The sequence below is a fragment of the Thalassotalea agariperforans genome, assembly GCF_053470345.1.
In genome coordinates this window covers 288,356-346,026 of the sequence record NZ_JBQMWH010000002.1, presented here as the reverse complement: position 1 = coordinate 346,026, position 57,671 = coordinate 288,356, and the positions used below count along the sequence as shown (strand labels likewise).

General features: G+C 36.9%; 45 protein-coding genes, 3 tRNA genes and 1 riboswitch (2 of these 49 running past the window's edge). Of the genes, 25 read left to right on the top strand and 23 right to left on the bottom strand.

From position 1 onward, the window contains the following. The 4 genes from ACSLUO_RS04700 to ACSLUO_RS04685 all read right to left on the bottom strand — a co-directional run. Positions 1-86: the start of a DUF1244 domain-containing protein gene (locus tag ACSLUO_RS04700; protein WP_448246636.1), read on the bottom strand. Its footprint begins 208 nt before the window's first position; 86 of the gene's 294 nt are visible here — the first part of the coding sequence; it begins with the start codon at positions 84-86; its stop codon lies off the left edge, out of view. Positions 87-103: 17 nt separating this feature from the next. Then, positions 104-1,633: a CsiV family protein gene (locus ACSLUO_RS04695; RefSeq protein ID WP_448246634.1), complete on the bottom strand. Its 1,530-nt coding sequence runs from the start codon at positions 1,631-1,633 to the stop codon at positions 104-106. A gap of 131 nt (positions 1,634-1,764) precedes the next feature. Further along, positions 1,765-5,265 (bottom strand): transcription-repair coupling factor, encoded by a 3,501-nt coding sequence (mfd, locus tag ACSLUO_RS04690; RefSeq protein WP_448246632.1) that lies wholly within the window; start codon positions 5,263-5,265, stop codon positions 1,765-1,767. Between the two features lie 64 nt (positions 5,266-5,329). Beyond that, positions 5,330-6,223 (bottom strand): carbon-nitrogen hydrolase, encoded by an 894-nt coding sequence (locus ACSLUO_RS04685; protein ID WP_448246630.1) that lies wholly within the window; start codon positions 6,221-6,223, stop codon positions 5,330-5,332. Between the two features lie 338 nt (positions 6,224-6,561). Here ACSLUO_RS04685 and ACSLUO_RS04680 point away from each other — a divergent pair, with 338 nt between their 5' ends. Beyond that, positions 6,562-7,410: a substrate-binding periplasmic protein gene (locus tag ACSLUO_RS04680; protein WP_448246628.1), complete on the top strand. Its 849-nt coding sequence runs from the start codon at positions 6,562-6,564 to the stop codon at positions 7,408-7,410. On the opposite strand, the gene ACSLUO_RS04675 is transcribed toward ACSLUO_RS04680, so the two are convergent. The 3 genes from ACSLUO_RS04675 to ACSLUO_RS04665 form a co-directional block, all read right to left on the bottom strand. Next, positions 7,396-8,247 carry a 23S rRNA (adenine(2030)-N(6))-methyltransferase RlmJ gene (locus ACSLUO_RS04675; RefSeq protein WP_448246627.1) on the bottom strand — a complete coding sequence of 284 codons (852 nt, stop codon included), beginning with the start codon at positions 8,245-8,247 and terminating at the stop codon, positions 7,396-7,398. The genes ACSLUO_RS04680 and ACSLUO_RS04675 overlap by 15 nt on opposite strands. A 71-nt stretch (positions 8,248-8,318) precedes the next feature. Next, positions 8,319-9,905 carry an ABC-F family ATPase gene (locus ACSLUO_RS04670; RefSeq protein WP_448246625.1) on the bottom strand — a complete coding sequence of 529 codons (1,587 nt, stop codon included), beginning with the start codon at positions 9,903-9,905 and terminating at the stop codon, positions 8,319-8,321. Positions 9,906-10,007: 102 nt separating this feature from the next. After that, positions 10,008-12,305 carry a YgiQ family radical SAM protein gene (locus ACSLUO_RS04665; RefSeq protein WP_448246623.1) on the bottom strand — a complete coding sequence of 766 codons (2,298 nt, stop codon included), beginning with the start codon at positions 12,303-12,305 and terminating at the stop codon, positions 10,008-10,010. A 351-nt stretch (positions 12,306-12,656) separates the two neighbouring features. On the opposite strand from ACSLUO_RS04665, the gene ACSLUO_RS04660 reads away from it, so the two are divergent. Beyond that, on the top strand, positions 12,657-13,871 hold the full coding sequence (locus ACSLUO_RS04660) for an EAL and HDOD domain-containing protein (protein ID WP_448246621.1): 1,215 nt from the start codon (positions 12,657-12,659) through the stop codon (positions 13,869-13,871). 75 nt (positions 13,872-13,946) lie between these two features. Here ACSLUO_RS04660 and rrtA read toward each other — a convergent pair whose 3' ends face one another. Next, complete coding sequence (gene rrtA, locus ACSLUO_RS04655) at positions 13,947-14,555, bottom strand: rhombosortase (protein ID WP_448246619.1); 609 nt, start codon at positions 14,553-14,555, stop codon at positions 13,947-13,949. Between the two features lie 228 nt (positions 14,556-14,783). On the opposite strand from rrtA, the gene ACSLUO_RS04650 reads away from it, so the two are divergent. Next, a complete protein-coding gene (locus ACSLUO_RS04650) occupies positions 14,784-15,389 on the top strand; it encodes a tRNA-uridine aminocarboxypropyltransferase (protein ID WP_448246618.1) in 606 nt (201 codons plus the stop codon). A gap of 24 nt (positions 15,390-15,413) precedes the next feature. Then, the gene (ggt, locus tag ACSLUO_RS04645) at positions 15,414-17,207 is read left to right on the top strand and encodes a gamma-glutamyltransferase (RefSeq protein WP_448246616.1); all 1,794 of its coding nucleotides are present in this window, start codon (positions 15,414-15,416) and stop codon (positions 17,205-17,207) included. An 88-nt stretch (positions 17,208-17,295) separates the two neighbouring features. Here ggt and ACSLUO_RS04640 read toward each other — a convergent pair whose 3' ends face one another. The 3 genes from ACSLUO_RS04640 to ACSLUO_RS04630 all read right to left on the bottom strand — a co-directional run bounded on the left by ACSLUO_RS04640 (position 17,296) and on the right by ACSLUO_RS04630 (position 21,353). Further along, positions 17,296-17,724 (bottom strand): hypothetical protein, encoded by a 429-nt coding sequence (locus ACSLUO_RS04640; RefSeq protein ID WP_448246615.1) that lies wholly within the window; start codon positions 17,722-17,724, stop codon positions 17,296-17,298. A 149-nt stretch (positions 17,725-17,873) separates the two neighbouring features. Continuing rightward, positions 17,874-18,839, bottom strand: coding sequence for a cysteine synthase A (gene cysK, locus ACSLUO_RS04635; protein ID WP_448246614.1), 966 nt, complete (start codon positions 18,837-18,839; stop codon positions 17,874-17,876). Positions 18,840-18,989: 150 nt separating this feature from the next. Beyond that, the gene (locus ACSLUO_RS04630) at positions 18,990-21,353 is read right to left on the bottom strand and encodes a carbohydrate binding family 9 domain-containing protein (protein WP_448246612.1); all 2,364 of its coding nucleotides are present in this window, start codon (positions 21,351-21,353) and stop codon (positions 18,990-18,992) included. A gap of 268 nt (positions 21,354-21,621) precedes the next feature. Between ACSLUO_RS04630 and ACSLUO_RS04625 the strand changes: the two genes are divergently transcribed. Continuing rightward, positions 21,622-22,353: a DUF599 domain-containing protein gene (locus tag ACSLUO_RS04625; protein ID WP_448246610.1), complete on the top strand. Its 732-nt coding sequence runs from the start codon at positions 21,622-21,624 to the stop codon at positions 22,351-22,353. Continuing rightward, complete coding sequence (locus ACSLUO_RS04620; protein ID WP_448246608.1) at positions 22,353-22,844, top strand: DUF2919 family protein; 492 nt, start codon at positions 22,353-22,355, stop codon at positions 22,842-22,844. The genes ACSLUO_RS04625 and ACSLUO_RS04620 overlap by 1 nt, the downstream gene beginning before the upstream one ends. Before the next feature lie 48 nt (positions 22,845-22,892). On the opposite strand, the gene rnhA is transcribed toward ACSLUO_RS04620, so the two are convergent. Then, positions 22,893-23,351: a ribonuclease HI gene (rnhA, locus tag ACSLUO_RS04615; protein ID WP_448246868.1), complete on the bottom strand. Its 459-nt coding sequence runs from the start codon at positions 23,349-23,351 to the stop codon at positions 22,893-22,895. A gap of 154 nt (positions 23,352-23,505) precedes the next feature. Between rnhA and dnaQ the strand changes: the two genes are divergently transcribed. The 5 genes from dnaQ (at position 23,506) to ACSLUO_RS04590 (ending at position 26,020) form a co-directional block, all read left to right on the top strand. Next, positions 23,506-24,237: a DNA polymerase III subunit epsilon gene (gene dnaQ, locus ACSLUO_RS04610; protein WP_448246607.1), complete on the top strand. Its 732-nt coding sequence runs from the start codon at positions 23,506-23,508 to the stop codon at positions 24,235-24,237. Further along, positions 24,225-25,541: a TIGR03503 family protein gene (locus ACSLUO_RS04605; protein ID WP_448246605.1), complete on the top strand. Its 1,317-nt coding sequence runs from the start codon at positions 24,225-24,227 to the stop codon at positions 25,539-25,541. Before dnaQ ends, ACSLUO_RS04605 begins: the two co-directional genes overlap by 13 nt. Before the next feature lie 192 nt (positions 25,542-25,733). Then, a tRNA-Asp gene (locus ACSLUO_RS04600) sits at positions 25,734-25,810 on the top strand. A 25-nt stretch (positions 25,811-25,835) separates the two neighbouring features. Further along, a tRNA-Asp gene (locus tag ACSLUO_RS04595) sits at positions 25,836-25,912 on the top strand. Positions 25,913-25,943: 31 nt separating this feature from the next. Then, positions 25,944-26,020 (top strand) — tRNA-Asp (locus ACSLUO_RS04590). 868 nt (positions 26,021-26,888) lie between these two features. On the opposite strand, the gene ACSLUO_RS04585 is transcribed toward ACSLUO_RS04590, so the two are convergent. Continuing rightward, on the bottom strand, positions 26,889-27,485 hold the full coding sequence (locus ACSLUO_RS04585) for a peroxiredoxin family protein (protein WP_448246603.1): 597 nt from the start codon (positions 27,483-27,485) through the stop codon (positions 26,889-26,891). A 234-nt stretch (positions 27,486-27,719) separates the two neighbouring features. Between ACSLUO_RS04585 and ACSLUO_RS04580 the strand changes: the two genes are divergently transcribed. Then, positions 27,720-27,899, top strand: a complete 180-nt coding sequence (locus ACSLUO_RS04580; RefSeq protein ID WP_448246602.1) for a hypothetical protein — start codon at positions 27,720-27,722, stop codon at positions 27,897-27,899. Here the strand turns inward: ACSLUO_RS04580 and ACSLUO_RS04575 are convergent. The 5 genes from ACSLUO_RS04575 to ACSLUO_RS04555 form a co-directional block, all read right to left on the bottom strand. Then, complete coding sequence (locus tag ACSLUO_RS04575) at positions 27,896-28,837, bottom strand: transporter substrate-binding domain-containing protein (RefSeq protein WP_448246601.1); 942 nt, start codon at positions 28,835-28,837, stop codon at positions 27,896-27,898. The two genes, ACSLUO_RS04580 and ACSLUO_RS04575, sit on opposite strands and share 4 nt — an antisense overlap. A 68-nt stretch (positions 28,838-28,905) precedes the next feature. Further along, positions 28,906-29,337, bottom strand: coding sequence for a thioredoxin TrxC (gene trxC / locus ACSLUO_RS04570; RefSeq protein ID WP_448246599.1), 432 nt, complete (start codon positions 29,335-29,337; stop codon positions 28,906-28,908). Continuing rightward, a complete protein-coding gene (locus tag ACSLUO_RS04565; protein ID WP_448246597.1) occupies positions 29,337-30,596 on the bottom strand; it encodes a valine--pyruvate transaminase in 1,260 nt (419 codons plus the stop codon). Before ACSLUO_RS04565 ends, trxC begins: the two co-directional genes overlap by 1 nt. 178 nt (positions 30,597-30,774) lie before the next feature. Then, positions 30,775-32,598 (bottom strand): putative bifunctional diguanylate cyclase/phosphodiesterase, encoded by a 1,824-nt coding sequence (locus ACSLUO_RS04560; RefSeq protein ID WP_448246595.1) that lies wholly within the window; start codon positions 32,596-32,598, stop codon positions 30,775-30,777. A gap of 3 nt (positions 32,599-32,601) precedes the next feature. Further along, positions 32,602-33,726, bottom strand: coding sequence for an FIST signal transduction protein (locus ACSLUO_RS04555; protein ID WP_448246593.1), 1,125 nt, complete (start codon positions 33,724-33,726; stop codon positions 32,602-32,604). Positions 33,727-33,880: 154 nt separating this feature from the next. On the opposite strand from ACSLUO_RS04555, the gene ACSLUO_RS04550 reads away from it, so the two are divergent. After that, on the top strand, positions 33,881-34,375 hold the full coding sequence (locus tag ACSLUO_RS04550) for a M48 metallopeptidase family protein (protein WP_448246591.1): 495 nt from the start codon (positions 33,881-33,883) through the stop codon (positions 34,373-34,375). Between the two features lie 172 nt (positions 34,376-34,547). After that, the gene (locus tag ACSLUO_RS04545; protein WP_448246589.1) at positions 34,548-35,435 is read left to right on the top strand and encodes a LysR family transcriptional regulator; all 888 of its coding nucleotides are present in this window, start codon (positions 34,548-34,550) and stop codon (positions 35,433-35,435) included. A gap of 77 nt (positions 35,436-35,512) precedes the next feature. Here ACSLUO_RS04545 and ACSLUO_RS04540 read toward each other — a convergent pair whose 3' ends face one another. Beyond that, the gene (locus ACSLUO_RS04540) at positions 35,513-36,526 is read right to left on the bottom strand and encodes an aldo/keto reductase (protein WP_448246587.1); all 1,014 of its coding nucleotides are present in this window, start codon (positions 36,524-36,526) and stop codon (positions 35,513-35,515) included. A 147-nt stretch (positions 36,527-36,673) separates the two neighbouring features. On the opposite strand from ACSLUO_RS04540, the gene ACSLUO_RS04535 reads away from it, so the two are divergent. The 7 genes from ACSLUO_RS04535 to ACSLUO_RS04505 all read left to right on the top strand — a co-directional run bounded on the left by ACSLUO_RS04535 (position 36,674) and on the right by ACSLUO_RS04505 (position 47,415). After that, entirely contained in the window at positions 36,674-37,360 is a 687-nt protein-coding gene (locus ACSLUO_RS04535) for a hypothetical protein (RefSeq protein ID WP_448246585.1), read from the top strand. Between the two features lie 202 nt (positions 37,361-37,562). After that, the gene (locus tag ACSLUO_RS04530; protein ID WP_448246583.1) at positions 37,563-39,173 is read left to right on the top strand and encodes a TolC family protein; all 1,611 of its coding nucleotides are present in this window, start codon (positions 37,563-37,565) and stop codon (positions 39,171-39,173) included. Next, complete coding sequence (locus tag ACSLUO_RS04525) at positions 39,170-40,456, top strand: efflux RND transporter periplasmic adaptor subunit (RefSeq protein WP_448246582.1); 1,287 nt, start codon at positions 39,170-39,172, stop codon at positions 40,454-40,456. The genes ACSLUO_RS04530 and ACSLUO_RS04525 overlap by 4 nt, the downstream gene beginning before the upstream one ends. Then, complete coding sequence (locus tag ACSLUO_RS04520; RefSeq protein ID WP_448246580.1) at positions 40,456-43,590, top strand: efflux RND transporter permease subunit; 3,135 nt, start codon at positions 40,456-40,458, stop codon at positions 43,588-43,590. The genes ACSLUO_RS04525 and ACSLUO_RS04520 overlap by 1 nt, the downstream gene beginning before the upstream one ends. Before the next feature lie 150 nt (positions 43,591-43,740). Next, the gene (glnS, locus tag ACSLUO_RS04515) at positions 43,741-45,411 is read left to right on the top strand and encodes a glutamine--tRNA ligase (RefSeq protein ID WP_448246579.1); all 1,671 of its coding nucleotides are present in this window, start codon (positions 43,741-43,743) and stop codon (positions 45,409-45,411) included. Positions 45,412-45,561: 150 nt separating this feature from the next. Beyond that, on the top strand, positions 45,562-46,629 hold the full coding sequence (astE, locus tag ACSLUO_RS04510; RefSeq protein ID WP_448246577.1) for a succinylglutamate desuccinylase: 1,068 nt from the start codon (positions 45,562-45,564) through the stop codon (positions 46,627-46,629). A gap of 27 nt (positions 46,630-46,656) precedes the next feature. Then, positions 46,657-47,415 (top strand): Nif3-like dinuclear metal center hexameric protein, encoded by a 759-nt coding sequence (locus ACSLUO_RS04505; protein ID WP_448246576.1) that lies wholly within the window; start codon positions 46,657-46,659, stop codon positions 47,413-47,415. Positions 47,416-47,532: 117 nt separating this feature from the next. Here ACSLUO_RS04505 and ACSLUO_RS04500 read toward each other — a convergent pair whose 3' ends face one another. After that, on the bottom strand, positions 47,533-48,303 hold the full coding sequence (locus ACSLUO_RS04500) for an ElyC/SanA/YdcF family protein (protein ID WP_448246574.1): 771 nt from the start codon (positions 48,301-48,303) through the stop codon (positions 47,533-47,535). A 210-nt stretch (positions 48,304-48,513) separates the two neighbouring features. On the opposite strand from ACSLUO_RS04500, the gene ACSLUO_RS04495 reads away from it, so the two are divergent. From ACSLUO_RS04495 to ACSLUO_RS04485, 3 genes are all read left to right on the top strand, one after another. After that, positions 48,514-49,296: a substrate-binding periplasmic protein gene (locus tag ACSLUO_RS04495; RefSeq protein ID WP_448246572.1), complete on the top strand. Its 783-nt coding sequence runs from the start codon at positions 48,514-48,516 to the stop codon at positions 49,294-49,296. A 171-nt stretch (positions 49,297-49,467) separates the two neighbouring features. Then, positions 49,468-49,659, top strand: a riboswitch (Lysine riboswitch). Positions 49,660-49,757: 98 nt separating this feature from the next. Beyond that, a complete protein-coding gene (gene lysC, locus ACSLUO_RS04490) occupies positions 49,758-51,104 on the top strand; it encodes a lysine-sensitive aspartokinase 3 (protein ID WP_448246570.1) in 1,347 nt (448 codons plus the stop codon). Between the two features lie 467 nt (positions 51,105-51,571). Continuing rightward, positions 51,572-54,358: a restriction endonuclease gene (locus ACSLUO_RS04485; protein WP_448246569.1), complete on the top strand. Its 2,787-nt coding sequence runs from the start codon at positions 51,572-51,574 to the stop codon at positions 54,356-54,358. A gap of 333 nt (positions 54,359-54,691) precedes the next feature. Here the strand turns inward: ACSLUO_RS04485 and ACSLUO_RS04480 are convergent, their stop codons facing one another. Together ACSLUO_RS04480 and ACSLUO_RS04475 are read right to left on the bottom strand one after the other, a co-directional pair. After that, entirely contained in the window at positions 54,692-55,072 is a 381-nt protein-coding gene (locus ACSLUO_RS04480; protein ID WP_448246568.1) for a ribosome recycling factor family protein, read from the bottom strand. A 108-nt stretch (positions 55,073-55,180) separates the two neighbouring features. Beyond that, entirely contained in the window at positions 55,181-55,951 is a 771-nt protein-coding gene (locus ACSLUO_RS04475) for a hypothetical protein (protein ID WP_448246566.1), read from the bottom strand. A gap of 237 nt (positions 55,952-56,188) precedes the next feature. On the opposite strand from ACSLUO_RS04475, the gene cysB reads away from it, so the two are divergent. After that, a complete protein-coding gene (gene cysB, locus ACSLUO_RS04470; protein ID WP_448246564.1) occupies positions 56,189-57,163 on the top strand; it encodes an HTH-type transcriptional regulator CysB in 975 nt (324 codons plus the stop codon). A 113-nt stretch (positions 57,164-57,276) separates the two neighbouring features. Here the strand turns inward: cysB and ACSLUO_RS04465 are convergent, their stop codons facing one another. Next, positions 57,277-57,671: the 3' portion of a glutathione peroxidase gene (locus ACSLUO_RS04465; protein WP_448246562.1), read on the bottom strand. Its footprint extends 337 nt past the window's final position; 395 of the gene's 732 nt are visible here — the last part of the coding sequence; its start codon lies beyond the right edge, outside the window; it ends in the stop codon at positions 57,277-57,279.

The following is a 57,671-nucleotide window of genomic DNA, read 5'->3' as shown; positions in this document are numbered from 1 at the left end:
TCGATATTTTGTACATCTTTTCGGTTATCAAGGTGAGCTAATAAACGGCGAAATACAGCGGCTTGAATTTCAATTTCTTTATCCATGTTTTTATCTCTATGTGTTAGTTGTCAGTATCTTTATTTAATGATGCTGGGTCAGGGCGATGATGACGTCTAATTTGTACTATCATGCCAATGTAGGGGTGATCAAAATAATGAATTTCTTTACTGATCACTCGCTTGTTTTGGGAAAATCGAATGCTTTTAATTGGCACAGGCTCACCCTTTGCTAAGCTTTTACTGGCTTGCTCAGCTAATGACATATCGGCAATATTTAAATCAGCGGTAATATACAAATAATGATTTAAATGGACATTAAACAAACCGTCAATCGTCCAATCTTGTGAGGGTTTGATTGGTGCTTTGAGTGCTAAATCTTGGCTGTTTTTTACCTGCGAGTTTGCTTTAATAGCATCAAGCTCAGCTAACAAAGCCGTTTTATCTGTTGGTATTTGTTTAAGGTTGGTAATTATCTCTTTCAGCTTATTTTGTTTATGTAATTGCTTAGCTAAAGTATCACTGCTTTCGTTACTTAATATATCGCTGTTATTTTGTGCCGATATATTCATTAATAACGTTTGTAATTGTTGTTCTTGTGCCTGAGCTTGAGCAAGCTCCGTTTCATATTGTGCTAATTGTTTTTGGTAATGAGCCGCTAAGTTTTCGCCAGCAAATAAACGCATTGGAATAGAACGTTTTTTATTGATCGCAGGCTCAGATTGTCGCCAACCGATATGTAATAAAGGCTTAAAATCACGGCTTAATGCAAGCTGTTTGACAATGTCGTGCAATTCTAACGAGTCACTACTGATCAAATAAGGATCTGAGCTTAAAGGGGTTTCTACCGCATTAATGGTTTTTGGCACTTGTTCTATTTCAAAGGCGTTAGCATCAAATTCAGGATCAGCGGCTGTTAATACTTGTATGTCGTTGTTTGATAAACGGCAAAGTTTTTTAGACGGTACTATTGGTGAAAATTGATAATTAGGCTCAGCAAACGCTTGCTCGGCAGCCGCCAGTATTGCTTGTTGCTCAAACGTTAATGCGGCTATGTCGTGGTTTTCGCTCAAGCTATTTTCTTCATTGGTTAATTCAGTAAGGGCAGAATTGTTGATTTCGGTTGTTGTCGTTGCTTGCGTTACCTGTTGCTCAACTACTTCTTGTTGTTCAGGTATTTGGTAATAAGTCGAGCTTAACTCAGGATGCTCTAACAGCATTTCGGCTTGTAAATCTTCAGCTGTTTTAGTTGGGAAAATAGTCGGTAAGCTAAGCTGTTTGAAAACGCTGGCTGACGGGAAATTATCGAAAGATAATACCTGTTTGGGTTGTTGCTGTTGAGTTTCGCAAATAGGTAGGTGCTTTTTTATCATGCGAATATCAGGAGTTAAGAACTCTGATAATAAATCACGCACCCGACGATATTTGGGCATTGGTGGTGTGTCACTAAAGTTTTCTTTTAACTGACTTTTATCACCTAACTGACTAAATAAAATCACTTCCATTTCAAACCAGCGTTTTTCATTGGCTTGTGCTGAGCTAATAACGGATAACGCTACTGCTGATAAAATGGCTAAATAGGCATTTGATTTCATTTAATATCCATTTTGTTGCTTTGGCTGAATAACATTAAAAATTACCGGTTAATGTTGTTATTTCATGGTTGTTGATGATAACAAAGTTAACCAGGGTTTCACGGATTTTTTATAATTACCTAGGTAAAAATTTAATCACTGGCTTTACTTAATTCATTTAAAATTGAAGTGAGTAACGTAAACCTTTTTTGTGCGTCATCACTGGCTTTTACAAATTTAAGTTTATTTGCACCATCCATTTTGTAAACGGTTGGCTGTTTTTGAATAAGGCCAATAATATACACTGGGTTGACTGTGGTATTGTCACTAAATTCTATGGAGCCACCATTGTTGCTGGCATCAATGCGTGAAATACCAATTTTTTGCGCTTTTAATTTTAATTTCGCAATATGAATTAGGTTCTTAGTGGCTTGCGGTAATAAACCAAAACGGTCAATCAATTCAACTTGAATATCATCTAATTCCATTTTTGTTTTACAGCTGGCAATACGTTTGTACAAACTTAACCTTAAGCTTACGTCAAAAATATAATCTTCAGGTAATAGTGCTGGTACGCGCAATTCGATTTCGGTTTGTTTAGCGTTTAATTGCTCTAAGCTTGGTTCTTTGCCTGCTTTGATTGCTTCAACGGCTTGATCTAACATTTCCATGTACAAACTAAAACCAATTTGGCTCATTTGACCACTTTGTCCTTCGCCTAATAGCTCTCCGGCACCACGAATTTCTAAATCATGAGTTGCTAGCATAAAACCAGCGCCTAAGTTCTCTAGGTTAGCAATGGCTTCTAAACGTTTTTTCGCGTCTTTAGTTAAGCGTTTTTCATGTGGTGTTAATAAGTAGGCATACGCTTGATGATGTGAACGACCAACACGACCTCGTAATTGATGTAGCTGTGCTAAGCCTAAGTTATCTGCTCTGTCCATAATAATAGTGTTAGCACTAGGAACATCAATACCGTTTTCAATAATCGTGGTACACACTAAAACATTAAAACGTTGGTGATAAAAATCACTCATAATGCGTTCTAAGTCACGCTCGCGCATTTGACCGTGCGCGGTCACAACTTTTGCTTCAGGCACTAATTCGCTGATATCGTGAGCGGTTTTTTCAATAGTTTCAACATTGTTATGAAGAAAATAAACTTGGCCACCACGTAATATTTCACGCAAAATGGCTTCGCGGGTTAAGGCGTCATCTTTTTGCCTAACAAACGTTTTTATTGCTAAACGTTTTGCTGGTGGTGTCGCGATAATTGATAAGTCACGCATACCGCCCATGGCCATGTTAAGCGTTCGTGGAATTGGGGTAGCGGTTAAGGTTAAAATGTCGACATTGCTGCGAATTTTTTTAATTTTATCTTTTTGTTTTACGCCAAATCTGTGTTCTTCATCAACAATCAATAACCCTAAATCGTGATACACGATATCGCTTTGCAGTAGTTTATGGGTGCCGATCAAAATATCGACTTTGCCATTTTTAATATTTGCGATAATTTCTTTTTGCTCTTTAGCGGTTTTAAAGCGTGATAACACTTCAATGTTCACTGGCCAGTTGGCAAAACGATCACGAAAGTTTTCATAATGCTGTTGGGCTAACAGTGTGGTTGGTATGAGTAAGGCCACTTGTTTACCATCGTTAACAGCAGTAAAGGCTGCGCGCATGGCGACTTCTGTTTTACCAAAACCAACATCACCACACACTAAGCGATCCATTGGCTTATTGGTTTTCATGTCGTTCAGTACGGCTTTAATGGCAACTTCTTGATCTATGGTTTCTTCAAAGCCAAAACTGTCGGCAAAGCTTTGATATTCTTCTTGGTTAATTTTAAAACCATAACCTTTATGGCTAGCACGTTTGGCGTAAACATCTAATAACTCGGCAGCTACGTCTTTTACTTTTTCTGCGGCTTTGCGTTTAGCTTTACTCCACGTGTCATTACCTAATTTATGCAGTGGCGCGTTATCATCTTCAGCCCCTGAATATCGGCTGATCAGATGTAGTGAGGCGACAGGTACGTAGAGTTTGGCTTCATTGGCATAATGTAAAACTAAAAATTCGGTGGTCATGCCGCCGTTTTCTAATGTTTGTAAGCCCATGTAACGGCCAATACCGTGGTCTAAATGGACCACAGGTTGACCAATAGAAAGTTCAGCTAAGTTTTTGAAAATAGCATCACTTTCGTTGTCTTGCTGTTTACCTCGGCGGCGACTTTGTCTAACTCTGTCACCTAATAATTCGGTTTCGGTGATAACAGCGAGTGATTTTTTACCAAGTTCGAAAACAAAGCCCTGACTCAGTGGGTTCACTAAAATCGCAGGTGGGGTGCCTTTTTTTATCGGCAGCTCAACAAAAGCATCAAAACTGGCTACTTCTACAGGTGATATTTTATTGCGTTGTAATAACTCTAATAAACTTTCACGGCGGCCTTGGCTTTCGGCAACATATAAAACCGCATTAGGTGCATTATCACTATGTAAATATTGATTTAATAAGCTAAAAGGTTCTTTTAATTGATGATTTACCGTAAGCTCTGGCAGTTTCGAGACAGCAAAATTAATATGGCTACTTTTATCACTGTCAGTAGCTAACGATTGAATGTTAATACGGTTAAACGGTTTGAGCGCGCTGTAGAGTTGCTCGCTATTTAAAAAAACATGATGGGGTGCTAATAAAGGGCGAACCGGATTATAACGGCGATCTTCATAGCGGTATTCAATATCATGCCAAGTTTGTGCAACGGCGTGATCGATATCGCCGGTGATCATAACTTGGGTTTGAGGTGATAAATAATCGAACAAGGTATTGGTTTGTTCAAAAAATAACGGTAAATAATATTCAATACCGGCGGGCATAATCCCATTGCTTACTTGGTGATAAATTGATTCTTTATCAATTGAGCTTTTAAATTGTTCACGGTATTGGCTGCGGAATAAATTGATACCATCTTCGTCTATGGGAAATTCATGCGCCGGCAATAGTGCTATTTTGTTAACTTTGTCGAGCGAGCGCTGGCTTTCGGGATCAAAAATTCGAATTTCGTCAATTTCATCATCAAAAAAATCTAAACGAAATGGCACTTCACTGCCCATTGGATATAAATCTAAAATAGCGCCACGAGCTGAAAATTCGCCATGTTCCATGACTTGATCAACATTTCGATAGCCGTTAGCTTCTAAGCTTTGGCGTAATTGATGAAGATCTTTTTTATCCCCTTTTTTCACCATTAAGCTGTTTGCTTCTAAATACGATTTTGGTGATAACTTATGTAATAGAGTGGAAATAGGCACAATAACAATACCATTGTCCATTCGAGACAGTTGATACAAGGTTGATAAACGCTGTGAAATAATGTCTTGATGTGGCGAAAAGGTATCGTAGGGTAAAGTTTCCCAGTCAGGAAACAAACATACCGGTAATTCATTAGGGCTAAAGTGAGACAGTTCTTGTTCTAGCTTTAACGCAGAAGGGGTGTCATGAGTAATTAATAATATTGGCCCGTTTGCTGTTCTTGCTGCTTGATAAATAGCAATGGTGGCACTGCTACCGGGTAAATTCGCCCATACTTTTTTATCGGCGTTTTTCATCCCTGTTTTGGCTAACGTCGGGGAAATAATACTGGCAATTTTACTCATGAAACTTCTTTTAAGGCGTTATTTTATTTTAATAATTAAGTGAGATAGCTAATGTTAACTCACGTTAATCACGATAAAGTTTGGTTAAATCTTGATAGTATTCAATACGGCGATCTCTAAAAAATGGCCAAATGCGGCGAACACTTTCACTGCGCTTAAGATCAACATCTGCCATTAAAATTGCTTCTTGTTGATCATTGGCTTGCGCTAATATTTCACCTTGCGGACCAGTAATAAAACTATTGCCCCAAAAGTGTATACCCGCTTTGTTATCATCTTCATGGGCATGAGGATCCGCTTCAAAACCAACTCGATTACAACTTAATACCGGTAAACCATTGGCTACCGCATGGCCACGCTGACTGATTTTCCATGCATCTAGTTGTCGTTGCTGTTCATCGTCTTTATCATTTAAGTCCCAACCAATGGCGGTTGGATAAATTAATAATTCAGCCCCGGCCATTGCCATCAAACGAGCGGCTTCAGGGAACCATTGATCCCAACAAACTAACACGCCTAATTTACCAACTGAGGTTTGAATTGGGTTAAAACCTAAGTCGCCAGGGGTAAAATAAAACTTCTCATAAAATCCAGGATCGTCAGGAATATGCATTTTTCGATATTTACCAGCAATGCTGCCGTCAGACTCTAATACCACCGCGGTATTGTGATAAAGCCCTGCGGCTCTTTTTTCAAATAACGAGGCAACAATCACAACATTTAAGCGTTTGGCTAATTCACCTAAGGCATCGGTTGATGGCCCAGGGATTGTTTCGGCTAAATCAAATTGTGCAGTTTCTTCTTGCTGACAAAAGTAGAGAGAGTTGTGTAATTCTTGCAACACAATTAATTTTGCGCCTTGCTCGGCAGCTTGTTTAATTGCGGCGGCAATTTGAAATTTATTGTCGGCAATATTGTCTGAATTTTGCTGTTGAATTAAAGCAACGGATAACGTCATGAGCTGTATGTAACGATAAAGAGTTATAGATGCTTTATCTTAACATGAGTTAAATAAAGGAATTAATATTTTAAGCGCTCTTTTTGTCAATTAATGCTATTTTTATAACAGATAATTTAATTCACCTTGGAGTGTTAGGAATTAGAGGTAAGATGCCGTTATTTTCTTACAACATTATCATGTTAAGGTTGTAGCCTTATTAACAGCGCGTTTTTCATTTAAACACCCCCTTGTTATTAGATGAAACACCAATTGAAAGAAAAGAGTTGAAGCTTACTTTGTCGCCATAACAAGTGAAGTTAATAGTAATTTTTATTTTAAATAAATTAAGAAGTTAAATGTTTAAATATATTTATGGGTTAATTTTTACTGTTGTTTATCATTATTCGAGCATGGTTTATGCGCAAGATATTGTTTATGCGGCAGGTGAGAGTGATGACTATTATCCTAAATTACTTAGCCAAGCTTTGTCGTATTTTCCTGAAAAAAATTATCAAGTTAAACGCTATGGTTTATCTTTACCTAAACAACGTTCTTTTGATTTATTAGCAAAAGGTAAAGGTGTTGATGTGATGAATGGTTCGTCAACATTAACTCGAGAAAATAAATACCAAGCGATTTATTTTCCGATTTTACGTGGCTTGAAAGGGTGGCGGTTGGCTTTGATTAATCAAAATACCCCAGAGCTTTTTGCCAATGTCAAAACCGAGCAACAATTTAAAACAAAAATTCCGGTGCAGTTTCATTCATGGACGGCGACCAAAATATTTGAAAATAACGATATTAAAGTTGCGAAAGCAGCCACCTTTAAAGGTTTATTTCAAATGTTAGATAAAAACCGCATCGACTATTTACCTCGTTCAATTTTAGAGATCAAACATGATTTAACGATTTATCCAAAATTAAATTTGATGATCGATCCTTACATTTTAATTAAATATCCAAGTGCTTATTATTTTTATGTTAATAAAGACAATCATGAATTAGCGAATGACATAAAACAGGGCTTAGAAAAATCTTTAGCAGATGGTAGTTTTGAACGATTATTTAATGAGGCATTTGGTGATGAAATAGCCTCATTTAATTTGAAAAAACGGCAGGTGTTTTATTTAAATAACCCTTATTTGTCAGCCACTGTACCTTTACATCGTACAGAACTGTGGGCTGATCATTTATTCCGCAATTAATTGTAAAACGTTGGTTTGGCTATTGTTATCACCTAAATATTGTTTCATATACGCTAATACTTCGGTTAATTGATTGGCCAGTTGCCATGGTGGGTTAACAATAAATAATCCAGTTCCGGTCATACCATACTCATCAGTGTCAGCTTGCTGGCAATACTCAACTTGTAGCACATTTCGTAAGTTACTTTGCATAAACTGTTTCGCCATTTGATTGACAAAATCGCGTTTAACGACCGGGTACCATAAAATATAACAGCCAGTGGCGAACTTTTTATAACCGTCAATAATCGTTTGCACCGCTTTTTGGTAATCTTCTTTTAGTTCATAAGGTGGATCTATTAACACAATACCACGGCGGGTAGGTGGTGGTAATTGTCCTAGTGTGCCTTTGTAACCATCTTGCTGTGATACCCGTGCTTTATTCCAACGCTGACAAAACTCAGTTAATAATTGATGATCAGCTGGGTGAAGTTCAAATAAATGTGCGGCATCTTGGCGGCGCATTAATTGTTTAGCAATTCCGGGTGAGCCAGGGTAAATATCTAAGCTATTTTTCTCTTGGTTATCATCATTTAATTGTTTGATGATATCGATATAGTCAACTAAGGCATCAGGTACATCGTGATTGTTAATTAACTTGGCAATGCCTTGTTTAAATTCACCGGTTTTTTGTGCGTAGTCGTCGGATAAACGATACATGCCAGCACCTGAGTGGCTATCAATGTAACTAAAACCTTTTTGTTTTTGGGTAAAATAATCAAGCACTAAGGTGAGTGTTGAATGTTTTAATACATCCGCAAAATTGCCGGCGTGAAAAGCATGGCGATAACTAAGCACAAAAAATCCTTAAAAATAGAGGGCTGAGCGTTATTTACGCTCAGCTGTTGGTTGTTGCGATTTAACCTAATTTACGCCTGCGACGCTAAGTATTCGTCGTAAGTACCAGCAAAATCTTCGTATCCATCGGCTTTTAATTCAATGATACGGGTAGCTAAACTTGAGACAAATTCACGGTCATGGGAAACAAAAACAATCGAGCCTTCAAACTGCTCTAACGCCATGTTTAATGATTCAATTGATTCCATATCTAAATGGTTGGTTGGTTCATCCATGACTAAAATATTTGGCTTTTGCATCATTAACTTGCCAAATAACATTCGACCTTGTTCACCACCTGAAAGAACTTTTACTGATTTATAAATATCGTCAGCGGAGAATAATAAACGGCCTAAATAGCCACGAATACTTTGCTCATCATCTTCAGGTGTGCGCCATTGGCTCATCCAATCAAATAAGGTTTGGTCTTTTTCAAATTCATGAGCGTGATCTTGCGCGTAATAACCAATCTTATGATTTTCAGACCATTTAAACTCACCTGAGCTGGCTGCTAATTCCCCCATTAAGGTGCGTAATAAAGTAGTTTTACCGGCACCGTTTTCACCAATAACCGCTATTTTTTCACCAACTTCCGCCATGAGGTTAATGTTTTTGAATACTTCTAAATCGTCAAAGCTTTTGCTCAAGTTTTCAATTTCTAGTACATTTCTAAATAATTGTTTTTCTTGGGTAAAACGAATAAACGGATTAACACGGCTTGACGCTTTTACCTCAGCAAGTTGAATTTTATCAATTTGTTTGGCACGTGAAGTGGCTTGTTTAGCTTTTGAGGCGTTGGCAGAGAAACGCGCAACAAAGGCTTGTAGTTCACTGATTTGTGCTTTTTTCTTGGCGTTATCAGCCATTAATTGAGCACGTGCTTGGGTTGAAGCCAGCATGTATTCGTCGTAATTACCAGGGAAAACACGTAATTCACCGTAATCTAAATCGGCCATGTGAGTACAAACACTGTTTAAAAAATGTCTATCATGGGAAATAATGATCATGGTTGAGTCACGTTGGTTCAAGGTTTCTTCTAACCATTGAATGGTGTGAATATCCAAGTTGTTGGTTGGCTCATCGAGTAATAAAATATCAGGATCAGAAAATAGCGCTTGTGCTAATAAAACACGTAATTTTAAACCCGGCGCTACTTCACTCATTAAACCATAATGGGCTTCTACCGGAATACCGACACCCATTAATAATTCACCAGCGCGACTTTCAGCGCTGTAACCGTCCATTTCGGCATACTCTGATTCTAAATCACCAACGCGCATGCCGTCTTCTTCACTCATTTCTGGTAAAGCATAAATGCGATCGCGTTCTTCTTTTACCGCCCATAACTCTGTGTGTCCCATGATCACTGTATCAACCACAGAATAGTTTTCAAAAGCAAACTGGTCTTGGCGTAATTTACCAATGCGCTCGTTTGGATCTAAGCTAACGTTACCTGAAGTTTGCTCTAAATCGCCACCTAAAATTTTCATGAAGGTTGATTTACCACAACCGTTAGCACCGATTAAACCATAACGGTTACCACCACCAAATTTTTGTGAAATGTTTTCAAATAAGGGTTTGGCACCAAATTGCTGAGTAATATTATTTGCGGTTAACACAGTAAAGTTTTTCCTTATGGCTTTGTTTTTCGTAATATCTTAATAAATTTTGTTTATTACCTTAGTTAACGAACGCTAACTAAGGTAAATGAAATATGTAAATTAATGCTTTTTCTTGCCGCTATTTTTTTTATTTGGCTGACGGTCACCAAATTGATTATCGCTAAAGCGGGTTAAGCCTTGTTTACCGTTTCGGGCTTTATTTGAACCAAATGCACGCTTTTGGCCGGGTGATGTTTTATTACCACGGGCATTATTTTTGCCTTTAGCTTGGCTTCTATTTAAGCGTAAGTTTTCTTCGCCACGCGTTTCTGCGGGCACTAAACATTCAGGTCTACTACCAATAAGTTTTCTCGCCAAGCCCATTTTAGCAAGTGCTTCACGGATGATCGGCCAGTTTACTGGATCATGGTAGCGTAATATCGCTTTATGTAATCGACGTTGAATTGTGCCTTTTGGCACAGGTACCGAAGCACTGTTACGTTTTACATTTCGCAGTGAATCTATTTCTGTATGATAAAGGGTTGTCGCATTAGCAAGCGGTGACGGATAAAAGTTTTGTACTTGATCTAATTTAAAGTCATTTTCTTTTAACCACAGTGCAAGGTTTATCATGTCCATATCGGTTGTGCCCGGATGAGCTGAGATAAAATATGGGATAAGAAATTGCTTTTTGCCTGCTTCTTTTGAGAATTTATCAAACAGTTTTTTAAAGGCGTCGTAACTGCCCATACCTGGCTTCATCATTTTGCTTAATGGGCCTTCTTCAGTATGCTCAGGGGCAATTTTTAAATAGCCACCAACATGATGGGTGGCCAGTTCCTTGACATAATCAGGATCTTCAACGGCAAGATCATAACGAACACCTGAAGCGATCAAAACCTTTTTAATGCCTTTAACCGCACGGGCTTTACGGTATAAATTAATGGTTGGGGTGTGGTCGGTATCTAAATGACCACAAATGGTTGGCCAAACACACGAAGGTTTACGGCAAGTAGCTTCTGCTTTTGGACTTTTGCAACGTAGTTTATACATGTTGGCGGTTGGCCCGCCTAAGTCAGAAATTACGCCAGTAAAGCCGGGTACTTTTTCTTTAATATCTTCTATTTCTTGTAAAATAGATGCTTCTGAGCGACTTTGTATAATACGGCCTTCATGCTCTGTAATACTACAAAAGGTACAACCGCCAAAACAGCCTCTCATAATATTAATCGAGGTTTTGATCATCTCATAAGCGGGAATTTTAGCATCACCGTAAGTTGGGTGTGGTACTCGCTGATAAGGCAAGCCAAAAACACCGTCCATTTCACTTTCACTTAGTGGGTACGCTGGCGGATTTAACCAAATAATACGATCACCGTGTTTTTGAACCAATGGCTTTGCGGAACCTGGGTTAACTTCTTGATGAAAAATACGCGATGCATGCGCGTAAAGCATTTTGTTGTCTTTAACCTGCTCAAAGGTTGGCAAGTTAATATAAGTGGTTTGCCAAGGTTTATCTTTTTTTTCCCAAGTTTTATTACGGTATTCTGAAAGCTCGATAGGCTGTGCTGTTTTTGTGATGTCTTTTTCAGGTGTGATGGTTGTTACCGTATTCTCGCCTTTAGCTTGCTCTGTTGCACAGCTTTCAGTGGAGGTGGTATCAATATAAGGACTATGAATAGGATCGATTTTACCCGGTTTATCAATAGAACGAGAGTCAATGCCTTTCCAACCGGGTAAAGCATGTTTGGCTAAAAAGGCGGTACCACGAACATCAGTGATTTCTTTGATGTTTTCACCGCGGGCAATACGATGGCTTACTTCAATAAGTGGGCGTTCAGCATTACCGTAAATAAGAATGTCGGCTTTGGCATCAAATAAAATTGAACGACGTACTTTTTCTGACCAATAATCGTAATGTGCAATACGGCGTAAACTGGCTTCAATACCACCAATCACAACTGGCACTTCTTTGTAGGCTTCTTTACAACGCTGAGAGTAAACTAATACAGCACGATCTGGACGTTTGCCACCTTCGTTATTTGGCGTGTAGGCATCATCATGGCGGATGCGACGTTCAGCAGTGTAGCGGTTGATCATTGAATCCATGTTACCGGCAGTAACACCAAAATATAAATTAGGTTGGCCTAAGGCCATGAAGGCATCTTTTGATTGCCAATCTGGCTGCGCAATAATGCCAACACGAAAGCCTTGCGCTTCAAGCATTCTGCCAATAACGGCCATGCCAAAGCTTGGGTGATCAACATAAGCATCGCCAGTAACTAAAATAATATCGCAACTGTCCCAACCAAGTTCATCCATTTCGGCACGAGACATAGGTAAAAAAGGTGCTGAACCATAACATTCGGCCCAGTATTTAGGGTATTCAAATAGTTCAACTTCCGGTAATGGGATCATGAGTTAGCCTTAAAAAAAACAAATATAGTCGCCGTATCTTTATGAGTATGATTTACCCGTATGCTTTAAGTTAAATAAGCATTTTTAGCTAGTACTTTTTAATCGCCGATTTATCGGCTTAGCGTCGCGTTATTACCGAGTAAAAAGGTTAATCATTCATTAAAAATAGTTGGCGCGCGATTATAGCAAAATATCTGGCGAGGGTGGTGGAAAATAATGTGATTAACATGAGGAATTATATCGGTTTCAGTAATAAATAAAGAAAACAGCACTTTGTGCTTTTAAATTTAACAATAAATAGGGTATCTTAAGAAGTATCAACTTTTCCTTTTAACATTTGTAATTATTAAAATGTATAGTACTTACACTGCACGCCAAGCGATATTTGATCGCAAAAACAATGTCATCGGTTATGAATTATTATTTCGTGACAGCGAAGAAAATCAATTTCCTGTTATAGATCCTGACATTGCGACATCAAAGTTAATTATTCAAAATCACTTACATGATGATATTACCGCGCTATGTTTAGGGAAACCTGCCTATATTAATTTTAATGAACAATGTTTGATTAATAAATTTCCCTTAATGTTCGATAAAAACTCTGTTGTTATCGAGTTAATAGGGCATCAGTCAACCAGTAAACGGTTATTGAAAATTTTGCAGTTTTATCATGAAAAGGGCTACAAAATTGCCTTAACTGAATATGACTTAGACAGTAAGTGGGATGTGTTATTTCCTTATATTTCAATGATAAAGTTGGATATGAGTGTAACTAATGCGAAACGTGTTTTTCCATTGTTAGCAAAAGTTAAAGAGCATAATATTCAGTTAGTTGCTGAAAAAGTTGAAACTCGCTATCAATTACAGTCGTTAGCGGAAGTTGGCTTTAACTATTACCAAGGTTTTTTCTACCATGAACCAGAAATCATCAAAGGGCAAACATTAGCGCCAATTAAAACGCAGATGTTGAGCTTGATGAGTGAAACTTTTAATACGCCGATTAACTTTGATGCGATTGCTGAAATTATTAGTCATGACGTTAATTTGTCAGTTGGTTTATTAAAAATGGTTAATAACGTGTCAACTGGCGTGCGGGTTGAAATTAAATCATTAAAACAAGCGGCGGCTTATTTAGGTGAAGATAAACTTAAACAGTTTGTTTCAATTTTAGCGTTATCACAGTTAACTTCTGAGAAAAATGAAGAAGCAGCTAAACAAGCCTTAATTACGGCTAAGTTAATGACGGCCATTGCGTCTGGTCAATCGGTATTTAAAAGCATCACTGACTTAGCCTTTATCACCGGTTTATTAAGTTCTATTGATGTAATTTTGGGTATGCCGATAGAAGAAGTTGTAACCCGTTTACCTATGGATGAAACCATCAACAAAGCCTTAGTTGAGCATGCCGGTATTCTTGGTGAATTATTAACCTTGTGTTCAGATTACATTGTTGGCAATGGTAAAAATCTTAAGCAAATGATGGAAACTTATGACATTAGTGCTGATTTTATTCAAAAAGAATTTGTCAACGCGAGTAACTGGTGTAAATCATTAAACATATAGTGACTTAGCTCATAATAAATTAATCAAAAACGAATTGTAAAAACAATTGATGAAAACGCTGACGGGTTAAACCTTTCAGCGTTTTTTATTATTCTCGGTTTTTGTAAAACATAATGTTAGCCCAAAAAAGACGACGCCAGAAACAGCTCCCCATAAATGTGCATCAACGGCAACATTAGCTTCAATAAGTTTAGATATATCTGTACCGGCACCATAAATTTGTTCGTGCGTTACTTTAATGATAATGCCCAGTAATAATAAGTAACCGGACTTTAATTTATCACGAATGTCCATTAAAGCTCCCCAGATAAAAACACCATGTAAAATACCGGATAAACCGACATATTGAATAAGCTCGGGCGAAAAATTAAATAACCCTATGGTCACAAATAATGCAGAAAATAAGAATAATAAAAAGTAGTTTTTACTTTGATAATACTGACCATGTAACGACCATAACAAAACTAACCCTGCAATGTTGAGTAACAGATGATTGAGGTTAGTATGAAAAAAATGACCGGTAATTAAGCGCCAATACTCATGTTCAATAATTTGATCTCGGTTATAAATTAATAATGAGATGAGAGAATCTTCAAATAGATAAGCGAGTAGCGCTAAGATTAATATACTTAGCACAGGTAAGATTTGGCTTGGTAACAGCGGCCAGTGTTTAGCTTGAGTCATGGTTTTGCTGGTCAACTCTAGTTAAGTGAAACAGGTAAAAAAATGAGTGTGTTATTATATTAATGTTACTGATAATCAGATGGTTATCATTACTTATAAGGTTATTAATACTTTGGTTTATTGATGTTTTTTGTTGTTATGTCTGCATTGTAGCATAACTCTTTAGTCGGTCGAGCAACGGCTGATGTTAACTGATATAATAATTTTTTTACTTTCTTATGAGTACTTATGTCGCGTAAAGTTTGTCAACAATGTCAACGACCTAAAGTAAGCTGCTTGTGTGCCTTTGTTACCCCCATAGATAACAAAATTGAGGTGGTTATTTTGCAGCACCCAAGCGAAGTGCAGCAAGCAAAAGCAACAGTACCGCTGTTATCAAAGTCGTTAACACAATGTCAGGTGATTGTTGATGAGGACTTTAGTCACAATGAACAATTGAATGAGTTGATCAGTCGTTATGGCCAACGTTGTTTATTACTTTACCCTAGCGAGCACGCCATTGAGATGAAGCATTTAACACAAGATGCTAATTTCGACCTCGATAATATTTGTTTGGTTATTTTAGATGGCACCTGGAAAAAAGCTTATCGGATGTTAATGTTATCCACCAATTTACATCAGTTGACGGCAATTACTTTACCGGCCAATACCAAAGGCCAGTATCGCATACGTAAAACGGCTAAAAACAATGCGCTGTCAACATTAGAAGCTTGTTATCATTGTTTGAAGTTTTTAGAAAATGACGACAAAAAGTATCAAGTGCTAATCGATAATTTTGTTAAATTTAACGACTTTCAGTTATCCTTTGTTCCTATTGAACATCACCGAAAATAATGCAACCAATTCAAGGTTTTAAAAATGATTAATCGACACTGTTTTGGTAATTTAGCTTGGCTTTTTATCTGCTTTTCGGCTTTATTATCGTCATCATTATTCGCGCAAGAGCAGAGACAAAAACCTGCACAAGAAATAAGAGAGCCAGAAGCGGCAACCGGCTTTAGTCAAAAGTCTAGGGTGGTTGGTCAGCAATATATGGTCGTTGCGGCGAATCCTTATGCCAGTAAAGCAGGAGCGAATGTTTTAGCTAAAGGAGGGAGCGCGGTGGATGCGGCAATTGCCATTCAAATGGTATTGACCTTAGTTGAACCGCAATCTTCAGGGATTGGAGGTGGTGCTTTCATGTTGCATTGGGACAAAAAAAATAAACAATTAACCTCATTTGATGGCCGAGAAACGGCCCCTCAAGCAGCAACATCGGCATTGTTTTTAAATGACGAGGGTAAACCGGTATCTTGGCTTGATGCGGTTGTTGGCGGACGCTCTGTTGGAGTACCAGGTGTGCTAGCCGCATTACATCAAGCTCATCAACAATATGGTAAATTGGCTTGGCACGAATTGTTTGAGGATGCGATTCAATTGGCAGAGCAGGGATTTGTTGTATCACCACGATTAGAAAAGTTAATTGCTGTTAACTTTAATCCCGGAATACAAAAGCTTGAGGTAATAAAACAGTATTTTTATCCTGACGGTAAGCAAATTCGTGCTGGTGATGTTTTAGTTAATAAGCCACTTGCTAATGTGTTTAAAAGTATTGCTAAGCAAGGGGTTAAGGTTTTTTATCAAGGTTGGTTAGCTGAAAAAATAGTAAAGGCGGTAAATAATTCACCAATAGCTCCGGGTAAATTAGCCTTAAGTGACATGAAAAATTACCAAGCCAAACAAGTAGATGCTGTTTGTGGTAGTTATAAAGAACATCAATTGTGTGGCATGGCACCACCGAGTTCAGGAAGTATTGCAGTCATTCAAATTTTAAAAATGTTAGAACCGTTTCAACTGCAAGATAAAGCGGTTAATGGTTTAGATGCTATTCATTTATTTACTCAAAGTTCACGTTTAGCTTTTGCTGATAGAGATAAATATATTGCTGATCCAGCATTTACTCAGGTACCGACAGCGGGTTTATTAAACGATGTTTATTTAAAGCAACGGGCGCAATTAATTAATCCACTTAATGATATGGGAAAAGCGGTCGCTGGTCAGCCAACGGGAGCGCTAGCTTATGCTAATGATCAGGCTTATGAATTACCCTCAACCAGTCATTTTTCTATTATTGATCGGCAAGGTAATGCTGTATCGATGACATCAAGTATTGAAATGGGGTTTGGCTCGGCTTTGATGGTGGAAGGTTTTATTCTTAATAACCAATTAACGGATTTTTCATTAAAGCCAGAGGTTGATGGTAAGCTGGTAGCTAATCGTGTTGAAGCGGGTAAACGACCAAGAAGCTCAATGTCACCTATGATGGTATTTGATCGTGAGGGCGAATTAAAAATTATTATCGGTTCACCTGGTGGTAGTCGAATTATTAACTATGTTGCTCAAACCTTGATAGCTATGCTGGATTGGCAGTTAGAGCCTCAGCAAGCGGTTAGCTTAGCGCATGTCACCAATCGCAATAAAATAACAACGTTAGAAAAAGGTACTGAATTAACTAAACTTGCTGATGCTTTAACATTAAAAGGGCATCAAGTCGCCATTAGAGATCTCAATAGCGGCTTACATGTGATTGAAGTAAAAGAAAATGTTGATGATAAAACGTTACTTATTGGTGGTGCCGATCCGCGCAGAGAAGGGCAAGTGTTAAGTGATTAATCTCTGACTTGGAATAGCTTTAGTCAAATAATAAAAAACCGTCTGACGACGGCTTTTTATTAATAACTTCTTGGTGTTTAACTCATTGTTAAAATGGGTCTTTCAATATTTTATCAATAACCCAGCCACTTTTTTGTTGTACTAGAGAAACCCGTTTAATGTCTTTAATTCTATTTTCATTATAAATACCGTCAAAATATAAAATAATTTCAGCGGAATCTTTAAACTGCTCTCTTACTTTTACGCCGCTATCGTCAGGATTAATTTTAACGCTGTCATATTTCATATTAAATAAATGACGAGCGACGGCCTGTGGTGATTTGTAATGTAAAATTATCCGTGCAAGCTGCGGGCTACAAACAGAAGCGGCCTTTTTAACATCTTTTTTGTTATAAAGGGCATCAAAAAAAGCAATAGCGACATCTTCAGGATTATCTATTTCGGTAATTTTTTCCTCAGAATTACAAGCTGTTAACAATAGGAAAAAACTCATTAAGGCTATTTTTATATAAGGCATGGGATTAATACTGTAGAAAATATATAACTTAATAGTAAGGGGTTTTAATCATAAATTCTAGTTTTTGGATAAGAAAAAAAGGCGCAATTAGCGCCTTTTTTCTATAAGTAACAACAAATTAACAATAAAAGTTGTTAAATGTTGGTATTTTATTGTACTAATTCTTTATCAGAGAATGTTTCACCAAATAATGGGCTTGATAAATAACGCTCTGCAGAACTTGGTAAAATTACCACAACATTTTTACCGGCATTTTCAGGACGCTCAGCAATGCGTTTAGCAGCAACAACGGCAGCACCTGAAGAAATACCAGCTAAAATACCTTCTTCTTTCATTAGGCGATGCGCCATAGCCATTGCTTCATCGTTGGTTACTTGTTCAACAGCATCAACTAAATCTAAATCTAGGTTGCCAGGGATAAAACCAGCGCCAATACCTTGAATTTTATGTGGTCCAGGCGTTAGATCTTCACCGGCCATTGCTTGGGCAATTACTGGTGAGTCAGTTGGTTCAACAGCAACTGAAGTTACATTTAAGCCTTTTTCAACTTTTAAGTATTTTGAAACACCAGAAATTGTACCACCAGTACCAACACCAGCAACGAAGAAATCAATGTTGCCATCAGTATCGTTAAAGATTTCAGGACCCGTTGTTTTTTCGTGAATTTCAGGGTTAGCAGGATTATCAAATTGTCCTAATAAAACGTATTTTGGATCTGATTCAGCGATTTCTTTTGCTTTTTCAATCGCGCCTTTCATGCCTTTAGCGCCTTCAGTTAGCTCTAATTTAGCACCTAAAGCAGCTAATAATTTACGACGCTCTAAGCTCATTGTGTTTGGCATAGTTAAGGTGATGCCATAACCACGCGCAGCAGCAACAAATGCTAAAGCAATACCAGTATTACCACTGGTAGGTTCAACAATTTCTTTACCAGCCGTTAAAACGCCACGTTTTTCTGCATCCCAAATCATGTTTGCGCCAATACGACATTTTACGCTGTAGCTTGGGTTACGTGATTCAACTTTAGCAAAAACATTGCCCGAAGTGACACGGTTAAGTTTTACTAATGGGGTATTACCGATTGATGTAGAGTTGTCCTGGAAAATATTCGACATGTTCAAATCCTATGGATTGTTGTTATTAGCCCTTAAGAGTAGTCTCTTAAGGAAGAAAAAGAAGTGATTTTTCGTTATAAGATATATGTAAACAGCATGTGATAAAAGTGCTTTTTAGGCTTAAATACAAAAAAGTGGTGGAAGCAACGTTTAAGGCATCCATGCGTAGCTAATTTTACTAAAAAATGTTTTATTTTCTTTTTTCAGTTCAAACAGCTCATCATCTTGATAACTATTATCTGAATACCCTAAATAAAAGACCGTTTGTGGGTTGATTTTATAAGAATATATTAACTGAGTTGATAGTTCTTTTTTGCGTTTATTAAATAACTCAGAAGGGTTGTTGTCGAGGTTTCTTTTAATATCACAATAAATAATGCTTAATTTTAGGCGGCTGTGAGCGTCAAATTGGTAACTGATCCGTGAATCTATCAACATAGCTTGATAAACATTACTATTATCAGCCTCTAGCTCACTGTTCAAATGGCTTAATTCAATTTCTAATTGTGGTGTTAAGTACCAAGAAAAATAACTTTCGAGCTCATTTAATTTTCCTAAGCGATTATTAATGTAATCAATTTTGTCACCCTTGTTATAATTGAATTCAAGGTATAAGTCGTTTGTTGGTTTGAAATGACTTGATAACGCTAAGTCTTTTAACGAAAACTTCGTTGTATTGTCATCAATTTGGGTTTTTGAACGATCATGTCTTAAGCCCACTTCATCAGATAAGGTATAAGTGAGGGTAAATTTTGATAAGTAAGGACCATCAACGGAGGTAGTGCCTGAAAAAAAGCGTTCAATTAATTCATTGTTCTCGTTGTGTTTTATATCCCAAGTAGCCGATACATCAGCTTTTTGCCAATATTGTGAGTTTTCACTAGCAAAAAATTTACGATTAATTGATAACGAATCATGAATAATGTCGGCACGTGGCATAAAACCTAAATCAGCACGAAAATTTTCGCCTATTTGCTGGTGGCTCGCATCAATATCCCAATACTCGGAGCGATGTTGGAAATCTATTTTCATTGCTTGATCAGAAAAAGCCCCTTGTTTAGCACGCTTTACCTGTTCGTTATAGGGACAGTTATTAGCAAAGCAAGCGGCTTTTAATTGTTTAACACAAGCATCACCAGTACAAAAATCTTGATAAAAATCATCTGGGTATTCGGTTTCTGAATTAATAATCTGTGCGTGTATGCTATTTGATTCTGTTAGCTGATATTTACCATCAAAGCCGGCAACATAATTATGATATTGTGATGCTTGTCTGAGGGTTGAAATAAAACCAAAGGATATGTCTTTGTTGACATCGTAGCGATATTTTAATGCGGCGGCCTGACTAGTGTCATCAATATGAGCAATTTCAGAACTTAGGTTTCCCGGTAAAATAAAATTAGTTTGTTGGTCTTGAGAGATAAAAACGCCGTACGTATGATTATTTTCAGCGCCAGTAAGCTTAAGGCCATAATCTGGGTCGGTTATGTTTCGGGTATAAATAAGATCAAAGTTGCTGGCAAAATATTCGCTGTTATCAAGAAAGAATGGCCGTTTTTCATCATAATTTAACGAAAAATTTTCATTAACATTTAATTGTGCGGCATCACTTTCTATAAAAGAAAAGTCAGGGTTAATGGTGGCATTTAAGAGGGTATTACTGGTGATCCCCCAGCGAAAATCTAAGCCGGCTTCAATTTCTTTGTTATGATGCCAATTATCGTTAGCATCATAAATATCACGTGTTTCTTCACTTTTTACGACTAACGAAGGAGTTAACATGATATTTTTAGCGGTGCGAGCCGTTTTAAAGCCTTTTGCTTTTGGGTATTGGCAGGTTTTACAGGCAATATCTTTGTTGAGCTTTACATGTGAGATCCTTAACCAAGTCTCTCTAGGGTAAATTCTAAAGAGTTCTATTGGCCAAGATTTTACTTCATCTGATTGTTTGAAGTTTAATATACGAAATGGAATTTCCATTTCAACAATATAACCATTATCAGTAACACGACCATAAGAATGCCAAATACCATCCCAAAGATCATTTTTTTCATCAGTGATATTATTTTGTATTGAATCCATCTGCATACCTAATGGATTAACAATAAATTCATAATTCATGCGGTTATTATTTTGGGAGTCGAGCTTAATACCAACAAGGTCGTCATCCCAGCGGGTATCACGATCACCATAATAGCTTTGAATATCTTCAGGGTTAGGATCTTCAGCAATAAATGCAATCAATAAAGCCTTACCATTTTCAACTATTTTTACTTGTGTATTAACGGGGCTTGGCGTGTTGTTCCAAGGAAAATTGACCAAGTTTAAGTCAACAACATTCGCTTGTTGCCAAATATCTTCCGTGAGCTGGCCATCTAATACAATGTTGCCGGAAGCATGGGGAATATCTATGTCTGATTGAGTGGCGAAGGATTTGTTACTTGCAATAAAAAAAGAAATTAACATGATAACAAAAGCCACAAAAAATTTGTGTTGGTATCTTTTGCCGCTCATCCATAATCCTTTCTTTTATTAGTATTTTTTTAAGGGCGTGATTGTGTCAAAAATCATGAAATAATTCAATCTATTGGCGGTTTTATTAACATATTTTGTTACAAATAGGCGCTGGCGCAGTCTCAGCTTAAATTTATCCATTAAATAAAGTCCCTTTAATGGCCAAAAAAGTGCTGATTGTACAGGATAAAACTATTTTGAGTCGGCACTCGAATCTAGCGCATAAATTTAGCATAATGTTGTTATTATTTTTTTGTTGTGATTATTCATGCCTTTTAGTTTTTTAGATAGCTTAGCACTCGTTATTTTTTTATCTTGTTGGATGGGCTATAGCAGTTTTGCTTGGCGTAAGTCGAAAACCACCAATTGTATTGCTTATTGTTTACAGCAGCATCGTATTCATTGGATGCAAGAAGTTATGACTCGAGATATTCGAGTTAGTGAAGCAGCGTTGTTGGGTAACTTAGAACGTAATATTGCTTTTTTTGCCTCGAGTACATTACTTGTTTTAGCAGGTATTTTAACTTTATTTTCACAAGTAGAGGCTTTTGAAGATGTGATAAAGTCAATTCCTCATTCTGAATTTAGCGGTCATGCAGTGACTCAAATAAAGTTAACCTTAATGGCGTTTATTTTTGTTGTTGCTTTTTTTAATTTCACTTGGTCAATGCGCCAATATGGTTTTGTTAATGTGATGATTGGGGCAGCGCCTATTGATGAACCAGGGTTAAATGAAAACTTAAAAAAATATGCTTATCAAATAGCAACTATTCAAGATCAGGCTGCCCATTCTTATAATTATGGTTTACGGGCTTATTATTTTTCCCTCGCCGCCTTGTGTTGGTTTTATCATCCATTATTGTTTATTTTGGCAAGTCTTTTAGTGGTAGCCACTTTATACATGCGAGAGTTTAAATCAACGGCGGTTAAAGCACTGACTAAAGGCCAATATTATTTAAATGTTGAACGTGAATTAAAATACCCTGCAAAAGATAACTAATGGCTAATCAAGATTACTTAAATTATACCATCAATGATTTTGATAATTTTGATTGCTTAAAATTATCAAAAGGCATTTATTTGTTACTGCTTTTTATTTTACGAGGTTATGTTGTTTGGTTAATTTCAGTGGCCAATATGCAAGATCATACCAGTTTTTTAGCTCTGGTTTTCCCTGATACCTCATTGTTTTATTTGAGTTTATTTTCGGGGAGTATTGGCTTATTAGTGTTGTTATTAATAAGCTTGCGACGGCCAAATGCCGCCACTTGGGTACAAGCTTTGTGGCCTCATTCTAACTATTTATTTATCGCAGCGTTATTGTTTGATTTTTTTGTCACTCTTTATGCTTATTATATTGAACTGTTTAGTTCATATTATTGGTTGTTAGCACAATTAACGTGTGTGCTGTTATTTAGTGTTTATTGTGTTTGTTCAAAAAGATTAGCGATTAATTTGAGGGAGTTTCCAAAACCGTTACCTGACAAGTAACGGCTAGAGCTGTATGGTTGTTTGACGATGTAAATAGCTCTGACTATTTTAATAACCTTCATCAACTGCTAAATTTTTACCTTCAGCAGCGTTTCTGGCTAAATCATCACATCGCTCATTTTCAGGATGGCCTGAATGACCTTTAACCCAACACCATTCAATAGTATGTCGTTGATTTTCTTTATCAATCAATTGCCATAAATCCACATTTTTAACTGCTTGTTTGCTGGCTGTTTTCCAGTTGTTTTTTTTCCAATTTTTCATCCATTGGGTAATACCTTGGCGAACATATTGGCTATCTGTGGTTAATTTAACTTGGCAAGGTTCTTTTAGAGACTGCAAAGCTTTTACTGTTGCTAACATTTCCATGCGATTATTAGTGGTAAGTTGATAGCCACCAGATAATTCTTTGCGATGGCCTTTATAAACTAAAATAGCACCATAACCACCAGGACCGGGGTTACCTAAACATGAACCATCTGTATAAATTTCTACCTGTTTTGTCATTGTTAACATGAATAATCTTTTGCTTTGTCGTGGTTTAATAGTACCTTAGGCATGTATATTACGCGACTATAATTATCTGCTATGTTATAAAAATACCCGTATAATACCGTCAGTTTTTTATTTTTAACCTATTTTATTTAAGTTAAGGAATACCGTGAGTAACGACCAACAAAAAACAGAAAGATTAATTATTCTTGATACCGAAACTACGGGGATTAATCCTCATGAAGGTCATCGTATTGTTGAAATTGGCTGTGTTGAAATGATCAATCGCCAATTAACCGGTCGAACTTATCACGTTTATATCAACCCACAATTCCAAATGGAACAGGAAGTTATTGATATTCATGGTTTAACTAATGAATTTTTGGCAGATAAGCCGTTATTTGAACAAGTAGCGCATGAATTTATTGAGTTTATTCGTGGTGCGGAATTAGTTATTCATAATGCGAAGTTTGATATTGGCTTTATGGATCATGAATTTAAAATGGTGCGTGGTCAGCAGTTACCGTTAACTCAAGATATATGTACGGTTACGGATACCTTAAAAACCTCAAAAGATGAATTTGGCTCGCCTAAAACGTTAGACTTTTTAGCAAAACATTATCGTGTTGATGGTTTAGTTGATCGTACTTATCATGGCGCATTAATTGATGCGCAACTATTAGCTTTTGTTTATGTTGAAATGACTCGTCGGCAGGAAGTGTTAAATCTTGCTGCCAGTGAAAATGATGAGCACGGCAATAATGCTAATACAATAAGGCGTTTACCTGTAGATCGCCCAGCGCTAAAGGTTATTCATGCTACTGCCGATGAAGTAATAGCCCATCAAGAAAGATTATCAGTTATTGCTGAAAAAGGAAGTGAACCATTATGGCAAAAATAAATGCAATATTACCCTTAAAGCTAATATTGCTTAGCTGTCTTTTATATAGTGTTTCAGCGTCAGTTATTTCCCAAGAAAAAATCACCGAACTTAACTATTACGAAGACGATAACATTACTAATCAAATTCCTTATTTTGATAACCGTTTTCGTCTGGATGCTAATTTAGATGAAATTACTTTATTGTTTTATCGTGTTGCTGGCGCACCGCCGGTGATTCTTGTGCGTCCTGATGGCAGTAAATTAAAAGTGAATAACTATGATCATAAAAACGTTGAATGGTTTGATGATCGCACGTTTGATATGGTGAAAATTAAAAAACCTATGCCTGGGCCTTGGCAAGTTATTGGCAATGTCTTACCCAATAGTAAAATTATGGTGTTAACCGATATTCGATTAGAAGTAGAGCCATTACCTGAGGTAATTTTAGCCGGTGAAACGTTAAAAATTGAAGCGAGCTTACACAATGGTACTAAAGCCATTGAACAGCCAGCTTTTCGAGAAGTCGTTAAACTAGATGTTGATTTTTATAGTACTAATAACTCAGATTATGAGAACTTTGGTGCTGATGCTGTCAAGTTAACCTCATTTAGAGATGACGGCCGTGACCTTGATGAATATGCGGCTGATGGCAAGTTTACTGGTGAATTTGAGTTGAAAATTGCCTCAGGAGAATGGGAACCGGTATATTCTGTTAAATTACCGATGGCGGAGCGTAGGCTAGCACAAAAGCCTATTATTTTGAGAAAATCTCCGGTGACTATTTCAGCTGAAATAACTCAAGATGAACTTAGTCAGCATATTATTACATTAAAAATAGACAGTACTTATGTCAAACCTGAATCCATGCTCTTTCAAGGGAAAATCACTTTTCCCGATAAACAAGTTGAACCTTTTTCTATAATGGAAGGTGAGGGCGGTGACGATCCCGAAAGCCGCATTATTAAATTTGGTTATACTGAGCCAGGTATTCATCGATTAAATATTAATGGTTTTGGTGAAACAATACATGGCCGTGAATTTCGTTTAGTACTGCATGAATTTACCTTTAATGTGGATAGTAATTCAAGAGAAGCCTTTGTTCCGTTAGATGTTACTGACGAGGCAGCAGTGAATAATGCGTTGATGGAAAAAATAGCACAGCAATCTCAAGCAGCAGAGCAAGCACTTGCAGAGTTAAAAAATGAGCAGCAAGCGCAACAAGAAGCAAGAGAACAATTTCAATTAATAATTATTATTGCCGGAAATGTTTTACTTTTTGTGATTGCTGTTATTGGCTTTTGGTTATTTCGCCGAAAAAAATAGTTAACGTTTTGATGAGAATATGGCTTAATTTACTTTATTATGTTCGTAAATTAAACGAATTGTTCACCAATTGCGCTGACGAGTGTTTTTATTAAAAAACTATGAAAAAAGAGGTTGACTGAACGCCAGCATAACCGTATTATTCCCGCCGCATTCAACGAGATACTGTTGAATTGTCAGATTTAGTGTCGCGGAGTGGTAGTTCAGTTGGTTAGAATACCGGCCTGTCACGCCGGGGGTCGCGGGTTCGAGTCCCGTCCACTCCGCCAATTAAATCAGACGTTTTCTCATAGCGGAGTGGTAGTTCAGTTGGTTAGAATACCGGCCTGTCACGCCGGGGGTCGCGGGTTCGAGTCCCGTCCACTCCGCCACTTGTTTCAATAATAATACATCCCCTATAGCGGAGTGGTAGTTCAGTTGGTTAGAATACCGGCCTGTCACGCCGGGGGTCGCGGGTTCGAGTCCCGTCCACTCCGCCAATACTTGTCTCATTGTTTCTGATCGTTATCATTTACTTATTAAACCTTTACTAAGTAAAAAGCCTAAGCAAAAACCTAAGTTAAAAATAAAAAACTAAACGCAATAAAAATTAAATGTTCCTTATTTAATTTGTTTCTATTTTCTTCATTTACTGTTATTCATTAACTTTTATTTATTCCTTATTTATCATCTAAGTAGTTCATTTTAACCCGCACAAGTGGGCAATAATTTAATGAAATTGGGATAAAATATAGCTCAGTCTTTGCCGTGATTAATAGCTTGCCAATTTATCTTAATCCTCATTAACCAACACTTTTAGCTTAAATGATATTTCGTTTGTAAGACATAACTTACAAAGATGTGCGAAATGGTTGAAATATTTATTTGTAAACTTTAGTTTTTGAATTTAACTGTTTGTTTTTAAAGGTTAAAATTTAAATTTTTAAGGTGATAAAAATATTAAATTTAATTTATTGTTCTACGGTACCTAGGTTAAAAATTTAATTACTCTAATATTAACCATGTCAGGACGACATAGGATTTACGAAAGTGCAGGAAGCGCTTAGCTAAGGAAAGTTAATGGAAAAGTCAGGATGACTTAACATATAAGGAAAAAGCTAGGATAGCTGGTCAAGGATTGATAGGTCAGGATGACAACAACTATGGAAGGTTAGGTAAAGGACGTAATAAGGGACATATTCACTTTAGGACGAAGTGAGCAGCATGGATGATGCTTTCAGAATTTTACTTCTGTAATAAAAAAATACGACCATTGGTCGTATTTTTTTATGCCTGTTATTTATCTTTTTGAGATATGCCGTCGGCTAAACGCAGCATTCACGAGTTCTATCGATTTACACCAAGTTTTTATTTTAAATAAAATTGGGCAAATTGCTCTAATGATGCATGATTAGGATCGGAAAAATGTGCTGTTTTTAATACCTTTCCATCAGGCGCGATAAAAACCACAGCAGGCGTTCCTCGAACATTATAAAGTTCAGCGACATCATCACCGTTTAGCAAGGCATCAAATTGATAGTCATGATTACGCCAATAAGTTTTAGGTTGCCAGTCTTCTTTAATATTTATGGCAAACACGGTTAAACCTTTGGTGCGGTACTTTTCATGAAGTTTCGCAATGCCAGGGAGTAACTTTTTACAATAAGGGCACCAAGTTGCCCAGAATACTAAAATAACAGGCTTACCTTGATAGTCTGACAATCTTATTTCAGTATCTTCGGTATTTTTTAGTAACCAATCAGTGCCTTGGTAAGAATTGTCTTCTACCGCCTTTTGTTCGTTAATTTGATAAGTTGCTTGAGAGCGAGTTTGAACAATATTGTTAGCGAGTGAATTGCTCGAAAACACTGTGCTCGCCATCATTAACAAAAACAAGCTTAAGTTTATATTGCGTTGACCGATACCGGAGGCGCTGTTAATCATTTTAAGGGTTAGTTTTGTCATCGTAATCTATTACCATCGTTTTAATATTAAAAGGTATGCAAAGTGGTATCGGTCATTATTCACCTTACTGTATTGTTTGCATTAAACCCAATTTCGCATTAATTAATCGAGCATTGTTTATAAGACCTAAGCATAGTCGTTTAACTTTCATTTGGTTGTCATCACCTCGTCATTTTATTTACTTAATTTGAACTTAGCTTGAATAACTTTAGTCTATTTTTGAGGAAAATTAGTATGGCGATCATTAAATGGGATAGCGCGGAGTTTTTAGAAAATGAGAACTTGGTTGAATTTAATAATAGAAAACAAGGGCGGCAGCGTAATCGAAAATGGCGGGAGAATGAACAGATTAAACAGCAACAAAAACCACGCCGTGAAAAAATAACTTTTCATGACGATGAGCAATGGCGTTAATTGTTCTGAGGTTGATAACGAATGTTAAAGTCTTTTGGCGTAAACCAAAGAAGATGATCATTAGGATCGGCATTGTTATTCAATAGCGGATTCGCAATTGGTAGGTATAACGTGTTTTGTTCATCTTTCAGTGGATAAATATGAGCGGTTAACGGATGGCTTTGCATCAATTGATCTATTTCGTTATTTACAGCTAATAATCTTAAGCCTTCTTCTATCCATTGTGCAAGAGACTCATCTTTTTTGTTAGTAAAGAAATATACAGCAAAGGGATAATGTAAAATTATTTCATGGTAAGGCATTAATTCACTAAATAAGGCTTTTCTAAGAAATAAATCATTGTCGGTATCATGATAGCCTCGCGGGAAATAATCACAGCGTTTAGCATTTAACATTCTAAAAATATTTTCGTAAGTCGGTGTGGTGATCACCTTTAAATTTGCGGCTTGCAATATTTGAGTATCTGGCCAATGTTGGCCTTGGCATGCGGTTAATGTGCGGAGATCATCGAGGTTTTTAATGCTGTTAAAAGTTGTTAATGTGTCTTTGCGAATAATAAACTTTCGATAACCTATTAAACCTTTAGTGGTGGGGATAGGAATAGCTCGTAATTCTTCTTCCATTTCAATACTGGTGCCAAACCAATATAAGTTGATAAGTTTACCTTTTACTAATTCTGCTTTAGCTCGACCTTGAGACATTTGCACCGTACTGTTAATTTCGGGGATAGCTCTGCCGTGGGCGGCTTTTTTTAAGGCCATTAATAGCAATGTTTGATGATAATCTTGAGAAAGATCGTAAACTGATCTTGCTTTAGGGATATTGATGGCTGGTATCGTTTCTGATACCGGCTCTGCAAAAAGGGGGACAATAAAAAACAAGCCACTAAAGGCAAAATACGGTAATTTGAGTTTTTTGAAAAAAACAGAAATTTTCAAATCTTAGTCCCTAAGCCAATCAGTAAATAAAACGGTAAGTAAACGATTATAACGTGATTTTAGCAAGCTTACGCAATCTTCTTAATATTACTGAGCAGCCATTGTTTTAATTGTGCTTCATTTAAGCCTCCCGAAATACGATCGATTTCTTTACCTTGATGGAAAAATATAATGGTTGGGATGCTACGAATATTGGCTTCTGCGGCAATTTTTTGAGCTTGTTCGGTATTTAATTTAGCAAATAATAAACTTTCAGATGCTTGTGCCACGCGCTCGTAAATAGGTGCCATGTTTTGACATGGGCCACACCAGCTGGCCCAAAAATCAACAACAACCGGTAAATGATTACGTTCAATATAAGGGTAAAAGGTGTTATCGCCTAAAGGCACGGCAGATAAACTATAAATAGCTTGTTGGCATTTGCCACATTTGGCTTGAGTATGGTTTTTATCGACTGGAATTCGATTAGTGGTAAAACAGTGGCCACAAACAATATTCATTAATTATTTTCCTTGTTATATAAAAGCGATAATTCATCAGCAATCAGCTTAATACCGGCTTTCACTACTTTTTCATCTTGGGCATAAGAAACGCGAATACATTCGTATTTGTGCTGCCAATTATCATCAATACCAATAAAAAAATCTTCACCTGGAATAATTAATACGCCTTTCGCTTTTAAGCGTTGATAGAGTTCTTTTGATGAAATAGGCAAGCCTTCAAACCATAACCATAAAAAAATCGCGCCTTCAGGTTTATGGATTTTAAAGGGTAAATCACCTAAAGCAGATTTAAACCAGTTTACCGCTTGTTGAGCTTTCTGCTGATAAAATGGCTTAACAATATTGGTTAATTTACCAATGTCGTTGTTAGCAAATAAATCTTTGGTGAGTGCCGGGCCTAAATTCCCACAAGCAAGATTAGCAATGGTATTCGCGCTGGTAAAGTCTTGAATAAACTGCTCGTTAGCAACAACAATACCGGTTCTTATGCCGGGTAACCCCAACTTAGATAAACTTAACGCTAGGATAATATTGTTATTCCAGTAAGGTTTAGCATCAGTAAAGAGAATGTTTGGAAACGGTAAACCATAAGCACCATCAATAATTAATGGAATGTTGGCACTGTTTGCGATCTCGTTTAGGTGTAATATTTCTTCATCTGTAATGACGTTACCCGTTGGGTTTGTCGGTCGCGATACGGATAAAGCAGCAATGCTGTCATCAATGGTTAATTGCGAAAAATCAACATGGTATTTAAAAGTGTGTTGGTCAATTTCTTCAATTGTTGGCAGAGTGGAGGTAAAAAAACTATCGCTTAAGCCAGCATCAGCATAGCCAATGTATTCGGGCGCTAAAGGAAAATGGATGGTTTTTTTTGAACCGTCCGGCATTTCTCCTGCTAACATATTATAAATGAGGAAAAAGGCCGACTGGCTACCGTTAGAAATGGCGATATTTTTACTACTGATCTGCCAATTAAATTGTGTTTTTAAATAACTAGCTAACTGTTCACGAAATTCTTTTTCACCTTGTGGTGATTGATAAATGCCCAATAAACTATGCCGTTTATCTTCATCGTTCGCGATGTTTTCAAGTTTGCCTTGAAAAAAATCTTCTATTTCAGGTACACGGCCAGGGTTGCCGCCCCCCATAAATAACATCTCGGGATTTTCATTTAAGGCGGTGCCTAAATCATCCATAAGATCAACAATGCCTGATTTAGCGGTGAATTTTGTACCAAAAGCCGAATAGTTCATTTATTTCCTAAATAAGTCGCTAATTGTTTGTTCCCATACTTTAGGGAATTATGGGGAGTTAATGTTAGTTTAATTATATTTACGGTGAGAGTCGATGACTTAACCCAATGACTTTTTATGATTGGGTTAAGATTAATCAGCTACAAAGACAAAAATGTTAGTCAGGCGGGAGTAACTATCAATTTAATAATTGCAAAAAGTCTTCAAATGGCATCGGTCTGTTAAAGTAATAACCTTGGTATTTTGAACAGCCAAGTGCTTTTAAGCAGGTTAATTCTTCAATAGTTTCAACACCTTCAGCAAGTACTTCCATGTTTAAACTTTTACCTAAGGCAATGATCATTTCAGCAATTGCTGTGCTTTCGGGATCTTGATGAATATTATCAACAAAGGAACGATCAATTTTAATTAAGGTTGCAGGAATGCGTTTGAGGTAAGTTAATGAGGAGTAACCGGTACCAAAATCATCAATAGAGCAATCAATACCTTGTGCTTTTAATACTAACATTATATCGATAGTTTCTTGGAAGCGTTCAATTAATAAACCTTCGGTTAGCTCTAAATTTAACAATTGTGGTGTGATCCCTGTTTTTTCAACATTATTAAGAATATTTTGGCTAAACGATGTTTGAATTAGCTGCTTAGGACTGACATTAATGGCAATTTTTTTAAAGCTTTTAGGTAAGTTGAGTTGTTCAATACGCTTAATATCTTGGCAAGCTTGTTCAATTACCCAATTACCGATATCTAGAATTAAATTACTTTCTTCAGCAATAGGAATATACACTTGTGGTGATTCCATACCGCGTGTTGGATTATTCCAGCGTAATAGCGCTTCCGCACCAATAATTTGATTGTTATCGTTGTATTGTGGTTGGTAATACAACATAAACTCACCATTAGCTAAGCCGTGTTTCATTTCACGAATGTAGGCTTCTTTTTCGGTTAAGCGGTTTGACATATAAGGTTGATATTCAAGACCATTAAATATTTTTTCTCGCTTGGCTTCATACATTGCAATATCGGCAAATTTAATGGCATCGGCAGCGGATCTTACTTCGGCAGGTAATAAACAATAGCCAATACTTAAGGTCATATTATATGAAGTGTCATCAACAACAATAGGGTGCTGAAAACTAGCGTTAATTTGTTCAATAAAATTAGCTGTTTGTTGTTTTGCGATTGCTTGCTCTGGAGGTAATTTATTGATGAGAATAATAAATTCATCACCACCAAAACGCGCGGTTATGATATTTTTTTTAGAGAAGGCATTTAGTCTATTTGCCACTTCGATTAATATTTTATCGCCAACGGCATGACCCATAGTATCGTTGATAGGTTTAAATTTATTTAAATCAATAAAAATGATGGCACTTAAATTGTTATTAAAATCAGCATGTATAAAGGCTTTTTCGATCAATAAACTGATGTATTCACGATTATATAAGTTGGTAAGTCCGTCGTGACTTGCTTGATGGTCTACTTTTTCTTCAGCCACTTGGCGAGCTTGTACAGCTGCCGATAGTTCATCATGAACGATACTGGCATAACAACTGCCTGCTAGTTTGTCTAACATAGGGGAAATAGCTTTTTTTATGTCGTCAGCTAATGCATGTTTACTATGCCAAATTAAATAACCTTGCTGGGGTAATTTAAAGGCGTAATAGTATTCACGCTCTATTTTTTGTTCAAAATAACTGGCGGATAAATTATCTTTTAATGATTTTTCGAATGCTTTTAATTGTGGGTTAACCTGCCATAAAGCACCATTTTGACGTTTGGGTACACTAATATAATGTTCAAGGTTGCTATTTATTGAATGCTCAAGTTTTACCGGTTGCTGTTCACTATTCTGATATAAATAAACATGACAGCTACTTAAGTGCACACGATTTAAACAAACTTTTAAAAATGTTTTCAGCATGGCGTCTAATTTGAGTTCAGTGCCTATCGACATCGATAATTCGTGCTGCAATGAAATTAAAAAAAGTGCTTGATTCATTCGTTAGAAAGTCCCTAAAACGGTTGATTTATTCAGTAATTTTATTGCGCCACTATGACTATTAGTTATTTCGCCTAGTGATAAAACGCCAAACATTCTATCCGGTAACTGATGTTTATCTATCATCGCGGCGAGTTCTAATTTAAAGCTATCACCTAAATATAAATAACGACTAATACAATCAACAACAAACAGGTTTTTACCTTTGGTAACTTGGTTGGTATTAGTCATTAAGGTGGCTATTTCAACAGAGCGGATCAAGCTCTCGGTGTCTCCTTTTAAAATATACACCATAGAATTGATTGGAATATTACCCACACAATCTAAATTTTCACCATCAACTTGGATCGGATCTCTAACAACAATTTCGTCATTCGCACCATGAATACCTAAAGGAAAGTTTTTGGCAATATCAAAAAAATTATTGTCATTAAAACGGTGTTCACTCGCACTTTCAATGACCTTTTTATAAGTACTAAAGGCCGGCTGATAATTAAAAGAATGAACAATATGTTTACTTGATTCAGTAACTAAATAAGGGCCGTCAAATACTTGCCAACCATGTGATATACCTAAACTAAGAGGGGTGTTTAAGGCAACTAACTGGGTTGCGTCTTGTAATAACCCTTGGTTAGAAAAAATACAAGGTTTTGGAATAAAGTCTAATGAGCCAGCACCACCACCAATTATTTTTATGTTACCTAAACAATAAAATAAGCTATCGATAAAACTTTCAGAATTTGGGGAAAGTGCATCGTGAAATAAAAAATAGGCTTGTGATTTGTGATTGATGTTTTTTTCGATTTCACCTTCCGTTGCATCATCGGTGTCAATGCGGCTGCTGACATCTAAAAAATTATGGACGGCAAGTTTTTGTTTAAAACCAATAACAATATAACCGCTATCTACTACTTTTTTATTAAAAATAAGTTTGGGATAAACGCCACCAAAAACAGTAATGTTGACCTTTGATAACATCTTATTACAGGCGGTTATGTCGATGTTGTTATCGCTACAGGCTAGTAATAATAAACTTTTACAACCTTGCTCAGTGGCGGCGAGAATACCATTTAGAAAAGTTTTTAGATCAGGAGATTTGGTGTGCCATTGAAAGATAATATCCGTCATACTTTTCCTTGTAGAGGTGGTTATTTAGTTTATTAAATTTACTCATGTTAGTGTAATCTAAATTGCGTTATTAGCAATAATTGTTAATAACACGTAAATAATAAACGTATAATATGGTATTAATTTTTTAATCGTCGTTTCATCACCTTGCTTTATGAAGTATTTATCAGCTTATTCGCCCACTATTCAACAACAAGTTCAGCAAATGTTAAGGGAGAAAACCCTTGAAAAATATTTATTAAAAAAATACCCCAGCATACACCAAGTAACGAGTGACAAGGCGTTAAGAGATTATGTTATGGCATACAAAAATCAATACATCAAAAAATCAGCACCGTTAAGCCAAGTAAAATACGACGATAAATTACATGTGATCAAAAATGCTTTAGGGACTCATACTTATGTTTCGCGTGTGCAAGGTAATAAGTTAAAAGGTAAAAATGAAATACGTATTGGTAGTTTATTTAAAAAAACACCTGAGCCATTTTTACAAATGATTGTGGTTCATGAACTTGCGCACATTAAGGAAAAAGACCACTCGAAAGCTTTTTATCAATTGTGCCAACACATGTTGCCTGATTATCACCAATTAGAATTAGATTTACGCCTTTATTTAACACAAGTTGAGCAAATTGGAGACATCTATTAAGTCCCTAATTATCCATTTCACCATTTAGCTACGGCTATTTGGCTATCAAGAAAACGCCAGTAACGGATGGCGAGCATAATACGCACAATTAATAATGAATAATAATGGTTAAGTTACATAGTTATATGAATTATACTCATGTATTGTAGCTTTGCTTTTAAGGATCACGCTCATGATAGAACGCACCCACCTTGCCATTATTAAACAAGTTGATACGGTCGGTACTTTAACTGAAGCGGCGGAAAATTTATGTTTAACGCAATCAGCCCTTAGTCATGCAATTAAAAAGCTTGAAGGTCAGCTTGGCGTTAATATTTGGAAAAAAGAAGGGCGAAATTTACGTTTAACACAAGCAGGGCAGGCTTTGTTGGCAATGGCTGAGCGGGTATTGCCGCAATTTCAATATACTGAACAACTGATGCGACAAATTGCTGATGGCTGCAATGGCACATTAAAAATAGGGATGGAATGTCACCCTTGTTACCAGTGGTTATTAACTGTGGTTGCTCCGTATTTAGATAAATGGAAGTCGGTAGATGTGGATGTTAAACAACGTTTTCAATTTGGCGGTATTCAAGCCTTATTTAGTTATGATATTGATGCGTTAGTGACACCAGATCCCTTATTTAAAAAAGGGCTAATGTTTACACCGGTATTTGATTACGAGTTAGTATTAGTTGTCCATCAATCACACCCGTTAGCAGACGTTAAGTATGTTGAAGCTAAACAATTATCTAACGAAGTATTGATCACATACCCAGTAGAAGCGGCACGGTTAGATATTTTTAGCCAATTTATGATCCCTGCACAATGTAGTCCATTACAACATAAAGTGATTGAAACTACTGATATTATGCTACAAATGGTGGCAAACCAGCGAGGCGTTAGTGCCTTACCTGCTTGGCTTGTTGAACAGTACAGTAGTAGCTTACCAATAAAGGCGGTTCGTTTAGGTAAAAAAGGTATTTTTAAACAAATATTTGTTGGTATTAGAGAAGGTGATCAAAACATTCATTATTTAACTGATTTTGTTGCGATGGCGCGAAACGCACAAAATTAGCCAAATAAATAGCAGTTTGTTCAAAGCGATAGTTGAGTCCTTTATCGCTTTGAACTGTTTTAAGCTTAAGCTTTTAACTAAGCTAGAATTTGGTTAATGCTTTCAAGTTCGGCTTGGCTAAAAGCTAAATTATTCAGTGCTGCAACCGAATCAAGTATTTGAGCTTTTTTACTTGCGCCAATTAAACAAGTAGTGACCGCAGGATTGTTTAAGGTCCAAGCAATTGCCATTTGTGCTAACGATTGTTGACGTGACGCAGCTAATTCATTTAATGCTTTTATTTTAGCGACTTTTTCAGGCGTAATTTGATCGGCATTTAAGTGAATAATTTCACGACGAGCAGCTCTTGAGTTTTCAGGAATGCCTTGTAAATATTTATCGGTTAATAGCCCCTGCGCCAGCGGTGAAAAAACAATAGAACCAATGCCTTCATCTAACAAAACATCCGTTAAACCATCTTCAATCCAGCGATCAAACATGCTGTATCTTGGTTGATGGATTAATAATGGCGTGCCTAAATCTTTTAAAATGGCAATTGCTTGCTTGGTTTGCTCTGGTTGATAGTTAGAAATACCGGCATATAATGCACGACCCGAGCGAACAATATAATCTAGCGCTTGCATGGTTTCTTCTAAAGGCGTTTGTGGGTCCATTCGGTGATGATAAAAAACGTCAAAATAGTTTAAACCGGTACGCTTTAAACTTTGATCACAACTTGACACTAAATACTTACGAGAACCACCATCACCATAAGGACCTGGCCACATATCGTAACCGGCTTTACTTGAAATAAATAACTCATCACGATAAGGCAATAAATCTTGTTTTAATATGCGGCCAAAAGTTGATTCTGCAGCGCCATAAGTCGGGCCATAGTTATTGGCTAAATCAAAATGAGTAATACCGGCATCAAATGCGGTTTGAATAAGTTCACGGCCATTTTCGTATGAGTCAAAAGAGCCAAAGTTTTGCCATAAACCAAGTGATAAACGTGATAATAACACCCCGCTGTTACCACAGCGCTGGTAAGGCATATTTTCATAACGTGACGGGTTAGCGGTATAAAGGGCGTTTTGTTCGTTGGTGATCATTAGGGTTTATTCTCTTTATTAACGTTATTATTTGTTATCGATATAGGCAAGTTTTACTGAGCAGAATATGCTGAAACACATTCAAGCATGCCACTTTGCGTGGTATCAGTATATACTCTAGCCAAAAATTCAATAGGTTAACCTAAAGTGGCTGCAAAATCTGTATTCTTTACCCATATTAAACATGCTTTTAAAGAAAATTTAATGCCCGGCATATTTTTACAAGTGATTGCCTTGTTGATTGGTTGTTGTTATTTTTTTTGGCCAAGTGCCCAACCGGTATTTACCTTTATTGCCAGCGTTAAATCAGAAAACAGCATAATGTTTGCCATGTTATCTACGGCGTTGTTTGGTGGCTTAATTCCCTTTATATTTTTGTTAGCTATGGGGCGGATAAAGTTTAAACCTGTACAACAAGGCTTATTTTATTGTTTTTTGTGGGGCTTTATCGGCTTAGTGGTTGATTATTTTTATGGTTGGCAAGCGGTTTGGTTTGGAATTGAAAATAATGTAGCAACTATTGCGATTAAAACCTTTGTTGACCAATTTATTTTTAGTGCTTTGTTAACTTGTCCATTTATGACCATAGCGTATTTGTGGAAAGATCAGCAATTTAATTTTGGCGCTTTAAAAAGTCAGCTTAATAAATCATTATTTACGTTAAAAATTCCCAGCATAGTTATCACCAATTGGCTAATTTGGATCCCGTCAGTTTCTTTAATTTACATGATGCCAAGAGCATTACAGCTACCTTTATTTAATGTTGTGTTGTGTTTTTTTGTTATTGTATTAGCTGTACTTACTGCGCCAGAAACAAGCACCAGCCACGAATAAAGAAAGCCGAATTTATATTACAAACTATTGGTTTAGATTTTGTAATATAAGACTTTTTTATTGTTAGCTTGAAGTGTAAAGATCGTCTTTACATTTTTGTACTGTGGTATAAACATCACCGTTATACGATCTTTGTCGTTGTTTTACTTTGCGTTAACTTGATGTCGCGAAAGTAATATTTGTTCTTTAGGTTATTTATTTTATGTTTATCAATTTCTTAAGGTTTAGTGGCGCTACTCATTATCATCGCCGCTTATTTCTATCGGCTTGCCAGCCAACAATTTTTATTACGACTTTGCTCCAAGCGAAAAAAAGAAAGGTGAGTGCGGCGTCACTTATGTTGCTTTCATTATTGAGCGCTTGTAGTGTTCACACGCCCGCAAAAGTTGAGTTGTTGCCAGAAGTATTACAAAAGGTAAACGCAGCTACCGCTATTAGTGCAGATGAACTGACATTATCGATTGATGATAAATGGTGGCATAACTTTTCTGATCCACAATTATCGACATTAATTGAGCTCGCCTTAAATAACAACCCTGACTTATCTGCCAGCTTATCGCGGGTGAAAAGTTCACATGCGGGTTTGGCTATCGCTTCTGCTGATGTTTATCCTGATCTAAATTTAACAACAAGTGCTTCTTCAGACATTACTGAACTAAAAAAAGTGAATAGTGCGTCGTTTGGTTTATCGTCAAGTTGGGAGTTAGATCTATGGGGTAAAATTTCATCATTAGAAGAAAAAGCGAAATGGGATCTAGTCACTCAGCAAGCGTTATTTAAAGCAAAAGCTAATACGGTTGCAGGCGCAATAACCACCGCATGGATTGGTTGGTTAGCGGAAATGGAAAAACAACGGTTATTTGCTTCTCAATATAAACGGACTCAAACCGCTTATGAAGTGATCAACCGACGCTTTGCAATGGGGAAAAATTCGATCACTGATGTTTGGCAACAAAAGCGTTTAATTGAGTCGATAATTTCGCAACAAGCCGTTAACCATGCACGCTTAACCAGTTTTGAAAAACAATTACAACTTTGGCTTGGTGTTAGTAGCAACGAATTACCCGAACTACTTGAGCGCTCATTACCGGATGTTAAACCGTTAGGGGACTTTTCACTACCGCTTACCGGATTACAAAATCGTCCAGATATTCAACAGGCATATGCAAGGCTGCAAGCCAGTAATGCTAATTTAGCTGCGGCGGTAACCGAAAAATTCCCTCGCTTATCTTTGCGCGCTACATATACCACTCAGCAAAACTCACTGGCAGATTTATTTGATGATTGGAGTGGAAATCTAGTGGCTTCAATTGCTATGCCTATTTTTAATGCTGGCGCGATAGATGCCAAGGTTGAGCAACGGCAACATAGTTTTGAGGCCACTTATGCTGATTATAAACAAACTTGGTTAGATGCTATTTATGCGGTAGAAAATACCATGATCACCGCGAGCCAACTTGAACAAGTTAATAAACAGCTAGATGTGCAATTGTTATTAGCAAAAAAAACTGAACGAGTGGTGTCATTACGTTATTTAAACGGTAAGTCAACTTATTTAGCGTTATTAAGAGCGCAAGAAACAAGTTTGAATTTAGAACGACAACGTGTTGATGCACAAAGAAACTTACTTAATAATCGGGTGCAACTATATCGGGAATTAAGCCATGGTAACTTTAGTTCCGAAGCACCTTTTTCTCCGATACCTTTTACCTCACAACCGCAAACTGAAGTATCAGCGCCACAAGCATCAACAAATAAACTAAATGCATTATTCGATTTAACCTTAGACCTAACATTAGAAAAAACATCATGAAATTTATTATCACACATTATAAAAAATGGCTGCCTTGGTTAATTGTTATTGTTGCGCTAGTTCTAGCGAATAACATGCTAAATTCTTCTGATATAAAGCGCTCAGGCAAGTTTAATAAAGCTAATAAAACACGGGTGGTAAAAATTGCTCCGTTAGTGCAATCAACTGTTAATCCTAGTTGGCAAGCAACAGGTTTGGTGATGCCATCAGAAAGTATTAATGTGGTTGCGGAAGTGTCTGGTCGAGTGGCTAAAATTAATCCGGCGGCCAATCCTGGGGCGTTATTAGCTAAAGGTGAATGGTTATTAGATATTGAGCAAACCGATTATTTACTTAATTTAGCAACGCAAAAAGCTCAGTTAATTCAAGCGCAAGCGAGCTTTGATTTGGAAAAAGGGGAGCGCCAATTAGCCAAAGAAGAAGTCAGCTATATTACCGAAGCGGATAAAGCCTCATTGGAAATGTCTTTAGTGCTTCGTGAGCCACAGTTTAAGTCGGCACAAGCACGTTTAGCGATTGCTAAAGTAAATGTTGAAAAAGCGGAAGTTGCCTTAAAACGAACAAAAATATCAATGCCTTTTCGAGGCCAAATTGTTGAAAAAAATACCGGACGTAGTAGTCGTGTCGGACAAAATAGTACACTTTTTAGCATTGTAAATGTTGATGTTTTTTGGTTAGAAGTTAAAGTGCCGCGAACATTTTTAATGTTATTAGATCAAGATAAAATGGTGACTTTAAGCCAAGAAAAACTATGGGGGGAAGGACAAACACGACAAGCTAAAATTGTTTCTATTTTGCCTGAGCTTGATAGTCGCGATCGACAAGTAAAACTACTATTGGCGATAGAAGATCCCTTAAATACGCAAGCCACAGCTGATACGAAAAATCAGCCACCAGTTTTTATTAATGACTTTATTAATGTTGAGTTAATGGGGCAGCCAATTGATGATGCCTGGACCATAAAAAGTCATTGGTTACAGCCTGATAATGTTATTTGGGTGGTTGATCGCCAAAAAACCTTACAAAAGCGTGAAGTTTCCATTTTGTTTAAAGGTCGAGAGTTTATCTATGTTACCGGTGATTTTAAACCGGGTGATAAAGCCCTTGATGAAAAGCCTGGTATTGCTGCTGTGGGTATGAAGGTAAGAGTGAAAGAGCAATTTAAAGCAGGCAATGAGCAGGAGAATCCTCAAGTTGCACAAACACTGACACCAGATGAACGTGAATTAAGAAAAAAGTTACGCAAAGAGCAGCGTCAGCAACAAGTTAAAGGAGATAAGTAATGAGCTTTAATCCGATGACTTGGATGATTCGGCATGGTATTGCGCCCAACTTATTGATGCTAGCATTAATTTTGGGTGGTTTGGTTATGTCTTTGGTGATCCGTAAAGAATATATGCCAGAAACAACACTTGACCGCATTTCTGTGAGCGTTGCATACCCAGGTGCTGCGCCAAGTGAAATGGAAGCGAGTATATCCGCGCCAATTGAAGATGTATTGAGTAATGTTCAAGGAATTCGCCGCGTAGATGCGTATATCTATACCGGTTATATTCGCCTTTTTGGTGAGCTAGAAGCTGATGCGAATGCGCAAAAGGTTTATCAAGATGCTCAGCAAGCAGTGAATCGTATTAGTTCATTCCCTGATGGCATGGAAAAGCCACGTGTTAATCTTGATAAACGGGTGATGGATGTCATGGAAATCGTTATCCATGCAGATATTGATAAATTCAGCGTTAAACGTTTAGCCGAACAAGTGCGAGATCGCATACTGCAATCACCCTATATTACCCAGGTAAGTTTGTCAGGTTTACCTAGAGAAGAAATTCACGTTGAAATACCGCAGCGTACCTTACAAGCTTATAACTTAAATTTAAATCAGGTTTCGTCCCTTATTAAACGTAATGTGTTAGAGCAATCAGCAGGTAAAATTAAAGCCGATGCTGGTGATATTTTAGTTTCTGTCGATCAACGTAAATATTGGGCGGATGAATTATCAAAAGTACCAGTGATTTCAAGTGATGATGGTGATCAATTATTATTAGGTGATATTGCCGAAGTTAGCGAAGGTTTTGCCGATGAACGCTTAATAGTTACCTATGATGGCCAGTTATCGGCACGAGTTCGGGTTTATCGTGTGGGTGATCAAAGTCCGAGTGATATTGCTCGTTCTATCCGTGAAATGTGGCCAGAACTTGAAGCCATGTTACCGCCCAATTCGGGCTTAGCTGTGGTTGATGATGATGCTTCAAACTATCAAAAACGTTTAGGCTTATTGCTTAGTAATGCCTTTATCGGTTTATTATTGGTGTTTGTGGTGATGAGCTTATTTTTAAAGTTTAAGCTCGCCTTTTGGGTAGTTGTTGGTATTCCTAGCTCGTTTTTAGGGGCGATTCTGCTAATGCCAAGTTTTGATATTTCAATAAATATGGTGTCGATGTTTGGCTTTATTATTGCTCTCGGTATTGTCGTGGATGACGCCATTATTGCCGGCGAAAATATTTACTCTCATATGCAAGAAGGGATGTCGTATTTTGATGCGGCTATTCAAGGCGCGAAAGAAGTAGCCAAACCCCTAACTTTTGCGATTTTAACCAATATTGTCGCGTTTTTACCTCTGCTATTGCTACCCGGAACAATGAAGTTACTGTTTGGTGCAATTCCCGTGGTAGTCGTCTTATGTTTTATCATTTCTTGGATAGAAGCTTTGTTTATATTGCCTTCTCATCTGGCGCATATTAATGATAAAAAACCGGGTAAAGTCGCTCAAAAATTCAATAAATTACAAACTGCTTGTAGCTCATGGTTACATCATTTTATTCATCAAAAATACACCCCTGTTTTAGAGAAGTGTTTAAAGTGGCCAGGATTAACTATTGCTATTTCTGTTACCTGTTTAGTGTTGGTTTTATCTTATGCTTTTAGTGGCAAAATGGGCTTTGGGCTTTATCCTAAAATGGATGGCCGTTGGGTTAAAGCCAGTTTTGAAATATCAGAAAGTGAGCCGCTAGAAAAAGCGATTGATTTACGAGAAAAATTAGAAAAAAGCGCCGTTAGCATGTTGCAAGAGCATGATGCCGAAGATGTCTTAGTGAGTACACGTAGCATTATTTCTGATACCGGTGTTGAAGTTGCTTTATTGTTGGTTGAAAGTGAAGAACGTGAATATAGTTCCAGAGAAATTAAAGAGTGGTGGCGAGAAAGTGCAGAGGCTCTTAACAAGCAAGGTAAGTTAAGATTTTCTGGCGCAAGACGCGGTAGTAGTGAATTAGCCGACTCGTCACTAACTATTGAGTTACGCCATAGTGATTCAGACGCTTTAATGGCGGCAAGCCAAGACGCGATCGCCTTTTTGAATAAAATTGATACTGTGGTAGCTACGGTTAATTCAATGGAAGCGGGTAAGCCGCAATGGAAATTAACCTTAAATGAAAATGGCCGAGCTTTAGGTTTAGATGCTTCCGATTTAGCATCTCAAATGCGCTCATCACTTTATGGTGCAAGAGCTCAACGACAACATAGATTACGTAATGAAGTAACCACACTTGTTCGTTTACCTAAAGATGAACGAGAAAAAGCTAATGACATTGAAAGCTTGTTAATTCAAACCAAAGGTGGTGGTTACGCGCCTTTAGGTAGTGTTGCCGATATTGAAAAAATTTATGCGCCTTCTCGGATTATCCGTCGTAAAGGCCAGCGAATTGAAAAAATTGGCGCTGAAATTTTGCCTGAAGAAGCTATACCTTCAGTACAAAAAGCAGTAAAAGATGAGTTGGTTGCTGAATTAGAAGGGCGTTACCCTGGAATACTGATTGTTTTTGCTGGTGAGCAAGAAGAGATCGCAGAAAGTGTTTCAAGTTTAGAACTCGGTACTGGCTTTGCTTTAACGGCTATTTATATCTTATTAGCCATTGCGTTTCGTAGTTATGGTCAACCTTTATTAATTATGGCGGTTATACCGTTTGGCGCGGTTGGTGCTATTTTAGGTCACATGGTGCTAGGGTATGGTTTGAGTGTAGTCAGCCTAATGGGGATGTTAGCCTTAGCAGGGGTGGTCGTAAATGATAGTTTGATTTTGGTGGAGTATGCCAATATTCAACGAGCCAAGGGTATTAAAGCATTTGAAGCGATAACCTTAGCGTGTCAACGCCGCTTTCGTCCGATTATTTTAACCACGTTAACAACCTTTGGTGGTTTAGCACCAATGGTTTTTGAAACCTCACGGCAAGCACAATTTGTTGTGCCGATGGCGGTGTCGTTAGGCTTTGGTATTTTATTTACCACATTTATTTGTTTGTTAATGTTACCGTCACTTTATATTGCTTTTAACAAAGACAAAGTACTCGATAAACAACATGAACTTGAAGCTGAACAGGCGTTAAATAAGGCGCAAGATCTGTTAAAAAGCTATGAATAATGACCACAAAATCACCTAAATATGTTTTTTAACATTAGCATGTTTAGGTGCTATCGCTATAAAAATGCTATAGCCGCTATTCGTTACCAATAACTGTTGTTATAATGCCGCCTCATAAATTTTATTCATGTTTTTTTAGGGGTTTACTGGATGTCGGAAGCTGAGAACCGTCCAACTAATTTTATTCGTCATATTATCGATGCTGATCTTGAAAGTGGTAAGCATAGTGGCGTGCAAACTCGTTTCCCGCCTGAGCCAAATGGTTATTTACATATTGGTCATGCTAAATCTATTTGTTTAAATTTTGGTATTGCCCAAGATTATAACGGCAAGTGTAATTTACGTTTTGACGATACTAATCCTGAAAAAGAAGATATTGATTACGTAAACTCAATTCAAAAAGACGTTAAATGGTTAGGATTTGACTGGTCAGGTGAGATTCGTTATTCGTCAAATTATTTTGATCGTTTATACGGTTATGCTGTTGAACTTATCGAAAAAGGTTTGGCTTATGTTTGTTTTCTTAACGGTGAAGAAACACGTGAATACCGTGGTACGTTAAACAAACCAGGTAAAAATAGTCCTTACCGTGATACCACTGTGGCAGAAAACTTAGCCTTATTTGATAAGATGAAAAACGGTGAGTTTAAAGAAGGTGAATGTTCGCTACGCGCTAAAATTGATATGTCATCAAGCTTTATGTGTATGCGTGATCCGGTGATTTATCGCATTAAATTTGCCGATCATCACCAAACTGGCGATAAGTGGTGCATTTATCCAATGTACGACTTTACTCATTGTATTTCTGATGCCATAGAAGGTGTTACTCATTCTTTATGTACTTTAGAGTTTCAAGATAACCGCCGTTTATATGACTGGGTGATTGAAAATATTACCATTGAAGTTACGCCACATCAGTATGAGTTTTCTCGCTTAAACCTTGAATATACGGTTATGAGTAAACGTAAGCTGCATACCCTAGTTGATGAAAAACTGGTGAATGGTTGGGACGACCCACGTATGCCTACCATTGCTGCATTTCGTCGTCGTGGTTATACCCCTGCGTCATTACGTGAATTTGCTAAGCGCATTGGTGTAACTAAAATGGATAACACCGTCGAAATGGGTGTATTAGAAGCATGTATTCGTGAAGACTTAAATGATAATGCACCACGTGCTATGGCCGTGCTTGATCCTATCAAATTAGTCATCGAAAACTATGATGAAGCTAAGGTTGAAGAGTTAACGGTTAAAAACCATCCAAGCGATGACACTCAAGGTAGCCGTATCGTGCCATTTAGCCGCGAACTTTATATTGAAGCGGAAGATTTTCGTGAAGAAGCGAATAAAAAATATAAGCGCTTAGTATTAGATAAAGCGGTACGTTTACGTGGTGCTTATGTGGTAACAGCAACACGCTGTGATAAAGATGCTGAAGGCAAGGTGACAACGGTTTATTGTACTTATGATCCTGAAACCTTAGGTAAAAACCCAACTGATGGTACCAAACCTAAAGGGGTGATCCATTGGGTAAGTGCTGAGCAGAGCATTAATGCTGAAATTCGTTTATACGACCGTTTATTCACAGTACCAAATCCGGCAGCAGCGGAAGATTTTCATTCAGTGATCAATCCTGAGTCATTAGTTGTAATTAATAATGCGAAGGTTGAACCGTATTTAGCAACGGCTAAACCTGAAGTGTCTTTCCAGTTTGAACGTCAAGGTTACTTTTGTTTAGATAATAAAGACAGTAGCCCAGAGCATTTGGTATTTAACCGTACTGTTGGCTTGCGTGATACTTGGGCTAAAATCGGCGATTAAGCTCATTTAACTTGCAACATATTTAAAGCTCACTATTAAATTAAATGATAGTGAGCTTTTTTTTAATCTTCATATTCCGAGTTCAGGTTTTATAGCATATTGATGTACACTTATTGATAGCCTTTTCATGTTTTTTCGCTAGGTGTATTAATGTTAAATTTTCCAAAAACATTACAAGATAGTGCTGATTTTCTTAGTTTAACGCTAGCTCATGAATGGGCGATCCCAAGTTTTGAGTATAAAGTTAACAGCAGTACCGGTGTTAATATTCAGGTAACGGTATTAGATACAGGTATTATTTTATTTGAACCTGATGTTAATAATGCAGCCTATGTTGGTGAAGCCAAGCTTAAACATATTGTGCTTTCATGTGGTATTCATGGCAATGAAACCGCACCAATTGAGCTTTGTGCCAGTTTAATTAAGCAACTTTTATTAGGACAAATAGCGTTAGCCCATCGTGTTTTATTTATTATTGGCAACCCTGCGGCGATTAATCAAAATAAACGTTTTGTTGAAGAAAACCTCAATAGCTTATTTTCTAATACAGCGAAACAAATACAAGCTGCTGTTAATTTTGAACGTAAAAGGGCGGCACTGTTAGAAAGTGCTGTGCTTGAATTTTATCAACAATCAGCCAATGCTGAGCATAGATACCATTATGATCTGCATACGGCTATTCGAGCATCAAAACACGAAAAGTTCGCTATTTACCCTTTTTTACATGGCCAGCCTTGGCAGCAGGAGCAGCTAACCTTTTTAAAATTAGCTGGAGTGAATACCGTGTTATTTGCCAATGCGCCAACCAGTACTTTTAGCTATTTTTCTTCTCACCAATGTCATGCCAAAAGTTTTACCATTGAGTTAGGAAAAGCTAAGCCATTTGGTGAAAATAACATGGCAGATTTCGAAGCGATGAAAAAAGCCTTAATGGCTTTATTAACCAATAAAACATTAGCCTTAGCACCATTTAAGCAAACCGATTTTAATTTGTATGAAATACATCAACGAATCAATAAACAATCGGCTAACTTTGCTTTTAATTTTCCTGAAACAGCGGCAAATTTCACCTGTTTTAACTCTGGTGAATTAATAGCACAAGATGGCGAACTTCGTTATTATGCTCAACATAAAGGGGAGGCGATTTTATTCCCTAACGCTAATGTGCCGATTGGCCAGCGGGCTTTATTAACGGTAAAACCTTATGTTTTTTCTTAACCTACTTTAGTAAAAAAGGAACAACCCTTGCAAATATCAACCCTAGAGCAATATCTTAATGAGCTATTGCAACCACATGCAATTAAAGATTTTTGTCCGAACGGATTACAAGTTCAAGGTAAAACACAAATCAATAAAATAGTGACCGGGGTCACAGCAAGCCAAGCATTAATTGAGCAAGCGATTGAACTTAACGCTGATGCGTTATTAGTACATCATGGCTTTTTTTGGAAAAATGAATCTCCCACCATTACCGGTATGAAATATCAACGTATCAAAGCGTTACTTGATCACAACATCAATCTATTGGCTTATCATTTACCTTTAGATGTTCATCCTGAATTAGGTAACAATGCTCAGTTAGCTAAATTACTGGGTATTAAGGTGACCGGCTTAGTTGAAGAAAACAATCCGTTTTCTGTGGTGGTAAAAGGTGAATTAGCTAAACCAATGTCAGGTCAAAGTTTTAATCAATTATTAACCGACAAACTTAATCGTACGTCATTACACATTGCCAGCAGTTCGAATAAAGAAATAAAAACAGTGGCGTGGTGTACGGGTGGTGGCCAAGGTTATATTGAACTTGCCGCAGCGCAAGGTATTGATGCGTTTATTAGTGGCGAGGCCTCAGAGCAAACTACCCATGTTGCTAGAGAGATGGATATTCACTTTTTTGCAGCAGGCCATCATGCAACTGAACGATATGGCGCAAAAGCCTTAGGTGAACATTTGGCGCAGAAGTTTGAGCTGGATGTTGAATTTGTCGATATTAATAATCCTGTTTAGTTAACATACTTTAAAATATCAAGGGCGTTAAAGCTTGTTGAACCTAACTAACAAGCTTTAACGCTTATTTATTATTCATTGATTATTATTCATTAATTATTAATCATTAATCATTAATTATTTAAATAAATTTTTAAACCACTGCGCAACTAGCCCTAAAGTTTCGTACCAATAAACGGTGGTTTGCTCTAATTTAGTACTTTTAGGCGTATAATACTGCCAAGAAAACCCTTTTTTATTAACATCTCCTTTAACAAAAAAACTTGCTGGCGCGGCAATAACATCAACATTTTGTGCTTTAAAATAATTCATTGAACGGGTCATATGATCGGCATTGGTGATCAAAATAACTTTACTGCCTTTTACCCTAGGTGCAATTAACTCGGCTTCTTCTTCAGTATCTTTGGGGAAGTTTTCTGTCAAAATTCGAGATTTATCAATTCCCATTAATATGGCCGCTTCACGCATTTTTTCAGCATTTGACTCAGGATTATGACCAGCACTGCCAGACATAATAAGTTTGGCATTTGGGTGTAAATGCGCAATTCGAATGGCTTCAACTAAACGTTGTAATGAACAGGTTGCTAACTCTTGGGTTGCGGGTAACTGGCTATCACTAAAATGATAACAACCTAACGTAATAATATAACTAATGTTTTCTTCTACCTTAACATAAGCAGGGTAGTCATTTTCTAATGATTCTATTAACGGATTTGAAACTGGCGGGAATGACGCTAAAAATAATAGGCATGTACCGGCAATTAAACAGCGAAAACTGATTTTGCTATTTTTTTTATATTGCCAAATTGCAACAAACAATAAAATAAGCACAAGGCTAAGTGGCATTAATAATATGCCAATAACTTTTTTAAAAAAAAACAATTCCATAATCAAGAGCAGGTGAGCGTTTGGGTGGTCAAAACTATATCAAATAAATACCGGTTTGCCTGCAGTTGGATAATTAAAATTAACCTAATTATGCATTTTTACTTTGATTTTTATGAAAAAATTAGATTTAAGCCTCGTGATTTTGCTTTATTGGCGACTAACTTCTAGCATTATTAGTATCGGTTTAACGTTTCTTAATTATTGAGCTCTATGGTATTTATTCGACAATTTCTAGTGATCACTATACTGATGATTACTTTCTTTTTTAGCCGCGATATTTTTGCAGCAAAGCTCACGGTAGTAACTGAGCATTTAGCGCCGTTTCAAATAGTATCTAAGGGAAAGATCACAGGGTTTGCTACTGAAATTGTTGAAGCGATGCTAGAGCATTCAAAATTAAATTATGAACTGGTTGCTCATTCTTGGTCTGTGTCGTTTTATCGTGCACAAAAAGAAAAGAACACCTGTATCTTTTCATTAAGTCGTATTCCTGAACGCGAACATTTATTTCAGTGGCTTGGCCATATCGGTACAAGTACTATCTCTTTTTATGGATTAAAGAGTAGTCCCATTAGTATCAGTAACTTAAATGAAGCGAAAAAATATAAAATTGCGGTTATAAAAGATGATGTCACTCATCACTTTTTATTATCGAAAGGTTTTGTTGAAAATGAAAATTTATACGTGATGGCTAATAATAAAGGTTTATTAAAATTACTCGAAATATCAAATCGAAACATTGATTTAGTGGTATTGAATGATGACTTATTACATTACCGAGTTAATAAACAAGATGAGTTAATAAAATATAAAAACTTTTTTCAATTAAAAAACTTAATGTTAGATTTTTATTTTGCCTGCAGTTTAACTACCGAACAATCGATAATACAGCAATTAAGCAATTCAATGACAGTATTAGAACAGCGAGGTGATTTTGATAAAATAAGACAAAACTGGCAGAAAAAAATGAAAAATTTGCTCCTAAAAAAATAACTAAATTGTTACGCTAGTTAAGCAATTCCCTTGAATAATTAGTATTTCTCCATCACTTCCCGCTATCTTCAATTAAGCCATTTTTAATGGTTGATTTTATTTTTTGGATCGTGTCTAATAGCGGCCGTTATTTAATCTAGATTTTTTACTCTAAAAGTATTTAGTTTGAATAACACCAGAAGAGGCGCGAAAACTAGGTAAGATTTGCGAGGAACCACCATTCCAAAGACCATTTCCTAGGGAGTTTATCGCCGAGAGCTTTATTTGAGTGGCAAATCAAGCTCGGTTGTTAAGGTTGAATCCTTACAATTGTCACCGCTAATTTTTATTGAAAAATTAGCAGGGTGGAGAGCTTCTGGCTGAAATTGTTTCGTATCGGTGGTTGATCAATTACCGTTCTTACTGCTCAGTCATGCTCTTCCTTAAATTTTATTAGCGATAGCTAACTTAGGGAGACCTTAATGTCTAAATTAACCGTAGCCAAATTTGGCGGAACCAGTGTTGCCGATCATGAAGCCATGTTACGTTGTGCTCAGATCATCAAAAACGATCCAAGTAACCGATTAGTTGCTGTTTCAGCAAGTTCAGGTGTTACTAATTTATTAGTACGTTTAAGCCAACAAGATGTGCCAGCTCAAGAACAACTTGAGATTATTTCACAAATTAAAGATATTCAATTAAACATTACTCAACATTTAGCTAACCAAGCTGAACTTAATGTTTTAGTTGATGACTTATTAGCGGAATTAGCTAATCTTGCTGCCCATCAAGCTGAGCACCACAATCTAAAAACGGCTGACAGTATTCTTTCCTACGGTGAGCAATTTAGCTCTAATATTTTTGCGGAAGTATTAAGAAGCATTGGTGTAAATGCTGAACAATTTGACGTTCGTCAGGTTATGAAAACTAACAGTTTATATGGTGCTGCGGCAGTTGATTTAGAACAAGTGCAAAGCCATACCGATGAAATTTTAAAGCCGTTATTAGCTGAAAAAGTAATCGTGACTCAAGGCTTTATTGGTCAAGATGGTTTAGGCAATACAACTACACTTGGTCGTGGTGGCTCAGATTATAGTGCCGCTATTTTAGCAGAAGCATTACATGCTGATAACTTAGCTATTTGGACTGATGTTTCGGGTATTTATACCACAGACCCACGTATTACTTCGCAAGCGCGTGCTATCCCTGAAATTAGTTTTGATGAAGCGGCCGAAATGGCAACTTTTGGTGCTAAAATTTTACACCCAGCAACGCTTATCCCTGCTATGCGTAAAAATATTCCTGTTTTTGTTGGTTCAAGTAAAGAACCTGAGAAAGGTGGAACTCGTATTCAACAAACAGTTGACTCAAACCCTACTTACCGTTCAATTGCTTTACGTCGTGAGCAAACCTTAGTAACGGTAAAAAGCCCAGCTATGTTGCATGCCAGTGGCTTTCTAGCCAAAGTTTTTGCTATTTTAGCTAAACATGAATTAAGTGTTGATTTGATCACCACCAGTGAAATTAGTGTTGCGTTAACATTTGATAACCCAACAGGTTCAACCCAGTCATTAATCACAGGTGTTGTTGTTAAAGAGTTAGAAGAGCTATGTGAAGTAACTGTTGAACGTGGTTTATCGTTAGTTGCGGTGATTGGTAACGACATGCATTTAACTAAAGGCATAGGTCGTACTATTTTTGATAACCTAACTAACTTCAACGTTCGCATGATTTGTCATGGTGCCAGTGAAAATAACTTATGTTTCTTGGTTGATGAAAAAGATGCCAACCCAGTTGTTGAAAAATTACACGACTGCTTGTTTTCGTAGTTTTATATCAAGATAAAACAAATGACATGAAAGGGCTTTTTAAAGCCCTTTTTTATTGCTGTTCAATAAATGGCTAATTGTTATCTTAAGTTCAGGTTGACCTAGTTGCTGGGTTTAGTTGTAACATCATTAAGTTTAGTCGCTCATATTTTGACAGGTTTGCATAAAAGGTTAGCGTCTGGGTTTATTACCTTTCGAGTATGGTTAAAATAAATTTTTAAATCGTTTGTAAACTTTCGTCAGGTAAGCGTACATTTAACCATCTTTCCACAGCCACATTTTTATTAGAATAATTAATTACTTGATATTATGGGAATATCTCAGTAAGTTTCTGTTTATTAATTTAATAATAGTCGTGTGATAGCTTGTTTATATAAGGGCTTTTGCACGTCTGATAAGCTGTTAGGGCGCCGAGCTAGCCACAGAAATTATCATGCTCGAAATAAAATAGGTTTGAAGGACGCAGAATGAAAATAGATGTTGCATGTAAGAAAGGAAGTAGCAAAAAAGCAAAGGGAGATCTTCTAGAAAAATTGGCGAAGAAACTCCTATTAGCTCAGAATTATGATGTTATCGAAGAAATTAGAACTGTCGGTGCTGAGCTGGATCTTCTGTGTAAACATCGGGTAAATGCAAAAGAAATATATGTAGAGTGTAAAGCTCAAAAAGATCCTATTTCAGCCCCTGTTTTGAGACAGTTGTGGGGGACGGTAGACTTTGAAGAATACTCTGAGGGATGGTTAATTTCGACTTCTGAGTTTACCAAAGATGCCAAAGGGTTTGTTGAAAGTTGGAAGGGGAAATCTAAAGAGAAATCTGAGAGGTTAAGCTTCTACCAACCTTTAGCAATTATTGAAGCGTTAAAAAGCTCATCTATTATTTGCGATCCTCCAAAATCTACAGCAGCGCAATTTCTTGGTAATCCAGAAGATCTTGGAGATTGGACTTTACTAGTATCTGAATTTGGAATGTATTGGTGTGTCTATACCTTGAAGGGTGGAGCACCTTATGGAATTTTGATATATAGTGCTTCAAGCGGTAAGCATATTCGTGACATTGATACTATTCAAAATCTAGCAACTCTGGATTCAACTATTGCAGACTATGATCTAAATGTTGGGCTAAATGAAGAAACACCTACTACTCTAAGCATACCCAAGAAGTTACCTCCTGTTGTTCAAGTTCAAATTGGCGAATCGTGGGATGATTATCGACCAGCACGCCCTGAGGACTTTGTGGGTCGGGATGCTACTCAAAAAGATATCTTAAACTTTTTAGGCAATTCAAAAGAGAATTCAGGTACGAAAATATTCGCTATAACTGGCAATTCAGGCCTTGGGAAAAGCTCTTTAATTGCAAAACTTAGGGATAGATCTAGAAATAAACGATACAAAAATAAGTACTTTGTCTATGCGGTAGATATTCGTGGTGCTCGTGAGCCGTCATATATTCCAGCTTCTTTGGTTGCATCTTTAAGAGAGGCTCAAAAGTCTGGCTTTGGCGACGAAGTAGAAATTAGCCTGACTGACCCAAGTTCCCCCCTTAATTCGAGTAGCATTCAAGATTATTTACAATCATTAAGTCGAAAAGGGCAGGTTGTTTGTCTGGTATTCGATCAATTTGAAGAGCTTTACTCTAAACCGGACTTGTTTGGTATCTTTAATGCTGCCAAAGACTTAATGCTAGACGTTGCAAGCAATCAAGGAAATTTAGTTTTAGGGTTTGCATGGAAAACGGATAGTACAACTCAACAAGATCATCCAGCTTATCATTTATGGCATGAGTTAGCGGATCACAGGAGAGAATACCGTTTAGATGTTTTTGAAAATGGTGAAATTTCAAAGTCAATTACAAAATTCGAAAAAGAGATTGGCCAAAAAATATCTGCCGAAATAAGGCATCAAATTTCTGAGGTTAGTCAAGGGTTTCCATGGCTTTTAAAAAAGTTATGTATCAACTTGTATGAAGGAATGTCAAAAGGTGAAAAAGTAGACTCAGTGCTACTTGATCTAGACATTGAGCGACTATTCCAAGCAGATCTAAATATCCTTTCACATCCTGAATCGGTATGTTTGAAACTTATTGCTCAGAAAGCACCTGCTGATTGGAGTGAGATTATAGAAACGTCAGGAGCGACAGTTTTAAATAACCTTGTTCACAAACGATTAGTAATAAAGAGCGGAGATCGATTAAACGTCTATTGGGATATCTTTAAGGATTATCTTTTAACAGGACGGGTTCCTGTTGTTCCTTATAACTACATACCAACATCAGACCCTTCCTCTCTTATAAATATATGCACCAAACTAAAAAATACAGAATTCACTGACTCCGAGAATATTGGGGGTATGGTCGGACTTGGTGAGAAGACAGTATGGAATATTGGAGCGGACTTAGTAATGCTTGGTTTAGCTGAGCGAGAAGGTACTTCATTCAAGGTAAGTAAGAAGCTTGCATCTAATGACGAAAGTGCAATTTTGAAAAGTCTGCGGGAAACTCTTGGCAAGCATTCTCTTAAAGTTGCACTATTTAAAAGCTATTCGGGGAAGACGATTACACTAGGTACTGTTCGTGAAGTATTCCAAAGTTGCATTCCAAGAGCCAAATTTGGAGAGAAGACTTGGAGTATTTATTCTAACAGGTTAATAAATTACTTGATTTATAGTGGTTATTTACTGCGAGCAGGGAATGATCTGGTTGTGCAAGATACTGGTGCAGCTTTGGTCGATAGAGATGGTCTTGCTCGTAGAGGAAAACAAAGAGGAAAGGTATTTTCTGGTTCGGTATCCCCTTTTGCAACTTATACTACTCTCAAAGGTATACCTAATTCGGGAGTTAAGATTGAAACAATTAAAAGAAATGAACTCTCAATGCTTAAAAGGTTTGAGTTAGTGACAGTTAAAGGTGATGTAGTACTTCCAAATAGTGACTCCATTAATAAATCTGGCGGAATAAAAGAGGCAATATGGGCTGCAGCAAAGAATGAAAGCTCATTAATAAAATGCGTAAATATATTTCAAGATGCCCCTAATACCCATGCCAGAGATATTGCCGCCTATATTTCTGATGAATATGGCTTAAACTGGTCAGAAGGTTCCAAAACAAGAAATGGTAGAGTATTAAAGCAGTGGTCTTTGTGGGTAAAAGAAGGAATAGAAAAGTCTGAGGTTCCTCTTCCACCCGGCCGCCCTAACAAGAAAATCAACAAGAGCAATGATCTACCCTCGATAAAACGGACACCAAAATCTAATTAAAGGTGAGGTGTTCTATGCCGAAGTACAATAATTCAAGACGTACTTGGCAGTATTCAAACAACTTTAAAGTCAACGCTATTTAACCTGAACTCGGGATAAGAAATTAGCTAACAATATGAAATAAATATACTTTATGATATTTCACATATTCTAGCTTGATGTTTTTTCTTAGTACAAGGCAAATTTAAGCGCCAATAGCGAGCCTCGGCTTTGGTTCAAACGTCGCTCTACCTTCCCCATCCATGGGGGCGTATTGCAATTAAATTTAACGCAGTAATAAGGAAAAACAGCTGCTAGAAAGCAAGTTGTTATCCCTAGTTCAGGTTATTCAACCTAGTCATCAGAAAACTCTATTTCATCGATAACTTTTCGCGCCTGTGAAATGGTGCAGTCGGTTTTTGCCATTAATTCATTCACCGTAATACCCGGTTTGTTTTTGGCAATTTGTAATAAGCTTTCAAAGGTGGTGTAGGTAACATGTTCGCGTAATTTTTTAGCCACCCATTGCCAGCTGGTTTCTTGATTGGATTCAATGGTATTGATAATGTCTTCAAGTTGCTCACGATTGGCTTTTAATTGCCAATTTCTTGAACGGCCAATCCGGTTTAATTCACCACCCAATTCACGGATCTTTGCTTTTAAGGCATAAGCTTTCATCACTCTTCGAAGAAACGAGGGCAGAATTATTTGAATAATGCTGGTGTTCAATGGCATAACGTTGTTGTAAAAATTAACCTTGGTTTGATTATATCGTGAAGTAGATAAAATAAGTTAAAAAAAAGCCAGCAATCAATCAGCTGGCTTGATAAAAAAGGTAATAACTTACCATTTTTTCTTTGGTTGAAATAACATGTCTAAATCGTCTTCTTCTGATTTTGCTTTTTTCGCTCGATCTTCGGCATTGGTATTACGTAATTCGTTAGTTATTTCTTCTAATTTATCTTCTATTTCTTGTTTTTTCTGGTCTTTATAGTCAGAAGGGGCAGCATTATCAGCAATAGATTGTAATGCTTTTTCTAAATACTGTCGGGCTGAGCCGATCATGCCGTTGCTATAAGCTTGGTTGGCGCGTTTAAATAAACTTTCCACATTAATTTTTAGTTGAATAGCATCTAAGCGTTTATCTTCAAGTAAAAATGTTGAGGCGTCTAAGGCACCTTTTGACTGCTCAGTTTTTAACGTTGCTCTAACTTTTTTGATCACTTGTAAGATAGAAACTAAGTGTTGCTCATTCTCAGGTAAGGTAAAGTGCTCTTCTTGTGGTGTGTGATTGGCTGCTAATTCTTTGGCGGCGTTATAGCGCGACTCATATTCTTTAATACGACCATTTATATTTTTGGTTTCAGGCATGATTTCTTTCATCGCCTTAATCGCATTTAAGCTTCTTTTGTATAAAATCTCACTTAAAATAGGGCTTGAAGGAATATTGGCTAAATTTAAAATTAAGTCTTCTGTTTCGTTAATGATCGCTTTTTGTTTAGCTGCACGCCTACGTCTTTCTTTTTCTATTTTTTCTTTATGCTGTTGAATTGCGTTTACTACAACTACGATTACTAGTAGTGCAATAATCAACCCAATGATGATCATCATCATAGTTAATACTCTTCTTCTAATGAAACTACTGCTAGCAGTCTACAAAAAATGTTTGGCTTCGCATAGAGTTATCATCTGTTAACTTGAATATTTGTGCTAAAGTTCAGCAAGTAATATTCAAAATTGTGATAACTTTATTACTTATCTAATGATAAATAGCCAAGTTAAAAAATTATGTTGGCATAATGCCTCGTTTTTGTATATATTTTTGATATAAGTACCTAGGTTATAAAAACAATGAAACTCCAACAATTACGTTATATCGTCGAAGTATTAAATAATAATTTAAACGTTTCGGCAACGGCAGAAAGCCTTTTTACTTCCCAACCAGGGATCAGTAAACAAGTGCGTATGCTTGAAGATGAATTAGGTATTCAAATTTTTGGTCGTAGTGGTAAACATTTAACCCATGTTACCCCCGCGGGAAATGAGGTCATTAATATTGCGACCCAAATTTTATCAAAAGTTGAAGCAATAAAAGCGGTAGCGCGTGAACATACGCAGCCAGATGAAGGTAAGTTGCGTATTGCTACAACTCACACTCAGGCTCGGTATGCATTACCTGAAGTGATTCAAGGCTTTATTAAAAAGTTTCCAAAAGTTTCATTACATATGTACCAAGGTACACCATCACAAATTAGTGATGCGGCAGCCAAAGGTGAGGCCGACTTTGCCATAGCAACTGAATCTTTACACTTGTATAACGACTTGATCATGCTGCCTTGTTACCATTGGAATCGCAGCATTATTGTTCGCGCAGATCATCCATTAGCGCAGAAAAAAGATATCAGTATTGAAGATATTGCCGACTATTCATTAGTAACTTATGTTTTTGGTTTTACAGGGCGTTCAGAATTAGACACGGCCTTTAGTGCTGCAGGTGTTGAACCTAAAATTGTTTTTACAGCAACTGATGCCGATGTTATTAAAACTTATGTCCGTTTAGGCGTTGGTGTCGGTGTTGTTGCTTCTATGGCGGTTGATGATGAAACGGATAAAGATTTAGTGAAAATTGACGCTAGCCATTTGTTTAAACGCAGCACAACTAAAATTGGCTTTCGACGCGGAACTTTTTTACGTAGTTATATGTTTGACTTTATTGAACGTTTTGCCCCGCACTTAAATCGTGATTTAGTGACTAAAGCGATGTTATTAAAAAACAATCATGAAATCGAAGAATTGCTTGCAGATATAGAATTACCCACTAAATAACCTAAACAGACCTTAATATTAATTGGTCAAAATAGAGATAAACTAAAAAGGCCGTTTCTACTGAAACGGCCTTTTTGCATTTTAATTGCTAAGTAAACAGTTAAGTTTTGTGATTATTTAGCAAAGTAATTTTCTAAGTCGTCACTGCCGCCAATATGGGTACCACCAATAAATATTTGTGGTACCGTTGAACGATTACTTACGGCACGTAAACTTACTGTTGTTGCATCTTTACCTAATACCACTTCTTCAAAGCTTAAACCTTTTTCTTTTAATAAGGCTTTTGCTTTTGCACAAAATGGGCAGCCAGGCTTTGAGAACACAGTGATTGACTCTTGTAACTGATGCTCTGGAGCGATGTAATTTAACATGGTATCAGCATCTGATACGTCAAACGGGTCGCCAGGTACATCGGCTTCAATAAACATTTTTTCTACAACACCATTTTTAACTAACATGCTGTAGCGCCAAGAGCGTTTGCCAAATCCGATATCACTTTTGTCAACTA

Bases quoted from the DNA above. Each gene is read 5' to 3' on its own strand.
- ACSLUO_RS04695 (WP_448246634.1), bottom strand. From the start codon at position 1,633: ATGAAATCAAATGCCTATTTAGCCATTTTATCAGCAGTAGCGTTATCC.
- mfd (WP_448246632.1), bottom strand. From the start codon at position 5,265: ATGAGTAAAATTGCCAGTATTATTTCCCCGACGTTAGCCAAAACAGGG.
- ACSLUO_RS04685 (WP_448246630.1), bottom strand. From the start codon at position 6,223: ATGACGTTATCCGTTGCTTTAATTCAACAGCAAAATTCAGACAATATT.
- ACSLUO_RS04680 (WP_448246628.1), top strand. From the start codon at position 6,562: ATGTTTAAATATATTTATGGGTTAATTTTTACTGTTGTTTATCATTAT.
- ACSLUO_RS04665 (WP_448246623.1), bottom strand. From the start codon at position 12,305: ATGATCCCATTACCGGAAGTTGAACTATTTGAATACCCTAAATACTGG.
- ACSLUO_RS04660 (WP_448246621.1), top strand. From the start codon at position 12,657: ATGTATAGTACTTACACTGCACGCCAAGCGATATTTGATCGCAAAAAC.
- rrtA (WP_448246619.1), bottom strand. From the start codon at position 14,555: ATGACTCAAGCTAAACACTGGCCGCTGTTACCAAGCCAAATCTTACCT.
- ACSLUO_RS04650 (WP_448246618.1), top strand. From the start codon at position 14,784: ATGTCGCGTAAAGTTTGTCAACAATGTCAACGACCTAAAGTAAGCTGC.
- ggt (WP_448246616.1), top strand. From the start codon at position 15,414: ATGATTAATCGACACTGTTTTGGTAATTTAGCTTGGCTTTTTATCTGC.
- ACSLUO_RS04640 (WP_448246615.1), bottom strand. From the start codon at position 17,724: ATGCCTTATATAAAAATAGCCTTAATGAGTTTTTTCCTATTGTTAACA.
- cysK (WP_448246614.1), bottom strand. From the start codon at position 18,839: ATGTCGAATATTTTCCAGGACAACTCTACATCAATCGGTAATACCCCA.
- ACSLUO_RS04630 (WP_448246612.1), bottom strand. From the start codon at position 21,353: ATGAGCGGCAAAAGATACCAACACAAATTTTTTGTGGCTTTTGTTATC.
- ACSLUO_RS04625 (WP_448246610.1), top strand. From the start codon at position 21,622: ATGCCTTTTAGTTTTTTAGATAGCTTAGCACTCGTTATTTTTTTATCT.
- ACSLUO_RS04620 (WP_448246608.1), top strand. From the start codon at position 22,353: ATGGCTAATCAAGATTACTTAAATTATACCATCAATGATTTTGATAAT.
- rnhA (WP_448246868.1), bottom strand. From the start codon at position 23,351: ATGACAAAACAGGTAGAAATTTATACAGATGGTTCATGTTTAGGTAAC.
- ACSLUO_RS04605 (WP_448246605.1), top strand. From the start codon at position 24,225: ATGGCAAAAATAAATGCAATATTACCCTTAAAGCTAATATTGCTTAGC.
- ACSLUO_RS04585 (WP_448246603.1), bottom strand. From the start codon at position 27,485: ATGACAAAACTAACCCTTAAAATGATTAACAGCGCCTCCGGTATCGGT.
- ACSLUO_RS04580 (WP_448246602.1), top strand. From the start codon at position 27,720: ATGGCGATCATTAAATGGGATAGCGCGGAGTTTTTAGAAAATGAGAAC.
- trxC (WP_448246599.1), bottom strand. From the start codon at position 29,337: ATGAATATTGTTTGTGGCCACTGTTTTACCACTAATCGAATTCCAGTC.
- ACSLUO_RS04565 (WP_448246597.1), bottom strand. From the start codon at position 30,596: ATGAACTATTCGGCTTTTGGTACAAAATTCACCGCTAAATCAGGCATT.
- ACSLUO_RS04560 (WP_448246595.1), bottom strand. From the start codon at position 32,598: ATGAATCAAGCACTTTTTTTAATTTCATTGCAGCACGAATTATCGATG.
- ACSLUO_RS04555 (WP_448246593.1), bottom strand. From the start codon at position 33,726: ATGACGGATATTATCTTTCAATGGCACACCAAATCTCCTGATCTAAAA.
- ACSLUO_RS04550 (WP_448246591.1), top strand. From the start codon at position 33,881: ATGAAGTATTTATCAGCTTATTCGCCCACTATTCAACAACAAGTTCAG.
- ACSLUO_RS04545 (WP_448246589.1), top strand. From the start codon at position 34,548: ATGATAGAACGCACCCACCTTGCCATTATTAAACAAGTTGATACGGTC.
- ACSLUO_RS04540 (WP_448246587.1), bottom strand. From the start codon at position 36,526: ATGATCACCAACGAACAAAACGCCCTTTATACCGCTAACCCGTCACGT.
- ACSLUO_RS04530 (WP_448246583.1), top strand. From the start codon at position 37,563: ATGTTTATCAATTTCTTAAGGTTTAGTGGCGCTACTCATTATCATCGC.
- ACSLUO_RS04525 (WP_448246582.1), top strand. From the start codon at position 39,170: ATGAAATTTATTATCACACATTATAAAAAATGGCTGCCTTGGTTAATT.
- ACSLUO_RS04520 (WP_448246580.1), top strand. From the start codon at position 40,456: ATGAGCTTTAATCCGATGACTTGGATGATTCGGCATGGTATTGCGCCC.
- glnS (WP_448246579.1), top strand. From the start codon at position 43,741: ATGTCGGAAGCTGAGAACCGTCCAACTAATTTTATTCGTCATATTATC.
- astE (WP_448246577.1), top strand. From the start codon at position 45,562: ATGTTAAATTTTCCAAAAACATTACAAGATAGTGCTGATTTTCTTAGT.
- ACSLUO_RS04500 (WP_448246574.1), bottom strand. From the start codon at position 48,303: ATGGAATTGTTTTTTTTTAAAAAAGTTATTGGCATATTATTAATGCCA.
- ACSLUO_RS04495 (WP_448246572.1), top strand. From the start codon at position 48,514: ATGGTATTTATTCGACAATTTCTAGTGATCACTATACTGATGATTACT.
- lysC (WP_448246570.1), top strand. From the start codon at position 49,758: ATGTCTAAATTAACCGTAGCCAAATTTGGCGGAACCAGTGTTGCCGAT.
- ACSLUO_RS04485 (WP_448246569.1), top strand. From the start codon at position 51,572: ATGAAAATAGATGTTGCATGTAAGAAAGGAAGTAGCAAAAAAGCAAAG.
- ACSLUO_RS04480 (WP_448246568.1), bottom strand. From the start codon at position 55,072: ATGCCATTGAACACCAGCATTATTCAAATAATTCTGCCCTCGTTTCTT.
- ACSLUO_RS04475 (WP_448246566.1), bottom strand. From the start codon at position 55,951: ATGATGATGATCATCATTGGGTTGATTATTGCACTACTAGTAATCGTA.
- cysB (WP_448246564.1), top strand. From the start codon at position 56,189: ATGAAACTCCAACAATTACGTTATATCGTCGAAGTATTAAATAATAAT.